This window comes from Deinococcus sp. Leaf326 (assembly GCF_001424185.1).
Taxonomy (GTDB): domain Bacteria; phylum Deinococcota; class Deinococci; order Deinococcales; family Deinococcaceae; genus Deinococcus.
On sequence record NZ_LMOM01000043.1, the window covers coordinates 5,001 to 60,278 of the forward strand.

Genomic DNA, 55,278 nt, shown 5'->3' on the forward strand with positions numbered 1-55,278 from the left:
ATGCTGAGGAACACGCCGGCCGACCCCGCGAGGACCCCTGAAAGGATGACGGCGGTGTAGCGCATCCGCTGCACGCTGACGCCCATGCTGGCGGCCGCGCCGGGCTGCTCGCCGGTCGCGCGCAGGCGCAGGCCGTAGGGCGTGCGGTACAGCACGTACCACGCCAGGGCCACAGCCAGCAGCGAGAAGTACACAGGCGGCGAGAACTTCAGGTCGCCGATGCCCCACAGCGGCAGGGGGTAATCCACCTTGGGGCTGTCGGTGCTGTTGCCATACAGGGCCGAGAGCACCACCGAGGGCACGCCGGTCGCCAGCAGGTTGATGGCCGTGCCGGAGATGACCTGATCGGCACGGTACTTGATGCTCAGGACCGCGTGAATCCAGGCGATGAGGCCGCCGACCGCTGCGCCTGCCACCCAGCCCACCCAGGGCGAGAGCGCGCCCAGGCTGCCCTGGGTCGAGAGGGTCACGACCGCGCCGGTGAGGGCGCCGAAGATGATCAGGCCTTCGAGCGCCACGTTGACCACGCCGCTACGCTCGCTGAACAGACCCCCCAGGCCGGTCAGGAGCAGGGGCACGAGGCTACGGACGAAGGTCACGAAGAACGTGACGGTCAGGATCTGGGCGAGGACGCCGTCCATTTACTTGCCCCCTTCGCGGGTGTTGTCGAGAGTGCTCTGGCCGACGTTGGGCAGCGGCGTCTGGGCTTCGGTCACGGCGGAGGACGGCCCCACGCGGCCCCCTTCGGCAGTGCCGGCACGGTCGGCCGCCTTGACGAGCTGGGGCGGCGGCGGATCGGTCACGCGGCGGCTGAGGAAGCCACCGGCTGCGATGAACAGCACGATGAGGGCCTTAAGGACGGTCACGATGTCCCGGTTGATCGCGTCGAGCTTGAGATCGGCGTCGATACCGCCCGTGTCGATGGTCCCGAACAGCACGCTGGCCGCCACGACCCCGACCGGGGTGCTCTGGCCCATCAGGGCGACCGCGATGCCGTCGAAGCCCACGTTGACCGGCATGTTGCCCTTGAGGCGGTAGGCGTCGAGCGCCCCGCCCTGCACGTAGTGGGTGCCGGCCAGGCCGGCGAACATACCCGCGATGGTCATGGCGAGGATGGTGCCGCGCGCCACGCTGATGCCGCCGTATTCGGCCGCCTTGGGCGAGAGGCCCACCGCGCGCAGGGCGTAGCCGGTCGCCGTGCGCCACATCAGGGTGCCGAACAGCGCCACGCAAACCAGCGCGATGAGAAAGGCGCCGTTGAGCTGGCTGGCGACGCCCTGCACCGGCACGCCGACGCGCCACGTCACGGCCCCGACGACCACGGCCGCCGCGAGCGAGATCAGGCTCTTGTTGCGCGCCTTACGCAGCGCGAGGCGAGCGACCACGAAAGTCACGAGCGCGAACACCAGCCCGAGGCTCAGGACCGTCGCGCCCCCAGTGCCCACGTTGAGCAGGTCGAGCATGGTGGGCAGGCGGGCCGCCGGAAGCAACTCGGCGCTCTGGGCCTCATAGCCCTCGGCCTTGAAGGGCAGGGTGCGCGTCTGGCCGAAGAAGGGATAGGTGTTCGAGCCGATCAGGAAGATGAAGATGCCCGAGGCGATGTAATTCAGCATGATGCTGTTGATGACTTCGCTGGAGCCGAATCTGGCCTTGAGCAGACCCGGAATGGCCCCCCACAGCGCGCCGCCCAGCCCAGCCGCGATGACGGTCAGGGGCAGCAGGAACCAGCCGAGGTCGGGCGGGCCATAGACGCCCATGAACATCGCCGCGACCGCGCCCATCGTGAGCTGGCCCGGCGCGCCGATGTTGAACAGCCCCGTGCGGAAGGCGAAGGCCACCGAGAGGCCCGTGAAGATGAGCGGGGTGGCGAGCTTGAGGCTGTCGAGAAAGGGGTTGAGGGCCGTGACAGGCGCGAACAGCGTCGAGTACACGAAGTACACGATGTCGGCCCGCGTGAGCCAGCCCCCCCAGGCCCCCAGCGCCTGCCCCGACAGGTTGACCGAAGGCTGCACCACGAGCACGACCACCGCGCCGACCAGGATAGCCAGAGCGATGGCGACAGCCGGCACGAGCAGCCCGCGCAGGCGGTTGAGGCGGTCCCACCACGCCGGCTGGGCGCTCAGGCCCGCGCCCGCCGCGATGAGACCGCCCAGCATGGGGAGCAGCAACCCCAGGTTCATGCCGCCGCCCTCATAGAAGTTGCGCAGGGTCCGGCGGGCACCGGGGCGCAGGGCCGAGTCGGCCGCCACGCGCGCGGCCTCGGCCCCCAGGGTGCGCCCGAGCAGGAGCACGGCGATGAACGCCACCACGAAGGCCAGCAGACCCGTCACCCAGAACCAGCGCTGGCGGCGCAGCGCACCGACCACCGTGGCGAGCAGCAGCGCGAGCGCGGCCCAGCCCAGTCCCAGGGTCGTGGCGGCCGAGGGCAGGGCCACGTCCGCATTGGAACTGGTGTTGAGAATCTGTCCCCCGAGGTGCAGCAGGGCGGCGCCGCCGTCGAATGATCGTCCCAGGGCGGCGAGTGGGGTCAGCAGAAGGGCGGCCGTCCCGACGCCGCCCGCGACGAGAGCGATTCTCGACGCGGCCGCAGATGGGCGGGAATCAGGAAGTTGCGTCACCGCTGCATTGTACGCAGTCTAGACCGGGTGGGAATCGCCCTAAACTCCCTTATGTCACACGGTTTCGTCCGTCCCCCCGTTCCCTTTTCGCCGGCGACGCTGCCCCCCGGCATTCCCCGTCTGGGGCTGGGCCTCGCAGCGCTGGGCCGCCCGGCCTACATCAACCTGGGGCACGGCGCGGCGCTAGGACCGGGCAAGAGTGTGGAAGAGCTGCGGGGCCGGACCTGGGCCATGCTCGATCAGGCCTGGGAGGCGGGCCTGCGCTACTTCGACGCCGCACGCAGCTACGGCCGCGCCGAGGAGTTTCTGGGGGGCTGGCTGTGCGCGCGCGGGCACACCGGGACGGCGGTGGTGGCCAGCAAGTGGGGCTACACCTATGTCGCCGACTGGCGCACCGACGCCGACACGCACGAGGTCAAGGATCACACCCTCGCCACGCTGGAGCGGCAGTGGCCCGAGACCCTGACTAGCCTGGGCCGCGCACCCACCCTGTACCTCATCCACTCGGCCACGCTGGACACGGGCGTACTGGGCAACGCCGGGGTCCTGGCCCGTCTGGCCGAACTGGCGGCCGGGGGCGTGCGGGTGGGCCTGAGCACAAGCGGTCCACGGCAGGCCGACACGCTGCGGCGGGCCTTGGAGGCGCGGGTGGACGGTATCTGCCCCTTCTCGGCGGTGCAGGCCACCTGGAATCTGCTGGAGCCCTCGGCGGCTGCGGCGCTGGCCGAGGCACACGCGGCAGGCTGGACGGTCGTGGTCAAGGAGGGCGTCGCCAACGGACGCCTGACTGCCCACGGCCTGAGCGGCGCAGGCGACGTTCCCCCCGCCCTGGCCGCCGAGGCCGCGCGCCTGGGGGTCACCCCCGACGCCGTGGCCCTGGCCGCCGCGCTTGCGCAGCCCTGGGCCGACCTCGTGCTGAGCGGCGCGGCGACCCCCGAGCACCTGCGGGACAACCTGCGTGCCCTAAACCTGCGCCCCGAACCCGGCTTCCTCACGAAGCTGGCCGAGGTGCCAGAGACCTACTGGCGCTCGCGCTCGGCGCTGTCCTGGACCTGAGCGTCCTGGTCTGCGCCGGCCGGGCCCTGCCGGGCGTCCGTGGCCCCGACGACCTCAACCGGAGGAGTCTGGGCACGCGCCGTCAGGGTGTGGGCGCTGGGGAGCCGATCGGGGCCGGGCAGCAGGCGGCCCTCGGCCAGCGCCTGGAGCAGCGGGCGCAGGGGCGGCAGCTCGCGGCGTACGGTGTGCCAGACGAGTTCGGGGTCGATGCCGAAGTAGTCGTGCGAGATGAGGTTGCGCACATCGCGCAGGTACGCCCAGGGAATTTCCGGGGTACGGTCCTGCACGCTCTGGGGAATGAACTTGGTCGTCTCGCCCAGCCGCGCGAGGTTGCGCAGCGCGGCGTCGCGGGTGCGTTCGTCGCGCAGGAAGGTGGTGAGCGAGAGGCCGGCCGTGTCCTCCTGAAGCCGGTCCAGCGCGCCGAGCAGGTCGTAGACCCGCCAGCGCCACCTCTTGGGCCGGTGGGTGATGGGCAGTTCGCCGGTCACGGCCGTCACGTCCACGGCGTCGGCCAGAATCTCGCCGCGCAGGGGAGCCTTGAGGGCCGCCTCGGTCAGGATGTCCACCCGGCGGTCCAGCAGGTCCTCGCACAGCGCCTTGACACGCATGAGGTCGAGCAGCCCGGCCTCCTGTCCGGGCGCGAAATCCACCAGCAGGTCGATGTCCGAGCCGCCCCAGGCCTCGCCGCGCGCCACGCTGCCGAACACGCGCAGCCGCGTGACCCCCAGCGCACGCCACGCCGCCTCACCCGCACGCAGTGCCGAGGCGACGGCCTGAAGCCGGGGATCGGGAAACAGCGGCGCAGTCATGTGTAGGCAGGATAGTGCGCCGCGCGCCAGCATCCCCGCGCGGCCTATGATCGGGCGGTGATCGTCGCCGTGGGCCATGACCTGATTGAGATTGAGCGCATCCGGGGAATGCTGGCGCGCGAGGGCCGGCGCGCCGAGCGCCTGTTTGCCCCCGAAGAGCTGGCCTACTGCGCCCGCCTTCAGGATCCCGCCCCCAGCCTCGCGGCCCGTTTTGCTGCCAAGGAGGCCTTTCAGAAGGTCTGGCCGCGTCCACATGGCTGGCGCGACGTCTGGGTCATCCGAGAGGCGACCCCAGGCGGCCCCTTTCCCTTCGCACGGCCCCGGCTGGGGTACGCGCCGCACCTCGCCGCCGAGATGGAGCAGCGCCGCTGGGTCGCCCACCTGACCCTGACCCACACCAAGGAGCACGCCTCGGCGGTAGTGGTTCTGGAGGAACGGCCGGACGATAGACTTCACCGGATATGACAGCAAATCCACTAAGGCGTGCACTGCGTGACCCGTGGGTCTGGTGGTTCGCACAGGCGCGTGAACATGTCTACGACGACATGGTCTACTTCGTCAGCCGCGAACAGGCACTGGACGACTGGCGGGCCGACGACCGCAAGTGGAATCTCGTGCAGGTCCGGCGCCGAACCATGATCCGCCGGGCAACGCGTCACAACCGGGTTGTAGAAGAGATGGTCAGAGCCATCACCCGGCAGAAGGCCATGAAGGAATAGTCGCCGTGCTGACACCTTCGCCGCCCGCTTCCGACCTACGCTGGAGCATGTCCCCCCACAAGGCCGGCCGCTGGGTATTGCCTCTCCTGTTCACGGTCCTGCCGGGCTCACTCGCCCAGACGGCGGCGCCCGTGTCCCCACCGGCCGCCCCGGCATCCGCGCCGGCGCTCTCGCCCGAACGCAGCGCGGCGCTCACGCGGGGGCGTCAACTGCTGAGCGACTTCTACGCGGTGCGGCTCGACGCCCTGTGGCAGAGCTTCACACCGGAGGTGCGCGCGCAGTGGGGCAGTCTCGCGGCGTTCCGGGCCTTCCGGCTCTCGGGCGTCTCGCAGTACGGCGCCCAGCGCGAACTCGTGCGCGAGCGGACGCTGACCGAGGACGGAGAGACCTTCTATGTCCGCAGCGCCACCTTCGAGAAGGCGCCCAAACAGGTGTGGTCCCTGGTCATCGGCTTCGGCCCGGACGGCCGTGTCAGCACCTTTGGCATCCTCCTAGAGGAAGACCGCAGCGGCGGACAGGTGGCCTGAACCCTGCGGGCGCGGCTCAGGGACGCGGCGGAAAGCGCACGAAGGTGAGCCAGAAGTTCTCGAAAGCGCGGATGGCGTCCAGAAAGTTCTCGAACCCCACCGGCTTGATGACGTATCCGCTGGCGTGCCGGGCATAGGCGTTGGTGACGTCCGTTTCGGCCTGACTCGTCGTGAGCATGAGCACCGGGATACTGGCGAGCTTGGGGTCGGCCTTGAGTTCGGCCAGCACCTCCAGCCCGTTCTTGCGCGGCATGTTGATGTCGAGCAGGATCACGTCGGGGCGGGGCGCGCCGGCATGTTCGCCCTGCCGGCGCAGGAAGTCAATGGCCTCGTCGCCGTCACGGGCGACGTGCAGCCGGTTCCTGACCTGCGCTTCGGCGAAGGCCTCCTGTGTGAGCAGGATGTCCGGCTCGCTGTCCTCGACCAGCAGGATCTCGACCAGAGGGCGCGAATCCGGCATCAGCGGGCCCCGGTGACCGGGAGACAATGAAGACGCGCGCGCAGCATAGGGAGCGAATATACCCCGCCCAGATACGGGGCAGTCACCGGCTCAGCCGCGCAGGGCGTAGCCCACACCGCGCACGGTCCGCAGCAGCCCATACCCGTCGAGGTCGCGCAGCTTGGCGCGCAGGTTGGCCATATGCACGTCCACGACATTGCTGCCCTCGGGGAGGCGGCCCTGCCAGATCTCCTGGCCGATCTCGTGGCGCGAGTACACGCGGCCCGGCTGCCGGATGAGCAGCGCCAGGATGTCAAACTCCTTGGGCGAGAGCCGCAGTTCCTCGGCCTTGTAGGTCACGAGGCGCTTCTGGGGGTCCAGGGTCAGGTCGCCCATGCTCAGGCTCTCGCTGGCGCGCTGGCGCAGCTGCACCTTGACGCGGGCCAGCAGCTCGTCGGGGTGGAATGGCTTGATGAGGTAGTCGTCGGCCCCCAGGCCCAGCAGCCGCACCTTTTCCTCGACAGTGTCGCGTGCGGTCAGCACGATGATGGGCAGGGCGCTGTTCTTGCGCAGACGCTGCACCACGTCGCCGCCGTCGAAGTCGGGCAGGCCCAGATCGAGCAGGATCAGGTCGGGGTGGTCCTCACGGGCCTTGATCAGGCCGTTCATGGCCGAATCGGCGTGGTCCACGGCATACCCCGCATCGGTCAGGTCCAGACGCAGGACATTGGCAATATCGAGGTCGTCCTCGATAACAAGAATGCGGTGTTCGCTCACGGGTCACATGATACGACGCCCGCACCAAGCGCCTCTCGGCGCGGTCTGACTGCCCCCGCCGGCCCCTCCAGGCTTGAGAAGACCTTAAGACGGCCGTCAGCCCAGCGCGGCTCCGGGCCGGGGCGTGTGCTAGGGTAGGTAGACCACGTTCTGGACACGCCGGACGCCGTATTTTTCGGCGCCTGCACGACCAGACGACACAACCTCGCCGTTCAGCCCTTCAGCTGCGCCCCCCAGTGGCGGCCAAGCCTGATCTTCCCCCGCACCCCGCGTGCCCGGAGTTGTAATGACCCAATCCAACCCAGCGGACACCCCCGCCAAGCCCAGCCTCGAAGTCATCCCGCTCGGAGGCATGGGCGAGATCGGCAAGAACATCACCGCCTACCGCTACGGCGACGAGATCATGGTCGTCGACGGCGGCCTCGCCTTCCCCAAGGCCCACCAGATGGGCGTGGACCTGATCGTGCCGCGCATCGACTACCTGCTCGAACACGCCGACAAGATCCAGGGCTGGATCCTGACGCACGGCCACGAGGACCACATTGGCGGCCTGCCGTACATCCTGCCCCGGCTGCCGCGTGTGCCGGTGTACGGCGCGGCCCTGACGCTGGGCCTCGTGCGCGAGAAGCTCAGCGAGTTTGGCCTGAAAGACGGCGAGATCGACCTGCGTGAAGTCCAGATGGGCGACGTGGTGCAGCTCGGCACGCACTTCAGCGCCGAATTCATCCGCATGACGCACTCGATTCCCGACAACGCCGGATACATCCTCAAGACGCCAGTCGGGCAGGTGCTGCACACGGGCGACTTCAAGCTCGACGAGCACCCCAGTGACGGCTTGACGAGCGACTTGGCGCGCATCGAGCAGGCCGGCAAGGAAGGCGTGCTCCTCCTGATCTCCGACTCGACGAACGCCGAGCGGCCGGGACGCACCGCCAGCGAGCGCGACATCGCCGAGAACCTTGAAGAAGTCATCAAGAACTGCCGGGGCCGCGTCTTCTTGACGACCTTCGCCTCGCAGGTCCACCGCATCCAGAACCTGCTGAACATTGCCCACCGCCAGAGCCGCCGCGTGGTCATGGAAGGCCGGTCGATGCTCAAGTACGCCCAGGTCGCGCAGGCGACCGGCCACATGCAGGCTCCCGAGCCCTTTTTGACCTCGGACGACGTGGGCGAGCTGCAAGATCAGCAGCTGCTGTTTGTATGCACGGGGTCGCAGGGGCAGCCGATGGCCGTGCTGGGCCGCCTGGCCTTCGGCAACCACGCCAAGATCGCGCTGCGCCGGGGCGACACGGTCATCCTGAGCAGCAACCCGATTCCCGGCAACGAAGACGCCGTGAACCTCATCATCAACCGGCTGTACGAACTCGGCGTGGACGTGATATACCCGCCGGCCTACCGCGTGCACGCCTCGGGGCACGGCTCGCAGGAGGAGCTGGCGACGGTCCTGAATCTCGCCCGGCCCAAGTACTTCCTGCCCTGGCACGGGGAGCCACGCCACCAGATCAACCACGCCAAGCTGGCCCAGACCCTGCCGCGCCCGCCCAAGCGCACACTGATCGCCAAGAACGGCGACGTCGTGATCCTGGGACCGGACGAGTTCCGCGTGAGCGGCACCGTGCCGGCCGGCGGCGTCTACGTGGACGGCCTGGGCGTGGGTGACGTGAGCGACGACGTACTGCTCGACCGCGTGAATATGAGCCAGGAAGGCATCCTGATCATGAACGCGGTGCTGCACCCCACGCCCCATGTCGAGGTCGTGACGCGCGGCTTCGTACGCCCCAACCGCGAACTCGACCACCAGATCCGGCGCGTGGCGCTGGAGAGCATTGAGCAGGGGCTGCGCGAAAAGAAGCGCCTCGAAGACGTGCGTGACGACATGTACGGAGCCGTCCGTCGCTTCGTGCGCAAGGCGACGGGCCGCAACCCGGTCCTCATCCCCATGATCGTGGACTGAGCCGGTCCGGCCCTCCCCCACTCCCCAAGCTCCCCACCCGGGGAGTTTTTTCATGCTCGCCGGCCCCCGGCGCGGCGCGCGGTAGGGTGGCTCCATGCCCGACCAAGACGTGCTGACCCGGATCTCGCAGGCCACCGGCCTCTCGACCGACGAGGTGAGTGCCTGGCTCGGCCGCGACGAGAACTACGACCTGTCCTGGCTCGACGAGCAGATCGGCGCGGCGCTGGACGAGTCCGACGACCCGCTGGAGTTGCTCGTAGAACGCGGGATCATCACCGAGGAAGAACGCGACGACCTTGCAGGCTGACCTCTGCGTGGCGCGTAGCCAGTCGCTGCTCCACACGGCGCTAGACTCGGGACACAGATGAACGCGGCAGAAACCCGTGCCCTGCTGGGGGCGCTGCGTGAGGCGCTCGCCCGTGGGCAGGGCGCCGCCATCGCCACGGTCGTCGGCGTGCGCGGCAGCGCGTACCGGCGCGAGGGCACCCGGATGCTGGTGCTGGACGACGGCGCGCAGGTGTGCATGCTCTCGGGTGGCTGCCTGGAGGCCGAGGTGGTCGAGGTGGCGCTGGAGGTCATCGCCAGCGGCAAGGCGCAGCTGGCCCACTACGACCTCTCGGAGGACGCGACCTGGGGCCTGGGTATCGGCTGCGGGGGCAGCGTGGACGTGCGGATTGAGCGCGTGGACGAGGGCGACCCCGTGACAGCCGCGTGGCTCGCGGCGCTGGAGGCGGGCGAGGCGGCAGCACTGGCCGTGCCGCTGGAAGGCCAGGGACGTGTCCTGGTGCGCCCGGACGGCGAGGTGGTGGGCACGTTGGCCGACCCCGAACTGCACACCTTCGCTGTGGCGCAGGCCCGGGAGCGCCTGGGCCTGCGCGAGCCGCGCGCCGTGACACTGCGGACGCCTAGAGAGAGGGCTGTGTTCTTCGATCTCAACGTGCCGCCGCCCGTCCTGGTCATCTACGGCGCGGGGCACGACGCCCTGCCACTGGCCGCGCAGGCCCGGACCCTGGGCTACGACGTGCAGGTCGTGGACCCCCGCGCGGCGTACCTCACGCCCGGGCGCTTTCCGGGAGCCGCCCTGCACCGCCTCGCGCCGGAAGAGCTGAGTGCCTTCTCGCCGCCCGAGCGGGCACAGCACCTCATCATGAACCATCATCTCGACCGCGACCGGGTCTGCCTGGCCTACGCGCTGCGCTCGGGCGCGCAGTACGTCGGCGTGTTGGGACCGCGCACGCGCGCGCTGGACCTGCTGGCGACGCTGGAAGCTGCTGGAGAGACCTTCACGGCGGCCCAACTGGCGGCGCTGCGCTCACCGGTCGGTCTCCAGATCGGGGCCGAGGCGCCCGAGGAAGTCGCGATGAGCATTCTCGCCGAACTGATGGCGTGGCGCCGGGGCTACAGCGGCGGTTTTCTGAACGGGCACGCCGGCCGCATCCACGACGCCGAGACACACGCGGCGCCCTAGGGCTTTTCTTTCCTGCGGCGGGCAGCGGGGGTGGGTTGCCCCAGGGCGGTCTTCCCTACCTCGGCGCCGACCTGCCGGGCAGCGTCCAGAAGGCGAGCATCTGGCGCCTCCCGCAGCCGCTCGGCCTGCGCCGCCTTGCTGTCCCGCTCCGGGCGGGTGGCGCCGGGCCGGCTGGGCTGCGCCATCAGGGCGAGGGCCAGTTCGCGCAATACGGTCCACAGGGTCGTTACAACACGCCACATGCCGCAGTGTGGCACGCCGGTTCTCACGTGTACGCGCGGCATCATGCCGGAGATGCGTGTCCGTTGCTTCCCGCTGTCCCTGTGCCTCCTGCTGGTCCTGCCCGCCTGTTCGGAGGCCGAGGCCGCGCAGGTGACGCGGGTGACCGGCGGGGGAATGCTGTACACCGTGGCGACCGTGGACCTCCGGCGCGACCGACTGAGCCTCCACTGGCGCAACCCGACCACCGGTCAGCCGTACCGCACTTTCGGTGAGTTGCGCCGCCGACTGGCGAAGGAGGGCCGCGACCTGGTGTTCGCCACCAACAGCGGTATCTACGCGCCGGGTCTGCGTCCCCTGGGGCTGCATGTGGAGGGCGGCCGGGTTCTCGCGCCGCTGAACAATGCGAGGTCGGGTGGCAATTTCGCGCTGCGGCCCAACGGCGTGTTCTGGATGAAGGGGACGCGCGCCGGCGTCACCGAGACGGACGCCTACCGCCGCCTGAACCCGGAGCCCGAGTTCGCCACCCAGTCGGGGCCTCTGCTGCTCGCAGGTGGGCGGGTCCATCCCGAGTTCAACCGGGGCGGCACGAGTTTCAAGGTGCGCAGCGGCGTGGGGGTGTGCAGAGGCGGCGAGGTGAAGTTCGCCGTGAGCGCCGGGCCGGTGAACTTCTACAGCTTCGCCGTGTTCTTCCGCGACACACTGGGATGCCCCGACGCGCTGTATCTCGACGGCAGCATCAGCGCCTACGCGACCGCGCAGTCGGATACCCAGTTCGCCGACTTCGCCGGGATGTGGGCCGTGACCCGCTAAAAGCGGGGGGCAGGAGCCGCAAACCCCCGCCCCCCACCTGCCCCGCTCAGTTACGCACGGTCAGGGTCAGGGTGGCCTCAGGGGCCTGCGAGACGGCGGTGCCGCGCGGACGCACCTCGTAGGTGACGCGACTCTCGCTTCCCGAACGGCCTCCCGGATTGCTCGTGTAGCTCCAGGCGCAGCCTTCGCCCAGCGTCACGGTGCGGGTGCCGATCACGCGTTCGCCGCGCTTGACGGTTACGGTGTAACCCTCGCCGCTGCCCACCCCGCCAAAACGGTAAGGCGCGGACACGGTCTCGCCGTCTTTCAGACTCACGGTCAGGGCCTCGGTGCAGGTCGCGCCCGCCTCTGCGCCGGTAGCGGCCGCGTTGGCAGTCACGGTCAGGGGCAGGCTGGCGGCCTCCTGACCGTCCGCGCCGCGCAGGACGTAGGTCTTGGCGCCGGGCGTAGCGGCGGGGACCGCCAGGGTCCAGGTGCCGTCCACGCCGACCGTCACGTTGCCGATGCTCGTACCGTTCTCTAGGACCTCGTAACTCTGTCCAGCCGGGCCAGTCCCGCTCAGCGTGAGACCAGCGGCCGAGACTTCGGCCCCGTTGGCCGGCTGACCGAAAGCGACTGCACCCTCGGGAGGCGCGGCCGTGTTGGCCGCAACAGAAGCAGCAGCGCCCGCTACACCGGTCGTGTCGGTGCCGGCGTTACCCGCCGTAGCCGGGGAGGAGGCGTCTGCCGCGCCCGCGTCCGTCGCCGTTCCCGAACCAGACGCCGCGTCAGCGGGAACCGTCTCTGCTTCCGTACCCGCCGCCGCGCTCCCCGTGTCCGAAGTGGTACCCGTGCCCGAGGTGTCGCCGTCGCCGGTCACGTTCACCTTGAATTCGCTGCGTACACCCTCGCCACCGATCACGCTGTAGGTGTGCTCACCGGGGGTCGGAGCGGGCAGCTCAGTGCTCCAGTTGCCGCTGGCGTCGGCCGTCGCCGTGCCGACCTCCTGCCCCTGGTCCTCAATACGCAGCGACTGGCCTGCAGTCGCCGTGCCGCTCATGGTGAAGGCCTGGGCCGGAAGTTCCGTCCCAGAGGCCGGGGACGTGACCACGATGCCGCTGCCCGCTGCGCTGGTGGTCGCCGCGCCGGTGCCCGTCTGGGCAGCGTTGTTGTTGCGGTTGACCACCCAGCAGCCCCCCAACAGCAACAGCAGCAGTAGGGGAATGAGCCACCACGGAAAGGCCCGCCGCTTTTCGGGGACCGGACTTGCGGGTGGAGGAGTGATAGGCGCAGCCGGGGCCGGTGGTGTGGGGGCGGCGACGCGGGTGGGTCCAGAGGCCGGAGCCGCGCGCGCGATCACCTCGGGCGGCCTGGTGCCGCCGGCAACTGCGCCGCCCGCTAGAGTTGCGGCACCCAGAAGTGCTGTCAGGCCCCCCATGCCCGAAGGAATCAGACCCGGAAGCTGCGGCCCCAGGGCGGTGAGCTCGGTGCTCAGGCCGGCGGCGTCCAGCGAGCGGGCCTGAGCGTGGCGAGCCACCAGCGCAAGCACGAGCGGCGTCAGGAGGGCCAGCAGGCGCCCGGCACTCGCTCCGCTGCCCCCGAGCGCCGTGCCCAACCGGCCTGTCATGGCCTCGAAGTTGCCGAACAGGCCGCCCAGCAGCCCCCGGCCCTGGCCTTCCAGGCGCGCCATCTCGGCCGAGTCACCCAGCAGCGCCGTATTCAGGCCACCCTCCGGTGTGGTCAGACGGTCAAATCCCCCGCCCTGACGCAGCAGTTCGGCAGCCCCCGACGGCGAGCTTCCCTTGCCGGCCACGGCGTTCAGGACCACCGGTAGCGCGCCGGCCACCGCGCGGCTGCTCGTGCCCGCACTGAAGCCCCCCGCCCGGCCGATCTGGTCAGCAGCCCGGCCCGAGAACTGCGCGCGGATCAGCTCCAGCAGGCCAGCCGTCTCCAGGGCGCCGACCGCCGCCCCAGCAATAGCTGGCTCGGGCATAACGCTCTCAGGCGCAGAGACGTGGGCAGGTACAGGCTCAGGTGAGGCTGCCTTGGTGAAGGAGACGGCCGAAGTGGTGCTGGGGGCGGCTTCGACCAGGGGGTCCGGGACGGAGGTCAGCGCCGGGGTCACGCCGGCAGGCAGGTCGGCACCGGGTAAGAAAGGCTCTCCGGGTACTGGGTCCAGGCCGGGAACTGGGCCGACCTTCCTCTGGGCACCGGTCACTGCTGCAACGGCGCCCGCCGCACTCAGGCCGCTCAGGTTTAGCGGCGCCGTCTCCATCCCGTAGAAGGCCTGGGTCATGTCCTCCTGCTGACCCAGACGACTGAGAAGCAGTGGCAGGGCCATGTGCAACAGGCGGACTTCGCCCGCTTCGCCGGCAGGTGCCGACTCCCCCAGCAGTACCGGGGCCAGCAGCGCGCCGGCCTGTTCGAGGTGCCCGGCCCCGTCGGGATCGTCGAGCACCTCGGTTACCGGGCCGAAAACGGGCAGATTGTCCACCGCCTCCTGAACCTGCGCGCGTCCCTCCGGCGTACCCGCGTGGGCCGCCAGGGCGCCGAGCTGCCTGGGGAGTCCGGCCGCGAGCGTGTGGGCTGCCGCCTGCGGGCCGAGACCAACGGCCTCGCCCAGACGTGTGGCGGCGCCCCCGCCGAAGTAATTCTGAAGGTCTTGCGTGATGGTCATAGGCGTCTCCTCGTTCTGGGGGCCAGGCGGCAGGTGACCCCGCCGGCCGGGGCACATTGTGTGGCAGTTCACACGGCAGTGAGTCCACCGTACCCCACAGCGGCCCTCCCCCGCCTCAAAGGCCCGTGAACGTTCGCTAAGGTTCGGGGGTCGCTGGGCGGCCTGTGGGCTTACCCTGGGGCATGACCGCTCCTGCTTACCCGCTGAAGTCGGCCGCGTGGCTGCTCGACCACCTCGATACCCCCGAAGTGCGCGTACTCGACTGCCGTTACGCCCTCTCTGACCCGCTGTTGGGCCGCCTGGCCTATATGGAGAACCACATTCCCGGCGCCGTCTATGCCGACCTGGAAACCGACCTGAGCGGCCCGGTGCAGGACGGCGGTGCGGGGGGCCGTCACCCGCTGCCCGACCCGGAGACCCTGGCGGCGTGGCTGGGCAGCATAGGCATTGGGAACGGCAGCGTGGTCGTGTGTTACGACGATCCTTCGGGCGGTCAGGGCTTCTATGCCGCGCGGGCGTGGTGGCTGCTGCGCTGGCTCGGGCACCGGGAGGTCTATGTTCTCGACGGGGGCTATCCCGCCTACCGCGCCGAGGGCGGTGAGGTGACGGCCGAGGAGCCGGCGCCTGCCCCAGTCACCTTTACCCCCAGCGTCCGCCCCGAGCTCGTCGCCACGGCGCAGGACGTGGCCGAGCGGCCGGAGGGCACGCTGCTGCTCGACTCGCGCGCGCCCGAGCGGTACCGCGGCGAACGCGAACCTATCGACGCGCACGCCGGGCACATTCCGGGTGCCGTGAACCGCGACTGGTCCGGCGCCCTGAACGCCTACGGTCACTGGCGCGACGTGGAAGCGCAGGCCGCTCGCCTGGACGCCGGCCAGTCCCCCACCATCACCTATTGCGGCAGCGGCGTGAGCGCGGCGCCCAACCTGCTGGCCCGCGAACTGGCCGGCGTGCCGCTGGGGCCGGACAACCGGCTGTATGCGGGCTCGTGGAGTGACTGGATCAGCGACTCCGCGCGCCCGGTGGCGACCGGTGACTTCAGCACGGGCGACGAAGTGGTAGGGCCCCGCCCCGAGACCCTGACCGGCGAGCCCGCCCCGTCCTGACCCGGACTCCGGTGCGGCCGAAGCGTCCCAGGGGCAGCCTCGGCCAGCCCCAGGCCAGAGGGGTTGGAGGGCTTGCGCAGCTGCCAGCGCCGCCCGCCTCGGACCAGCCTCAATCTCTTCAAGGAGTTCCGGCTCTTCAGGAGACTCCGGGCGCCGTGACCTCGGCCGTCACCTCGCCGTCGGCGAACTCCAGGCGCAGGGCCGTGCCGGGCCGCAGCCCCGCCGCGCGCGTCACGACCTCGCCGCCTGCACCACGGACGAGAGCGTAACCGCGGGCCAGCGTGCGTCCGGGAGTCAGGCCCAGCGCCTGACGCATAAGGGCGTCCACCTCCAGGGCCGCGCGGTCGGCGGCGCGCCGGGCAGCCAACCCGGCCCGGTCGTGTGCCCAGTCGGCTGCCGCCGCTGCGTCCACCAGCACCTGCGCCGCATGGGCGCGGATGGTCCGGGCATCCTCCTGGGCCTGGGCCGCCGCCGCCGCGACGGTGCGCACGATCAGGGCCGCTGCCTTGCTCGGCGTGTCGGTCCGCACGCAGGCCACCTCATCGGGCAGGGTGTCGTCGCGGGCGTGGCCTAGACCCGTGATGACCGGCGCGGGAAAGGTCGCTAGGTCGCGCGCCACCCCCAGGTCGTTGAGCCAGGCCAAGTCTGTTACAGCCCCGCCCCCGCGGATCACGACCAGGGCGTCGAGCGGGGCCTCGGCGTGGGCCTCGCGCGCCTGCGAGATGACCGCTCCCAGGCTGGCCGACGCCGACGGTCCCTGGAAAGTGGCCTCCAGGTACACGAATTCGGTGACTCCGGCGGCCTCCAGCGGATCGGTCTCGCGCCGGAAGTCCCCCAGTCCCGCCGCCCCGGTGGGCGAGATGACCGCCACGCGGCCGAAGTCGGTCGGCGGGGGCAGCAGGCGGTTCAGGCCGTAGACCCCCTCGGCGACCAGGGCCGCCCGCAGGGCGTCGAGGCGCAGCGCGGCGTCGCCCAGGGTGTATTCGGGCGAGAGGTCGAGGATATTGAGCGAAAAGCCGTACTGCGGATGAAAGTCCGGCTGACAGAACAGCAGCACCTTGAGGCCGGCGGTGAGGCCGCCCCCGGTCGCGCGGCGGAACTTGCCCTCCGTCTCGAACCGGTCGCGCGCCCACAGCGTCGCGCGGCATTTGGCGACCTCGCCGCCCTCACCGAGCTGCACGAGGTCGAGGTACAGGTGGCGCCGGTCGGTGAGGCTGGCGATCTCGGCGCGCACCCACACCGCTCCCGGTACCCCGCGCGCGATGACCTGACCGACATACGCCAGAACGTCCGCAAGGTCGAGAAACTGCTCGGGAGGCCGGGCCGGCTCGGCCTTCTTGCGGCTCCGGCGCCCGGCAGTCACAGCCGCGCTCCGAGCAGCCGGCCCGCGACGGCCGCGCCCAGCCCCAGCACCACGCTGACGGCCGCGTAGGTCAGGGCCCAGGCCACCTGGCTGCGCAGCAGCAGGCCGTCGATCTCAGTGGTGAAGGTCGAGAAGGTCGTGAAGGCCCCCAGTACCCCCGTGCCGAACGCCACGCGCGCCGCCTCGGGCCACACGCCCCGGCCCACGAGCGCCAGGGTCAGGCCCAACAGAAAGGACCCCCCCACGTTGATGGCCAGCACGGCGAGCGGCAGCCCCGTGCGGGTAGTGAGCGGCAGCAGGGCCAGCACCACCCCCTGACGCAGGCCCGCGCCCAGCGCTCCGCCCGCGAGCAGCCACAGCCACAGCGACAACTTCATGGGCGCAGCATAGGCGGGCCGGGCGCGCGCGATGGTGGGCCGGGGCGGGCCCGGACGCGGTCAGTCGAGCTCGACCAGGGTGTTGGTGAAGCTCATGTAGACCTCCGCGTGGTCGCCGCCCTCGTCGTCGTTGCGGAGATTGAGCTGATGGTTGGTGGCGGCCGGGTTGTGGGCGGTGTTGCGGACCACCACGATCTCGAAACTGCCCGTGCCGTCGAGGTCGTTCGTACCTTCGGACGTGCCCTCGAACAGCCGGCCGTCGCCGTGCACCGTGACGCGCCCGTCGCGCGCCGCCTGCGCCCGGAAATCGAGCTCGACCCTGCACTCTCCGCCCCAGCGCACCGGGGTCAGGCTGAAGAACGAGGCGGGCTGGTCCTCGTTCAACACAAGGCTGAAGCGCTGGGTATTGTCGACGTGTTCGTCGGACTCGGGCCAGTTCTCGTCGTCGGTTCCCTTCACATTGATGATGGCAGTGACCAACCGGCTCATGTGGACCTCCCCTGTGCGTTCCCTCCGCAGTGAATGGGCGAAACTTCCGTCCGGGCCGCCGCCTGCCTGCACGCCACCTCCCCGGCCCGCACCGGAACTCCGGGGTCTGGGGCCACTCATGGCCCCAGCCTAGGCCGTGGGGCGTTGCTCCGGCGTTGCGGAACGCCTGCGCATCCGGCGGCCATCCATCCCACAGTCACGCCGCGCGGATAGCATGGACAGCGATGATCCGCGCCAAGCGTCTGGACAATGGGCAGGCCCTGGAGTGGACCGGGCAGTCGGAGGGGGTCTGGGTGGACGCCCACGACCCCACGCCCGAAGAACTCGCGCGTCTACGCGCCGCCTTTCCCCTCAACCGCCTCGCGCTCGACGACGCCCTGGAACGCGGCCACTGGTCGCGCGCCGAGCAGTACCCCGAGCATTCATTCATCACGGTGCGCAGCTTCACGCGGCCGGCCGACCCCGACGAGTTCACCGAGCGCCTGAGCCTGTTCGTATTTCCTCACGCCGCCCTGAGCCTGAGCCACACCGGCACCCTCGCGCTGACGGCCGTGTGGGAGCTCGTGGGACGCGACAGCGTAAACACGGCGCAGGAGGTGACCTACGAGCTGCTCGACGCCACCGCCGACACCTTTTTTCAGCTCAGCGACGCATTGGAGGCGCGGGTCGAGACGCTCGAGGAACAGGTGTTCCGCGACCAGCGCAGCAACCCGGTGGGGCCGGTCTTCGAGCTCAAGCACCTGCTGGCCCAGGCCCGGCGGCTGGCGAGCGAGGCGCGCGAGGCGACCGCGCTGCTGGGCCGCCACGCAACCGGCACGAGCGCCGACCTTGTGCGCTACCGCGACGTGCAGGACAGCTTCACGCGCGTGAGCAGCCGCCTCGACGGGCTGCGCGACTTCCTGACCAGCCTGCTCGACCTGCACCTGAACCTCCAGAGCCAGCGCATGAACGAGGTGATGCGCACCCTGACGGCCGTAAGCGTCATCTTTCTGCCCCTGACCTTTCTGGCAGGCGTGTGGGGCATGAATTTTGAGCACATGCCCGAACTCAAGAGTCCCTACGGCTACCTCTTCGCGTGGCTGAGTTTCGCGGCGGTCGGGGGCGTGCTCGCGGTGTACTTCAAGCGCCGGGGCTGGTGGTGAACCGGGAAGGCTAGAGGCGCGGCAGCAACGTCACGATGACCGCGACCGTGACCACCGAGGTCAGGGTTGAGAGCAGGACCACGCCCGCCACGGTGTCGGTGTCGCCGCCGTACTCGCGGCCCAGCAGCAGGGCATTGACGGCCGTAGGCATTCCGGCCGAGAGCACGAGTACCGCGAGCGCCTCGTGCCGGAGCCCGGCCAGCGTGCCCACCCCCAGCGCAACGAGCGGCCCCCCGACGAGCCGCGCCGCCGCCGCCAGCCACAGCCGCCCGTGCAGCCGCGGCCAGCCGCCTGCGCCCAGTTGCAGCCCCAGCGAAAGCAGCACCATCGGCAGGGTCGCCTGTGACAGCAGCTCGACCCCCCGCGACACGCCCGCCGGCACGGGCAGGTGTAGCAGCCGCCACGCCAGGGCCACGAGCGCCACCGTGATGGCCGGCAGCCGGAACAGGGTCTGGAGCAGGCCCCACACGCCCCGGCTGGCCGCGCCGCCGTACAGCACCGGCCCGACCACGTACATCCCGACGAACGACATCAGAAAGAGCAGCGTGGCCCGGTCGAACCCCGCCTGCCCGAAGGCGAACAGGGCGATGGGCAGCCCCATGTTGCCGCTGTTCCAGATGCCCACACTGGCCGCGAGACTGCGCTGCTCCGGCCGGGAACGGCCCACCCCACACAGCCACCCCAGCCCGACGCACAGCACGAGTACGCCCAGGTAGGCGCCGCCGAGTTGCAGGGCCTCGGCGGCGCGCACAGGGGTGGTCAGGACCGTGTTCAGCACGAGCGCCGGGCTGAGCAGGTACAGCGTGACCCGCGAGATGGTGGCCTGATCGATAGGCAGGCGCGAGGAGAGCAGCGCGCCCAGTCCCGCCACCAGGATCACCGGAAAGAGGACGGTGCCGAGCGCTTGGAGCATGATGCCCATGCTGGCACGGCGGCAGCGTGCAAAACTGCCCGTGTCCGGGGAACACGGGCGGCGCTAGGTCTGCCGGATCGGCAAGACGTGGCAGGGAGATCTCCCCCACCCTCTGCGCCTTACAGCGCTTCGAGCATGAGGCGGTCGGGGTTCTCCAGCAGGCGGATGACCTCCTTGCAGAACCGGGCGGCCTCGGCGCCGTCCACGAGGCGGTGGTCGAAGGACAGCGACAGGTACATCATGTGCGCCACGACGATGTTGTCGTCCTCGTCCACGATGGGCCGCTTGACGATGCTGTGCACGCCCAGGATCGCCGCGTCGGGCACGTTGATGATCGGGAAGGAGAACAGCGCCCCGATGGACCCGATGTTGGTGATGCTGAAGGTGCTGCCCGCCAGTTCGTCGGGGGCGAGCTTGCCCGCCTGCGCCCGCCCGGCGAGGTCGGTGACTTCGCGCGCGAGGTCGAAGATGCTCTTGTGGTTCACGTCGCGCAGCACCGGCACGGTCAGGCCGGCGTCGGTCGCCACCGCCATGCCGAGGTTGTAGTAGCGCTTCTGCACGATCTCGCCCGTCGCCTCGTCAAAGGAAGTGTTCAGGCTGGGGTACTTGCGCAGCGCGGTCGCCACCGCGCGGAAGATGAAGGGCAGGTACGACAGCCGCACGCCCGCCGCCTGCGCGTCGTCCTTGACACGGGCGCGGAACTCGACGAGGCGGGTCAGGTTGACCTCGTCCACCGTCAGGGTGCGCACGGTGTAGAGGTGCGAGGCCTGCATCTGCGTACTGATCGCCCGGCGCATTCCGCGCAGGGGCACGCGGTCTTCCAGATGCTCGTAGCCCTTGGGCGTGCGGTACTGCACCGGGGGAACAGGCAGGCCGCTGCCCGACGGAGCGCGGGGTGCGGGCTGGGGCGCCGGGGCGGCAGGCGTGGGCGCGGCCTGCGCCGCAGCCGGGGCAGCCGCCACCGGCGCCGCCCGACCCGCTTCGCTGTGCGCCAACACGTCCTGCACCCGGATCCGGCCGTTGGGGCCGCTGCCACCGACCCCGGCCAGGTCCACACCGAGTTGGCGGGCCAGTTGGCGCGCGGCAGGTACCGCGAGAACCCGGCCGTCGGCCCTGGCCGCCGCTGCGGCCACCGGCCTACGCTCCAGTACGCCCGTGCCGGCGGTGCTGCTGCCCGGCGCGCCGCTGCCGCTGCGGCTCCCCAGACCCTGAACCTTGACCTGCTCGTCGCTGGCAAACGCCTTGAAGAGGCTGGCCGAGTCGTCGTCGGCCTTGGGCAGGTGCGTCGCCTCGACGATGCTGCCGCCGACCTGCTCACGCTCCTCCTGGGCCTGGGGGGGCAGAGTGTCGGCGGCCGGGTTGCCGGCACTGTCCTGGATGGCCTGCTCCGGGCTGGGCGTGGACGCGCCCGCCGCGCCGCCCTCGTCAATCACGGCGATGGCCGCGTGGACGGCCACCACGTCACCCTCCTGCGCCAGCCGTTTGTGCAGCACACCCGCGACGGGACTGGGCAGCTCGACCGTCACCTTATCGGTCATGACCTCGCACAGGGGCTGTTCCAGGGCGATGTCGTCGCCTTCCTCGACGAGCCACTTCAGGATTTCACCTTCGACCACACTTTCGGCCAGTTCGGGCAGCAGCACTTCTTTCATAGGGAACCTCGTTGTGGAGATGTTTGCGGGCGCGTCAGCGCAGCCAGAAGGCGCGGATCAGGCCGTAGACGAACAGCAGCGCTCCCAGTACCTGAATCCAGCGCTCGCCCCGGCCGTACACCCAGGCCGCGGCGCCCAGCAGCGCGAACAGGGCGCCGATGAGCAGGCTCTGCCAGGGCTCGGCGAGGCGGTTGGCCAGGGCGTACAGCCCGAACCCGATCAGCAGGCCCAGGACGCTCAGGAGGGGACGCGACAACTCGAACTTCATGCTTCAGGCTACGGGAGATCGGTTGGGCCGAACTGCATTCCGAATCTTCTGGAAAGTCGCGGGAAGATTGTGCATTCCGTCCAGCCCACCTGCCGCTTCTCGCTCCGCTCGGAAAATCATTCGTCATGACTTCCGCGGTTCAGTAGTTCAGCGCGCGGACGCAGGCCGCCGCGACGCGGTTGGGGCCTGGCAGATACACCTTGTCCTGCACGTAGGGATACGGCGTGTCGAAGCCCGCGACCTGCACCACGGGGGCCAGCAGCGAGTCGAAGGCCTGCTCCTGGATCACGTAGGCCACCTCACCCATGAAGTTGGCGGTGCGCGGCGCCTCGCTGACCAGAACGGCGCGGCCGGTCTTCTCGACGCTCGCCAGCACCTTCTCGCGGTCCCAGGGCACCAGCGAGCGCAGGTCAATGACCTCCACGCTCACGCCCTCGGCGGCCAGCGCGTCGGCCGCTTTTTCCAGGTCGGGCATCACGCCGCCGTACCCGATGAGCGAGAGGTCGCTGCCCTCCCGGCGCACGGCCGCCTCGCCAATTCGGACGGTGAAGTCGTGGCCCGGCACCTCGCCCCGCGCCGCGCGGTACAGCCGCTTGGGCTCGAAGAAGATGACCGGATCGTCGCCCCGGATGGCCGCCTTGAGCAGTCCCTTGGCGTCGTAGGGCGTGCTGGGCATGAGCACCTTGAGGCCCGGCGTATGCGCGTAGTACGCCTCCGGACTCTGCGAGTGGTGGTGCCCGCCCTTGACCCCGCCGCCCGACGGCGTGCGGATCACCAGCGGCGCCGTGAACTGCCCGCCCGAGCGGTAGCGCATCTTGGCTGCCTGACTGATGATCTGGTCGAAGCCCGGCCCCATGTAGTCCGCGAACTGGATTTCTGCGACCGGGCGCAGGCCGCGCACCGCCATCCCCACCGCCGCCCCGACGATGCTCGCCTCGGAAAGCGGAGTATCGAAGACGCGGTGCTTGCCGAAGCGTTCCTGAAGGCCGGCAGTTGCCATGAACACGCCGCCGCGCGCGCCCACGTCCTCGCCGAACAGCACGACGCGTTCGTCACGCGCGAGTTCCTCGGCGAGGGCCTCGGTCACGCCCTGGATGAGATTGATGGTCCGGGGTTCGGCCTCTCCCCCGCCCTGCCCGGCGCCCGGCGCCCTGACCGCGTCCTGCGTGGCGGTCATGCACGGCCTCCATTCTGCGCAGCGGTCTGCTCGGCGCGCAGCTCGCGCTCCTGCTCGCGCAGGTGGGGCGGCAGGTCGGCATAGACGTCCTCGAACACGATGCGCCAGTCGGGCTGGCCGGTCGCCTCGGCGCGGCGCACCTCCTCGTCCACCTCGCGGTGGGTGCGGGCGATCAGCTCAGCGCGCTCGGCAGAGTCCACCGGGTGCCCCAGGTGGGCCAGGAGCGCCTCGACACGCGCGATGGGGTCACGCCCCAGCCACTCCTGCACCTCCTCGCGGGTGCGGTAGCTCTTCTCGGCGTCGGCGTCGGCATTGCTGTGCGACCCCACGCGGTAGGTCAGGCACTCGACCAGCGCGGGGCCGTTGCCGGCGCGCACCCACTCGGCAGCGTGCGTGCAGACCTCGATGACGGCCACGATGTCGTTGCCGTCTACATAGAAGCCCGGCATCCCGTACGCCTTGGCCTTGATGTGGATGTTCTCGCTAGCTGTCTGGGCCTTGAGGTTGGTGCTGATGGCCCACTGGTTGTTCTCGCACACGAACAGGCAGGGGGCCTGCGCCGCGCCGGCCATGTTCAGGCCCGCGTGCCAGTCGCCCTCGCTGGTGGCCCCGTCCCCGAAGGTCGTGACCGTGATCTCGTCGGTGCCCAGGTACTTCTGCGCCATGGCGTTGCCGGCGGCAGGCGGCACCTGCGACGCGATGCTGGAACTGATGGACACGAAGTTCTGCGCGCGCGCCGCAAAATGGTGCGGCATCTGGCGGCCACGGGAAGTGTCCGAGTTGGTGCCCAGGCACTGGCTCAGCAGCTCGAACATGGGCACGCCCATCGCCAGGCCCAGCGTGTGGTCGCGGTAATACGGCCAGACCCAGTCGTGACCCACGCGGATGCTGCGTGCGAGGCCCACCTGGGTCGCCTCCATGCCGCTCGACTGGGCATAGAAGGTCGTGCGGCCCTGACGCAGCAGGGTAATGAGTTTGCGGTCGAATTCGCGCGCGCGCAGCATCTGGGCATGCAGGTCGCGCAGCCGCTCGGGCGTGAAGGAAGGGGGCAGCGGCCGCAGCGGCACGCCGTCCTCCGCCACGTAGCGGATCGGCTGGGATGTAAAGGGCTGGATCATGACGGTGCAGGCCTCCGGAAACGGGGGCGCGGAACGCCGCACCTGCGGCTCCGCCTCCCCGAAAGAATCTGTCTAGCTAACGCTCGTTAGGTATTTTAGGGGCAGAAGCGTGAAGACTCTGGTTGTCCAGTTTGGGTGGACAAGGGGTCTGCCCGCCTTCCGCGACCCACCTCACGCTGCGTCAGGGCGGCGCCCGGTACACTGGGAGGGTTATGAGTGCCTGGAACGTCCTGGTCATCGGTGGGGGTCATGCGGGCCTCGAAGCGGCCTGGGCCGCCGCGAAGTTCTCACGCGTGGCGTTGCTCATCGGCAACCCGGCCACGGTGGGCCGGATGCCCTGCAACCCGGCGGTCGGCGGTCCCGGCAAGAGCCAGCTCGTGTTCGAGGTACAGGCCCTTGGCGGCTTGATGGGCCAGTTGGCCGACGACACGGCCATTCACACCCGCGTCCTGAACGCGAGCAAGGGCCCGGCGGTCCAGTCACTGCGCGTACAGAACGAGCGCGACGCCTACGCCGAGCGTGCCCAGGACGTGATCTTCAGTCAGCCCGAGATCGAGATCGTGCGCGGCGAGGCAGCCGACTTGGAGAGCGACGGGCGCGGCGGCTGGACCGTGGTCACGACCGACGGGCGGCGCCTTGAGGCCCGCAGCGTGGTCGTCGCGGCCGGGACCTTCATGCGCGGCGTGACGTGGTACGGCCGCCACTCGCGCCCCGAGGGCCGGCAGGGCGAGCCACCCTCGCGCTTCCTCTCGGCGCCGCTGGCCCGTGCGGGTCACATTCTCAAACGCTACAAGACGGGCACGCCCCCCCGCGTGCGGGCCGACTCGGTACGGTTTGGTGACCTGCTCGAAATCCCCGCCGATCCTCAGCCACGCGGCTTTACCGGCCGCCCCGGCCCCCGCGCCGCCGAATCGCCGACCTGGCAGACCCACACCACGGCCGAGACGCACCGCCTCATCCAGGAGAACCTCCACGAGTCTCCGATGTACGCGGGCGACATCGAAGGTCTGGGACCGCGCTACTGCCCGAGCATTGAGGACAAGGTCGTGAAGTTCGCGCACCACGACCGCCACCTGCTGTTCGTCGAGCCGGACGGCATCCAGACGAGTGAGGTGTACCTTCAGGGCTTCAGCTCCTCAATGCCGCCCAAGTTGCAGGACCAGCTCGTGCGGACCCTGCCGGGCTTCGAGTCGGCCGTCATCCAGCGCTACGCCTACGCGGTCGAATATGACGTCGTGGACTCGACCGAGCTGACCCTCAACCTCGAGTCGCGCGTCATGCCGGGCGTCTTCACGGCCGGCCAGATCAACGGGACCAGCGGCTACGAGGAGGCGGCAGCGCAGGGGCTGGTGGCGGGCACGGCGGCGGGGCGGCGCGCGTTGGGCCTGGACGAAGCGTTCATCGGCCGTGAAACCGGGTACCTGGGCGTACTGCTCGACGATCTGGTGTTCAAAGGGAGCGACGAGCCCTACCGCATGATGACCAGCCGCGTCGAACACCGTCTACTGGTTCGTCAGGACAACGCCGACGAGCGCATGACTCCCCTGGGGCACGCCCTGGGACTGGTTGGCGACACCGAACTGGCGCGGGTGCAGGCCAAGTACACGCGGGTCGCGGCCGGCAGCGAGGCGCTGCGCCGGCAGCGGGCGAACGGCCAGACTGGCGACGCCTGGCTGCGGCGTCCCGAGTTCGCCCTGGCGGATGTCGAGGCGCTGGGAGTCACCCTGCCCGAACTGAGTGCCGACGAGCGCGAGGCCGTCGAGATCCGGGTGAAATACGCCGGCTATATCGACCGGGCCCGTCAGCAGCTCCGCGCTGAGGACCGTGCGCGCGACCTCAGCCTGCGGGGCGTGGAATTCGCCGGCGTCGCCTCGCTCTCCAACGAGGCCCGCGAGAAGCTCGCGCGGCTGCAGCCGCAGACGGTGGCGCAAGCGTCGCGCATCTCGGGAGTGCGCCACGCTGACATCAGTGCCCTGCTGGTGCATCTGCGGCAACGGGGTGTTTCACGAGAAACCTGACGGTGAAACATCCGAGACGGCCAGAGCTGCGGAGCGGGACGACCATCCCGCTTTTTTGTTGGCTTGACCTCCCTACCGTTTCACGGGAAACTTGACGGTGAAACAAGGAGGACCGCACTTGGCGACATTTGGAGAAGGCCTGCTGTTGGGCGTCCTGATTGGCGAGGGGCATTTCGGCGGAGACGGCAAACAGCCGCAGGTGACGGTGCGGATGCATACCCGGCACGAGCGTCTGTTCCAGACTCTGCTGGGCCTGTGCCCAGGCTCGAAACTCTACGGGCCCTACCACCACGGTGGCCGGCACTACTATCAGTGGATGGTGCGCGGTGACGCGCTGCGGGAGACGCTCGTGCCGGTGCTCGACGGCCTGCCACTGGAAGACACCGACGCGCACGTGTACGAGCGCTATCAGGACATGAAACGGAGGTACGACTTATGACGCCGGACGGCGAAACCCTGCTGATGGACGGGGGACGGGCGCTGGGGCTGGACCTCGCGCCGCACCTGCCCGCCTTTGCCGAACTGCTGCGGCTGCTTCAGGAAGGCAACGCCCGCCTGAACCTGACGGCTCTCAAGACCGAGCGCGACATCGTGCTCAAACACTTCGTCGACTCGCTGAGCTGTCTGCGCGGCGGCGACCTGGACGGAGAAGGCCTCGTGCTCGACCTGGGCACGGGCGCCGGCTTTCCCAGCCTCCCGCTGGCCATCGTGCGGCCGGAGCTCGACCTCGTGCCGCTGGACTCGGTCGGCAAGAAGATCCGCTTTGTCGAGGAGACGGCGGCGGCCCTGGGTCTGGACAACGTGCGCCCGCTGGTCGGCCGCGCCGAGATGCTGGGCCGTCAGGAGGAACACCGGGGAGCCTACGACCGCGTGGTGGCCCGCGCGGTGGCGGCGCTGCCTGTCCTGGCCGAACTGGCGCTGCCCCTGCTGCGGGTAGGAGGCCGGCTGGTCGCCCAGAAAGGCGCGATCACCGGTGAGGAACTGCGCGCCGGGCAGCGGGCGGCCGGCGAGGTCGGCGGACAGGTTCAGGCGGTGGACGCCTTCGAGCTGCCGCTGTCGGGCGACGCCCGCACCCTGATCGTGGTCACGAAGACCAGGCCCACCCCGGCGAAATACCCCCGGCGCGAGGGCGTGCCGAACACGCAGCCCTTATTCTGGACGGCGAAGTGAAACGGCTTGCACTGGCGGAGCGCCCATGAAGACCCTGGGCGTGGTGAATCAGAAGGGCGGCGTCGGCAAGACGACCACCGCCGTCAACCTGGGGGCGTATCTGGCGGCGGGGGGCAAGAAGGTCCTGCTGCTCGACATGGACCCGCAGGGCAACGCCACCAGCGGCCTGGGCCTGCGCGGCGCGGCGCACGGGCTGTACGAGGCGCTCGGGGAACCCGCCCGCGCCGCCGAGTTCACGTTGAGTACGGGCCAAGCGGGGCTGGACGTGCTGCCGGCCACCCCCGACCTCGCGGGCGCAGGCGTGGAACTGGCCGACGACCCCGACGCCCTGGCGCGGCTGCTCGCCAGCCTGAGCGGCTACGACCTCGTGCTCATTGACGCGCCGCCCAGTCTGGGGCCGCTCACCGTGAATGTGCTGGCCGCCGCCGACGCGCTCCTCATTCCGCTTCAGGCCGAGTATTACGCGCTGGAAGGCCTCGCCGGCCTGATGGAGACGGTGAGCCGGGTCCAGGGCGGCCTCAACCCCCGCCTGAAGGTCCTGGGCATCATCCTGACGATGTTCGACGGCCGTACCAATCTGGCGCAGGAGGTCGAGTCGTCGGTGCGCCAGCACTTCGGAGAACTGGTGTTCTGGTCGGTCGTGCCGCGCAACGTGCGCCTCTCGGAAGCGCCGAGCTTCGCCAAACCCATCAACGCCTTCGCGCCGCTGTCAAGCGGGGCCGCCGCCTACAAGCGCCTGAGCGAGGAGGTGCTGCAACGTGTCGAAAAAATCTAGCCTGGGACGCGGCCTCGACGCCCTCCTCAGCCGGCCGGCTGCCGAGGCGGGCACGCCCAGCCTGAACGTGCAGACCCTGAAGACCGAGCGCATCTCACAGGCGGCCTACCAACCCCGGCAGGTCTTCGCGCCCGAGGCGCTGGCCGAGCTCGCGCAGAGCATCCGCGAGAAGGGCGTGCTGCAGCCGCTGCTCGTGCGTCCGCGCGGCGACGCCTTCGAGATCGTGGCGGGCGAGCGGCGCTGGCGGGCCAGTCAGCTTGCGGGCCTGACCGAACTGCCAGTCATCATCCGCGACCTAGGCGACCGCGAGGCGCTGGAAATCGCCATCGTGGAGAACCTGCAGCGCGAGGACCTGGGACCGCTGGAAGAGGCGCGGGCCTACCAGGCGCTGCTCGATCAGGGGCTGAACCAGGAGGGCGTGGCCCAGGCGGTCGGCAAGGGCCGCAGCACCGTGGCCAACGCGCTGCGGCTGCTGACCCTGCCGCCCGAGGCCCTGCGCGCCCTGGAGGCGGGGGAGATCAGTGCCGGACATGCGCGGGCCATCCTCGCGCAGCCGGATGCCGACCGGAGCTGGGCTCTGGAACAGATCCGCAGCCGCAGCCTGAACGTGCGCGGGGCCGAAGCCTTGAAGCGTGAATTGCCGGGGCACAAACCCATCGCCGTCAAGCCGCCGCGTACCTACCGGCAACTGGAACTCGACCTCAGCCGCCGCACTGGAACCAAAGTGCGGATCACCGGCGAGGACCAGGGCCGCATCGAACTGAACTACGGATCGCGTGAGGAACTCGACCGCATCCTGGATCTGCTGGGCTACGCCGCCGAATAGGTGCACAGGAAAGGGGCCGGAAAGCACACGGCTTCCGGCCCCTTTCCCACGCCTTACTTCTTCGTACCGACCCGGAAGATGTTGGGCCAGGGGCGGTAGGTGCTCTTGAGAACGTCCTGCTTGAAGGACTTGCCATCCCGCAGGAAGCTGCGCGTGACCTCAATGACGGCTCCCGGCGCGGCCCAGTCCACCTGCGTACGCTGGCCGGCCGGCATGGAGGCGTCGTAGATCAGGCGGTCGGCAGGTGAGGGCGTGGACTTGAGGGTACGCGGCGCGCCGATGCTGACCGTGTAGTCACGCGGACGCCCGAAGACGTGCACCGTCAGGACAGACGATTCGTCGTCCCAATCGGTCTGAAACCACAGCGCGCCGCCGGAATCGTTGGCGAACTTGAGGTCCAGGGTGGGCTGGTAGATGGTCGCGTCAAGGCCCTGCGGATCGTAGTAGTGCACCTGATACGAGTGGTTCTGACGCTGCACGATGGGCAGCCCCGCGCCGTACAGCGCGCGGAAGACGGTCGTGCTGACCTGACAGATGCCGCCGCCCACGCCGGTGGCCGTTTGGTCTCCGGCGATGACCAGTCCCGGCACGTAGCCGTTGCGGGCGCTCACCGGCCCGATGAGGGCGTTGAAGGACACCGTCCGGGCCTCGACCAGCCGGTCCTGGAAGTTGCGCGCCCCGACATGGATGTTGGTCACGCGGGCGTCACTGCTGCCGTAGTAGCTCGTCTGCCCGGTGGCGTAATAGGCGGTGACTCCGCGCGACATGAAGAAGTCCAGGGTGCGCTTAGGAGGAGTCTGCCCGGTCACGACCACGTTCGCCTGCACGCCGCGCGGGTCTTTGAGCGCCGCGAGCACGGCTGCGCGGGTGGCCGGCAGGTCCACCGTCAGGGCGTTGCGCTGCACGACGCCCCAGCCGCTGCCGACCGGCTCGAAGCGGGCGTCGCGTGCCGGCCCGGCCACCGAGGCCACGAAGCGGGTCAGGTCGGCGTCGAGGCTCTCGGTGAGGGTCCCGCGCGCCCGGAGCTGCGCCATGCGCGCGCCCGGAATCGAGAGGGTCTGCACGAAGGGCACAGTCGTCTTCTTGCCGTCCACGATGGCCGGCAGCGCCGCCTTGACCGAGATGAGCAGAGGCGCGCTGACGGCTGGCCGGGGAGCGGCGGGCGCGGGCGGGGTCCGTGCAGGCGCTACCGGGGTAGGTACGATGGGAGCCGGGGCTGGAGTCGGTGTCTCCAGCGGGAGTGTGACCGGCGCCGGCACCCCAGGGGTGGTCGCCGGCTCGCTCGGAGGCAGGACGGGCACGGCCGGAATCTGGACGGGCGTGGCCGGAGCTGCCGGAGTCTGGGTCTGGGCGACGGCGGTCTGGACCGGGCCGAGGGCGAGCAGGGCACCCAGCAGGGCGCGGTGGAGGCTCTTCATCGCCCCGCAGTATCCCACGGGCCCGCGCCCACACGATGAACGGCGGCTGACCACCGGGGCCAGCCGCTTCATGAACCGGGGCGCTCAGGCCGGACGCAGTTCGCGCGTGCCGAGCTGCTGCTTGATCTCCGCGACCGCCAGCAGGGCGTGGTGCCGCCCGTTCTCGATGAACACCTGGTTGGTGCGGCCCGCGAAACCGGCCGAACCGACCACGAACAGGCCGGGCACGCTGCTCTGGTAGTGCTCGTCGAGCACGAGGCACTCGTCGGGCTGCGCGGCGAGGTTCAGGTCTGCCAGGAAGGACAGGTCCGGGCGGTAACCCGTCAGGGCGAAGGTGAAATCGGTGGGCAGCTCCCAGGTCGTGCCGTCCTCACGCTGCACCCGCACGTACTCGGGGTGAATCTCAACGACGCGCGAGTTGAACTGCGCCGCGATGCTGCCCTCCTTGATCCGGTTTTCCAGGTCGGGGCGCACCCAGTACTTGATGGTGCTCTTGAGTTCGGGGGCGCGCACGACCATCGTGACCTTCGCGCCGCCGCGCCACAGGTCGAGCGCCGCGTCGGCCGCCGAGTTGCCGGCCCCGATGACGGTGACATTCAGGCCCATGAAGGGATGCGCCTCGGTGTAGTAGTGGCTGACGTTCTCGGAGTCCTCGCCGGGAATTCCCAGGCCCAGCGGGTTGTCGTAATAGCCGGTCGCCACGACCACGCGCCGGGCCTCGACCACGCCGGGCGTGCCGTCACGCCGCTCGATCTCCAGCGTGAAGCCGGCGGGCGCGGCGTGCACCCGGGTAACCTCGGTGTACTGCTCGACCTTCAGTTCCTCGCGCTGGGTCACGAGGCGGTAGTACATCAGCGCGTCGCGGCGGTCTGGCTTGTCATGGCCGGTGACCATCGGGTGATTGCCGATCTCGAGTTCGGGGGCGGTCGTGAAAAAGCCCATGTAGGTCGGGTACTCGAAGATCGCGTTCACCACGCAGCCCTTTTCCAGGACCACGTAACTCAGGCCCGCACGTTTACAGGCGATGGCGGCGGCGAGCCCGACCGGCCCGGCCCCGACGATGGCAACGTCCAGAAGCGCACTCATGCAGGCCATTGTGTCAGGACAGAGGGCGAATAACCGTAAGGTGAAGAGAAAGTCGGCGGGCCGGGACTTCCCGGCTTTTCTTGACCGCGTTCCAAAGTAGAGAAGAGCGCGCCGGGGAAGGGGATACTCGGGACTGTATCCGTGGGCCACGTCTCTATGCACGCTCAGACGACCCACGGCTCAGGAGAACTGCCATGACGAACGCCACCCCGCCCACTTCCGCCCCGCTGCCCCGCATCATCCAGGGCGGCATGGGGGTCGCCATCTCGGACTGGGGACTGGCCCAGGCAGTGTCGCGCACGGGGCAGCTCGGCGTGGTTTCGGCCACCGGCATCGACAACGTGCTCGTGCGCCGTCTCCAGGACGGCGACCCCGGCGGTCACGTCCGGCGCGCGCTAGAGCACTACCCCGATCAGGACGCGGCGGCCGCCGCCGTGAAGGCCTACTTCCTGCCGGACGGCCGCGCCCCGGAGCAGCCCTACAAGCGCGTGCCGCTGCCCAGTCTGAAGAGCCACCGCACCGCCTGGAGTCTGGCAGTCATGGGCGGTTTCGTCGAGGTGTGGCTGGCCCGCGAAGGCCACAGCAACCCGGTCGGCGTGAACCTGCTGACCAAGTTGCAGATGCATACCCTGCCCTCGCTGTACGGCTCGGTGCTGGCCGGGGTGGACACGGTGATCATGGGCGCGGGCATCCCGCGTGAGATTCCCGGCGTGCTGGACAACTTCGCCCAGGGCCTGCCCGGCTCGGTGCGGCTGGACGTGAAGGAAGCCGAGAGCGGCGGCCCGCTGCTCACCTTCGACCCGGCCGAGTACGGCTTCGGGGGCGTGACCCTGGCGCGGCCGAAGTTCTATCCCATCGTGACCTCGCATGTGCTGGCCGGTGTGCTGGCCCGCAAGGCGAGCGGGTCCATCGAGGGATTCATCATCGAGGGTCCGACCGCCGGGGGCCACAACGCCCCGCCGCGCGGGCAGGTCACCTACGACGAACTGGGCCAGCCGATCTACGGCGAGCGCGACCTAGCCGACCTGAACGAGATGCGCAAGCTGGACCGGCCCTTCTGGCTGGCGGGCAGTCACGGTAGCCCCGAGGCGCTGCAATCGGCGCTGGACCAGGGCGCGGCTGGGGTCCAGCTCGGCACGCTGTTCGCCTTCTGCACCGACTCGGGGATGCGGGACGAACTACGGGTGCGCGTGCAGCGCCGTGCCCACGAGGACCGCCTGACGGTCTTTACCGATCCGCTCGCCTCGCCCACCGGCTTTCCCTTCAAGGTGGCGCAGCTGCCCGACACGCTGGCCGAGGAAGAGCTGTACCAGGCCCGGACGCGCATCTGCGACGTGGGCTACCTGCGCGAGGCCGCCGAGGTGGACGGCAAGGTCGTGCTGCGCTGCCCCGCCGAACCGGTAGACGCCTTCCTGAGCAAGGGCGGCAAGCTGGAGAACACCGTGGGCCGCAAGTGCCTGTGCAACGCCCTGCTGGCCGACGCCGGCTACGCCCAGATCCAGAAGGGCGGCTTGATGGAGCTGCCGCTGGTCACGAGCGGCGACAGCATCAGCGACATTCCCAAGTGGCCCGAGGGCTACAGTGCCGCCGACGTGATCAACACGCTGTTGGCCGGAGTCCAGAGCCCCGCACTGAGCGTCTGATCCGGAACGGCAGAAAGAGCGGCACAGCGAGGCTTCATCGCCTCCACTGTGCCGCTCTTTCTGCCACTCTGTTGCCCATCAGACCGTCATTTTTCCTGATGAATCAGCACTCGAAGCTGTACTGGTTGGATTCGAAAAAATAATCCTTCTGCGAGAAGTCCAGGGAAGCGGTCACCAGGTGGGGCGCGAGCAGAAGAGCCTGCCGGTAGGAGACGACAGGAAAAGAGTCGAAGATGTAGGGTTCCCGCGTCCCGTCAGGGGCAAACTGCTCTCTGACCAGTTCCGGGTCGCAGTCCGGAAGCTCGAACCGCCGCTCCAGCCGCTCCGAATGCCGGTCGAACTCATACAGGGCGTAAACGTACGGTCTCGGCGTCTTCATCGGTCAGGGCTCTTGGGTCAGCTGCGGCTTCAGGGCACGGCGGCCAGTCAGGACGGCCAGGGCCACGGGCCAAATGGCCGGAGCAGGCGACGAATTTGTTCGAGACAGCCCGGCCCGAACTCAGCGTACCCGCGTCCCCGGCCCCGTGACAGCCGCCCCGCCGGAAGTCGCCCCTTATAGACTGAGGCGCTATGACCCAAACCCGCAAAGAGTCCGACACGATGGGCACGCTGGACGTTCAGGCCGACCGCTACTGGGGCGCGCAGACCGAGCGCAGCATCCACAACTTCCCGATCGGGCGCGACACCTTCGTCTGGGGCCGGCCCGTGATCCGGGCGCTGGGCATCCTGAAAAAGGGCGCGGCGCAGGCCAACGCCGATCTGGGCGAACTGCCCCGCGACGTGGCTGACCTCATCGTGCAGGCGGCCGACGAGGTGATCGCCGGGAAGCTCGACGACCACTTTCCGCTTGTGGTCTTTCAGACCGGCTCGGGCACCCAGAGCAACATGAACGCCAACGAGGTCATCTCCAACCGCGCCATCGAGATCGCGGGCGGCGAGATGGGCTCCAAGAAGCCGGTCCACCCCAACGATCACGTCAACCGGGGCCAGAGCAGCAACGACACCTTCCCGACCGCCATGCACATCGCGGTGGTACTGGAACTCAACGAGCGGCTGTACGGCGCGGTGGGCAAGCTGCGCGACACGCTGGACGCCAAGGCGAGGGAGCACGCCGGGCTGGTCAAGGTGGGCCGCACGCACCTTCAGGACGCCACGCCCATCACGCTGGGACAGGAGATCGGCGGCTGGGTGGCCCAGCTCGACTACGCCCTGGCCGAAGTCCGGCACGCGGGCGAAGGCCTGCTGGACCTCGCCATCGGCGGTACGGCGGTCGGCACCGGCCTGAACGCGCACCCGCAGTTCGGGGACCTGGCCGCCGAGAAGTACGCGGCCGAGACCGGCTTCGCCTTCCGCTCGGCCGAGAACAAGTTCGCCGCCCTCTCGGCGCATGACGCGCTGGTGCAGACCTCGGCCGCGCTACGGACCCTGGCCGGCGCCCTGATGAAGATGGCGAACGACGTGCGCTGGCTGGCGAGCGGCCCGCGCAATGGCATCGGCGAGATCACCATTCCCGAGAACGAGCCGGGCAGCTCCATCATGCCGGGCAAGGTCAACCCGACCCAGAGCGAGGCCATGACGATGGTCGCCACCCGCGTGTTCGGCAACGACGCCACTGTGGCGTTCGCAGGGTCGCAGGGCAACTTCCAGCTCAACGTGTTCAAGCCGGTGATGGTGCATGCCGTCCTGGAAAGCATCCGCCTGATCGCGGATGCCTCGCTGGCCTTCAATGACAACTGCGCGACCGGCATCGAACCCAACCTGCCCAAGATCGAGCAGAACCTGAGCATCAACCTCATGCAGGTCACGGCCCTGAACAAGCACATCGGCTACGACAAGGCCGCCGCCATCGCCAAGAAGGCCCACAAGGAGGGCAGCAGCCTGAAGGCGGCCGCCCTAGCCCTGGGCTACGTCACCGACGCCGAGTTCGATGAGTGGGTCGTGCCGCTCGACATGACGCACAACTAGTCGGAATCGCCGGGGGTGGGCCGGAGGCACTGCACTTCGACCCGCCCCTGGCGCGTTCGGGAGGTGCTCCCACCTCGCCCGATCCTTCCAGGGCGCGCCGCCTTCATCAGGTCAGGGAAGGCGACGAATCTGTAGAGCAGCCGTAAGACCAAGTAGGTGAATTTGGCCGACTGGGAGCGAGAAAACTCAGCCCTTCGATTTCTCTTTTTATTATGTTTTTGACATAATATGTGTTATATTCTTCGTATGAAGAACGCCTCCCTGACCCTGGAATTTGGCACCGTGCGCCTGCCTGTCAGCGCGGACGGCCTCCTCCACGCGCCTACTGCCCTGGGGCAGCTGGGCCTCAACCCGGCCGAATGGACCCACCTCGCGACCACCCATGACCTGCCCGGTGACATGCGCGACTTCGGGGCCGGCCCCGAAGCGACCCTGAGCGTGCCCGACTTCGCGCGCCTGGCCTTCACGCTGGACACGCCGCAGTCCCGGCGCTGGCGCAAGCGGGCCCAGGAGCTGCTGGCGCGCGCCATGCAGGGCGACGTGCGCCTCGCCGCGCAGGTGGCCGAGCGGAATCCCGACCCCGAAGCCCGCAGATGGCTGGCCGCCCGGCTGGAAAGCACCGGCGCCCGGCGCGAACTTATGAGCACGGTGGCCCGTCACGGCGGCGAGGGCCAGGTGTTCGGGCAGCTGGGCAGCATCAGCAACCGCAGCGTGCTGGGCGTGAGCAGCGCCGACATCCGGCGCGACCGCGGCGTCAAGAACACCCGCGACGGCCTGAGCAGCACCGAACTGCTGCGCCTCGCGTACCTCGACACCGCCACCGCGCGGGCCATCCAGGAACGCAGCGCGCACGGCAACGCGGCGATCCTGCGCCTGCACGAACACGTCGCCCGCCACGAGCGTCAGGGCTGGCAGGCCCCCGCCCCCCAGGTCGGCTAGGGCCCGCCGCCTACTCCTGGCCCGCATCCTCTGTGTCTGCGGGCTTTTCGCTCATCCGGGGCCGCTAGAATCCGGGGCGTGCCGCCCAGTGCCCCGCCCCGCCGCGTGATCCGGAACACCCCACCGTGCCGCTGAAACTCCCGCGTTACGTGCTGCGCGAGGTCATGGGGATGTACCTTGCGGGCCTGGCCCTGTTCCTGATCCTCCAGATGACCGACGCCTTGAGCAGCACGGTCGGCAAGGCCCTGACCTACAAGGCCACCTTCTCCGAGACGGGGGCGGCGTTTCTGGGCATCCTGCCGACGTTCGTCAACCGTTCGCTCGTGCTGGCGGTGCCGTTCGGCATCCTGCTGGGGCTCTCGCGGCTGCAGCGCGACAGCGAGGTCAAGGCCCTGCTGGCGGCCGGTGTGCGCCCGCTGAGCGTGATCTGGCCCCTGCTGCTGCCCTTCGCGCTCGTGGGTGGAGTAGCCTTCGTGAATGCCGGGAGCGTCGTGCCGGCGGGCCTGGACCGCTGGGACCGCACCTGGTACGGCATCTTCGGGATGGCCAACCCCATTCCCAGCCAGGACCGCTACACCTACGCGCCTCCTGGGGCCCTGTACTACGCCGGGCGGGTGCTGAACGACAGCAGCGGCGCGGGCGCGCAGCTCTCGGGCGTGATGGTCCAGCGCGGCGACGAAATCCTGACCGCCCAGACCGGACGCTGGAACGCCCAGGCCCAGACCTGGACCCTCGATTCGCCCTGGGTCACGCGTACGGGGCAGGCCCCCGCCCAGCAGACCGGACCGGTGACGGTGCCGCAGCAGGACCGTCTGGAGCCGCCGCCCCCCGATCCCAAGAAGATCAGCAACGCGCGGCTGCGCGCCGAGCTGGCCCGGGACGATCTTGGACGTGAGGCCCGGCGTGACTACACTTACCAGCTCGCCGCGCGCTACGCCGACCCCTTCACGCCGGTCGCTTTCGCGCTGGCGGCCGGCGCCCTGGGGCTGCTGTTCCGCAGCCGCGCGGCGGCGACGGCGGCCGTGATCGTCTTCATCGCGGGCTTCTACGTGCTGTGGGAGACCATGCCCACCCTCGCCCGCTCGGGGGCCGTCGGGCCGGAGGTGGCCGCGTGGCTGCCCAGCGTGCTCTTCAGCCTGCTGGGGCTGGGGCTGGCCTGGAGGCTGAACCGATGAGCCGCCCAGCCTCCGGACCCGTGCCCACGCCCAAACCCGCACGGCGCTCCGGTCGGTGGCCCGGCCTGCGGCTGTTCGAGCGCTACGTCCTGGGCGAGATCGTGCCGCCGCTGCTGGGAGCGCTGGCGGTCGTGATCCTGCTCCTCGTGCTCGCGGCCCTTCAGGACGTGATCGCGCCGCTGCTCGCCAAGGGGGCCAGCCCGCTGCTCGTGGCGCGGTTGCTGGCCCTGAACATCCCCGAGGCGGTGGCCCGCGCGCTGCCCATCGCCCTGATGTTCGCGGCGCTGCTTGGCCTGTCGCGTCTCGCGGCCGACTCGGAGATCAAGGCGGCGCTGGCGGGCGGGGTCGCGGTCACGCGCCTGCTGCGCCCGGTGCTGGCGCTGGCCCTGGGGGTCACGGCGCTGTCCTTCGCCATCGGCGAGGGCCTGATGCCGCGCGCGCAGGTCGAGGTCCAGAAGGTCCAGCGCCAGATCGTGTTCGACAACCCGCGCGTGATCGGGCTGGGAAGTACCGACGCGCAGGGCCGCTCCCTGGTCCTTACCGACGCCCTGGGCCGGGCCATCAGCGTGGGCGAGGTGCGGCCGGGCGGCGAACTGGGCGACCTGCGTATCGTGACCATGCAGACCGCGCAGGCGCCGCGCGAGGTCATCACGGCGAGCCGGGGGCGGCTGACTCCGGGCAGCAACGTGCTGGAACTCGAAGACGGGCAGCGCGTCACCTACCAGAATTCGCGCCCGGTCACGGTGCTGAGCTTCGAGAAGGGCACGCTGCCGGTGCAGGACGTGCAGACGAGTTTCGACCCCAACGCGGCAAGCAGCGGGCAGGTGCAGCCCATCTACCTGCCCCTGCGCGAGCTGCTGGCTCGCACGGCGGTGTACCGCGCCCAGCATGTCGCCTCGCCTGCCGATTTCATGGCGCTGCACCGCAAGTTCGCCGAACCGCTGGTAGCCCTGGCCCTGGCCTTTTTCGCCGTGAGCCTCGCCGTGTATACCTTCCGCAGCGGCCTGAACCTGGGCCTGACCTGGGCCATCTTGCTGGCCTTCGCGTACTACGCCACCTGGAGCGTGTTCAAGGTGCTGGGCGAACAGGCCGCGCTGCCCGCCGCGCTCGCCGCCTACACCCCCGACCTCATCGCCGTGCTGGCGGGGGCGGCGCTGCTGTGGCGCTCGGCGCGGCGCTGACCGGCGCGGCTCAGCCCGCCTCGCCGAAGGCGTCGCGCAGCCGCAGCACGAACACCTGAAAGCTGAGGCTGGGGCTGGCGTAGGCTTCCAGAGCGCCCTGCAGTTCGTCCAGCGCGGTGTCGGCGCGGGCACGGGCAGCAGGAAGTCGCTCACGCCATACGAAGCGCAGGGTCTCGGGGTGCCACGCGGCCTCCCAGCGTTTTTCCAGGGCCTCGGCGGCGCCCAGCGCGGCCAGCAGCGGGCCGCCCAGTGCGGCGTCGAAGGTGCGGGCGTCGTCCAGCGCGGTGCTCACGGCGGCGTGCTCGGTCAGGACCCCAGCACGGCCCCCCGCGAAGGCGATCAGGTCTTCGCCCGCGTCCACACCGGCACGGACCAGGGCGCGCCCGAGCGCTTCGTCGCTGGCGGGGGCGACCCCCAGGCGGGCGCTGCGGCTCACGATGGTGGGCAGCACGGCGCGCAGGTCCTCGGCCAGGAACAGGAACAGTGCCCCGTGCGGCGGCTCCTCGACGAGTTTGAGCAGGGCATTGGCGGCCTCGGGACCCAGGTACTCGGCACCCACCACCGTCACCACGCGCCGCCGGAAGGTCGGACGGACCTCCAGGAATTCGTAGACGTGCGTCTCGTAGTCGCGGCCCTTGTCGCGGCCCTGCAGGATCGCCCCGATAGGGATGATCTTGCGCCGCGCCGCCTTGCCGGTGGTCGTCGTGGCGCGCGGCTCGACCGTCAGGAGGTCGGGATGGGCGCCCGCCGCCAGCGCGCGGCACGACGGGCACGTCCCGCAGGCCTCGCCGTACATACCGCGCGTCCCGGTGCAGTTGTGCTGGGCAGCAATGGCGCCGGCCAGGGCCAGCTTGCCTACCCGCGCCGGGCCGGTGAGCAGCAGCGCGTTGCCCCGGAAGGCGCCGGTCTGTTCGAGCAGCGGGCCGTGCAGCGCCGCCGCGTCCGGCAGGGAGGGAAGGGCCGTCATTTGCCGATGGCGAGCCGGGCCGCGAGCACCGGCGGCAACCCGGCTTCCAGGATCGCCTCCTGCGTGCGGGCGATGTCGTAGGGCACGCGCCGGACCTCGAAGGACCCGCGCGCCGTGTCGAAGATGGCGTAGCTGGCGTCCGGGTTGCCGTCGCGCGGCTGGCCCACGCTGCCGGGGTTCAGGACGAGGCGGGCGCTAGGCGGCACGAGGTAGGAGCCGCCGTCGGGAAAGGGCTGGGCCTTGATCCACTCGCCGACCGGGGCGTTCAGGGTGGCGTATACACCCGGCACGTGGGTATGCCCGACGAAGCCCAGACGCCCCTGCCACTGCGCGAACACGTCACGGGCGGCCGTCACCGAGTCCATGTAGTTGTCGAGACTGGTCGGGGTGCCGTGGCGGTAGCGCGCGCCCACGTCGGGGTCGTCCACGCCGTCGCGCCAGGTCCGCACCCAGTTGACGTCGCGCTCGCTCAGGCGCGCGAGCTGCCAGCGCAGGGCCACCGACACCACGCTCTCCTTGTACTCGCGTTTCTGGTCGGCGTACTCGAGCAGCATCTGGTCGTGGTTGCCCAGAATGCAGGTCGCGTCGAGGTCACGCAGGGTATCAAGGACCGCCTGCGGGTGGGGACCGTATCCCACCGCGTCGCCCAGATGCACGGCGCGGTCGTAGCGCCGCGTCTCGGCGTCACGGAGGACCGCCCCCAGTGCGGCGTGGTTGGCGTGGATATCGGAAAGCAGCAGCAGCCGCACGCCCCGCATAATACCGGCCCGGCGGCCCCGCGCGGCGCCGACCTGCCGGGATGACCCGGTGTCCGTCTGACAGTCACGGCCAGACGGTGACGCGCCCTGCCGCCGGATCGAGCCGCGCCCGGCCCCCCAGCGGCAGCGTGAGCTGCGGGCTCGTATGCCCAAAATCCACGTTGGCGACCACCGGCAGGTCGGGGCGCCCGGCCTCGGCCAGAACGCGGCGCACCCAGCCGTACAGTTCGGCCTTCATCTCGGCGCTGTAGCCGCGTGGGCGTGCCAGCAGCAGCCCGGCGGCGCCCGCCAGGATGCCCTGCGCGGCGTAGTTGCGCAGCCAGTAGCCGACCTGCGCGGGCGCCGGCACGTCCTCGCTGGTCTCCAGAGCCAGCACCGCGCCGCGCCACAGCTCCGGCGAGGGCCAGCCCGGCGTGCCGCACAGCATGTCCAGCACTTCCAGGCAGCCGCCGACGAGGTGGCCCTCGGCCGGAGAGTCGCCCTGAAGCCACTCCCAGCCGTCGCCGAGCAAAAAGGTGCGCGGCGTGTCCTGAAGCGCCGCCTCCTCCCAGGGCACCTGCGCCTCGGTCCACTCGGGGGCGGGGGAGAGGTCGAAAGGACGCGGCTCCTGTACCAGCGCGCAGCGCAGACCGTTGAGGACGAACGGCCGGATGCCCCCGTTTTCGGCCAGATCGGTGAGCAGGGCCGGACCGTAGTAGGCCATCACCCCAGCGCGCAGAAAGTGCAGCAGCGTGACCGTACTGTCGCTGAAGCCGAGAAAGGCCTTGGGGTGGGGCGCGCACGATCTCGGGACGCAGGTGCGGCAGCAGCCGGACGCTGTCGTCGCCGCCGATGATACTCACCATCCCGTGAATGTCGGGCTGGGTCAGTGCCCAGTGCAGGTCGTCGGCGCGGGCCTCGGGGTGGGCATACAGGTACTCGGGGCCGCGCAGGGCGTTGGGCGCGGGCACCACCTCCCAGCCCAGCACCCCGGCGACCTGCGCCGCGCCGGCGTGGTAGCGGCCCATCACCTCGGTGACGAAACCGCTGCTCAGGCTCAGGGCCGCCACGCGCGAGCCGGGAGGCAGGCGAGGCGGGCGCAGGAAGGTAGGCGCGTTCAGTTCGCGCTCCCCGGCAGGGCTGCCGATGTGGCCGGCGCCACCGGCGACCCGCCGCCCTGCGTCGCCTGAATCGCCGTCAGGGCGATGGTGTAGACGATGTCGTCCACAAGGGCTCCACGCGAGAGGTCGTTGACCGGCTTACGCAGACCCTGAAGCATCGGGCCGACCGCCACCACGCCCGCCGAGCGCTGCACCGCCTTGTAGGTCGTGTTGCCGGTATTCAGGTCCGGAAAGATGAATACGGTGGCCCGCCCCGCGACCTGCGAGTCGGGGGCCTTCTGGCGGCCTACCGAGAGGACGCTGGCGGCGTCGTACTGCAATGGGCCGTCGACCATGAGGTCGGGGCGGCGTTCCCGCACCAGCCGGGTCGCCTCCTTGACCTTTTCCACGTCGGCGCCCGCGCCGCTCTCGCCGGTCGAGTAGCTGAGCATGGCGATGCGGGGCGTGATGCCGAAGGCCTGGGCGCTGTCAGCCGACTGGATGGCGATGTCGGCGAGTTCCTCGGCGTTGGGGTTGGGGTTGATGGCCGCGTCGCCGTACACGAGCACCTGCTCGGGCATGAGCATGAAAAACACGCTGCTCACCAGCGAGGCCCCCGGCGCCGTCTTGATGAGCTGTAAGGCCGGGCGCACCGTGTTGGCGGTCGTGTGCACTGCCCCCGACACCAGCCCGTCTACCTCGCCGAGGGCAAGCATCATGGTGCCCAGCACGACCGTGTCCTCAAGTTGGGCTTCGGCCTGCGGGGCGGTCAGGCCCTTACTCCTGCGCAGCTCGACCATTGGCCCGACGTAACGGCCGCGGATCTCGTCGGGGTCGAGGATCTCCAGCCCGGTGGGCAGGGTCAGGCCCTGGCCCTCGGCCACCTGCCGCACCCGCTCGGGCTTGGCGAGCAGGACGCAGCGCGCGATTTCTTTCTCGGTGCAGCGGATGGCGGCGCGGATGGTGCGCGGCTCGTCGCCTTCGGGCAGCACGATGCGCTTACCGGCCGCGCGCGACTTCTGGATGAGCTCGTAGCGGAAGGCGCTGGGGGGCAGCCGCCGCTCGCCGCTAGGGCCGGGGGTCCGGATGCGGGCGCCCAGCGGCACGATGTCGAGCCGGTCGGCGATGAAGTCGAGCATCCGCTCCATACGCTCGTGGTCGTCGTGCGGCACGCGGGCGTCCATGCGCGAGAGGGCCGAGGCCGTGTTGTACGAGTTCGTGTCCACCCGCATGACCGGCAGCGACGAACTCAGGGCCGCGCGGCACAGCTTTTCGATGCTGTCCTCGGGCGCGCTGCCCGACGAGAACAGCAGCCCCGCGAGCGGCACACCGCTGAGGTGCATCAGAGACGCGGCCATGATCACGTCCTCGCGGTCGCCGGGCGTGATGACCAGTGCGCCCGGCACGAACAGGTGCGCCATCTTGGGCACCGTGCGCGCGGTGATGACCGTGCTCGTCACCCGGCGCAGCACGGCGTCGCCCTCGTTGAGCACCTCGGCGCCCAGGTAGCGGGCCACGTCCAGCGTGCGCGGCGCCCCCAGCCCTGGCGACAGCGCGACCACGCCCAGCAACGGCAGCTCGCCCGAGGCCAGTACGCGGCTGCGGGCGCGCAGTTCGGCCATCAGACTGCCGAAGTCCAGCCCGGCGGGGGCAAAGTTCAGGACGTAGCCGGCCAGCCCCGAGCCGTCGCTGCGGCGGTAGTTCTGCGCGGCGATCTCCAGCTCGTCGGCCAGCGCGCCCGGCGTGACCCCGGCGAGGCTGCTCACCAGCACCGTCTCGGCCTCCAGGTTGCGCGCGAGGCTGGCGTTCAGTGCGCCCGCGTACACGTTGCGCTCGTTCAGCGCGAGGCCCTCGGCGATGAGCACGTCGGCCCCGCCCCCCACCGCCGCGCGGGACAGGGCGATCACGCCTTCCATCAGCTCGTCCTCGGCGCCGTGGCTGAGCTGCTCCTCGGCGTCCGAGAGCGCGATGGGGTCGGGCGTCTGGAGGTGGGCCAGCGTACGGGCAAAGTGCACGCTGTCGTCGGTGCTCGTCTCGTGCGTCTGCGCGATGGGCTTGAGAAAGGCGACCTTGAGGCCCTGACGTTCCAGCGCCCGCGTGAGGCCCAGCGCCGTGCTGCTCAGGCCCACGCCGTTGCGGGTCGGGGCGATGAAGAGGGTTTTCATGGAGGGCTCCTTCGGGGAGGAAGTGTGCTGAGGCAGAAACGGAGAGGGAAGGGTGAAGTGCGCCGCGAACCGTGGTCCCGGCGCTCCACGGCCTAGCTCCCGGTCACGACGTCCTGTGTCTGGCGCGCGATCATCAGTTCCTCGTTCGTGTTCACAACGAGGGCCGGCAGGGTGCCCGTACGGGTCACCAGGCCCGACCCGCCGCGCACGGCCGCCGCGTTGGCTTTCTCGTCGAGCGCGAAGCCCAGAAAGCCCAGGCGGGCCAGGGTCTGCGCGCGCACGGAGGCGCTGTTTTCGCCGATTCCGCCGGTAAAGACCAGTCCGTCCACCCGGCCCAGGGCGGCGGCCATCTGGGCGACCGTGCCCGCGAGGCGGTAGACGAACACGTCCAGCGCGAGGCGGGCGCCCGCGTGCCCGCGCCCGGCGGCCTCTTCAAGCTCGCGCATGTCGCTGGCGAGGTTGGACAGGCCGAGCAGTCCGCTCTCGCGGTTCAGCGCGCCCGTCACCTCCGAGAGGCTCAGGCCCGACTGCCGCGCCACGTAGTCGTGCAGGCCGGGGTCCACGTCGCCGCTGCGGGTGCCCATGACCAGTCCCTCCAGCGGGGTCAGGCCCATGCTCGTGTCCACGCTGCGCCCACCCGCGACCGCGCACACGCTACTGCCGTTGCCGAGGTGCGCGGTGATGAGGTTGAGGTCCTCAAGCGGGCGGCCCAGCATCCCGGCGGCCTCCCCGGCCACGTAGGCGTGGCTGGTGCCGTGAAAGCCGTAACGCCGTACCCCGTAGTGGTGGTACCACGCCTCCGGCACGGCGTAGCGGTAGGCCACAGGCGGCATGGTCTGGTGAAAGGCCGTGTCGAACACCGCCACCTGCGGCACGCCCGGAAAGGCGGCCTGCGCGGCCTCGATCCCGGCGATGTTGGCCGGGTTGTGCAGCGGCGCGAGCGGCACACAGGCCCGGATGGCCTCCATGACCTCGGGCGTGATCCGGGCCGGCGCGCTGAAGCGTTCGCCGCCGTGGACCACACGGTGCCCGACCGCCGCCACCCCATCCAGCAGGCCCAGGGCGGACAGCTCGGCCAGCAGCCGGTCCAGGGCCGCTGCGTGGCCGCCGCCCTTCAGGTCGTGGGTCCGCCGCTCGCCGTCCCGGTCCAGACGCAGCGAGGCGCCGTCCACGCCCAGGCGCTCGGCCAGTCCCGAGAGTTGCAGCTCACGCGTGTCGGGGTCGAGCAGCGCGAACTTCAGGCTGCTGGAGCCGCAGTTGAGTACCAGGGTCCACATAGGGCCCCATTCTGTCCCATCCGGCCAGCGGGGATGTACCGAGAAAAGAGAGGGCCGGCTTCAGAAATGGCGGGGCCGGAGCATGGGGCCGCGCCGCGTTCATGGCCGGTCGCCGCTGCACCGGTCGGTCCTGGGTGGCTCTGCATCGCTGGACCACCCAGCCATCTTCTCGTCCACAAACCGGACCGCCTTATCGTCGCCGCGTGACCTGCCGGGCCTCCGGATCACCGTCCAAGTGTTCGAGGAGCAGGACCGGGGCCTGCGGATAGTCGGCATACAGCGCCTCGCCCCATTCGATGATGCTCAGGCGACTGGCCTCGATGAGCTCATCCAGGTCCATCTCGTACAGCTCGGCCACATCGCGCACGCGGTAGGCGTCCACATGCAGCACCTGTCCACCGGGCGCGGGGTAGAGGTGCATCAGGGCGTAGGTCGGACTGGTGACGGGCTCGGTGAAGCCCAGCGCGCCGACCAGCCCCTGCGTGAGGGTGGTCTTGCCCGCACCCAGCTCGCCTTCCAGAAACAGCACCGCGCCGCCCGGCAACGCTGCGGCCAGCGCCGCGCCCAGCGCCCGCTGCTCAGCCTCGCCGCCCAGCCGCCGGGTCTCACCGGGCTGGAGGGGAAATTCAGACACCATGCCCGCAGTATGCCCGCCCGACCGGAAGGCGTGAACGAGCTGGGGGCTCAGGAACGGTTCGTCCTGGCCCCCCGCGGTTCAGCCGGCAGGAGTTCGTGTGGGTATTATCCGTCGAGCCACGCCCCCGCCTCGCGGTCGAGCGTGTCCCAGTCGGCGGCGCGGGCCAGTCGCCAATCACCCGACTGGCCCAGACGGGCCGACCAGACGTGCGAGGCGTCACCCATGTCCAGGCGGTGCAGCCCGGCGGCGGCGGCCTGCGCCAGCAGGGACGCGACCTTCGCCGCACCCTCCTCGGCCGGCCCGTCTGTGATCTCCCCAGCAGTCACGGTCCAGGCGCCATGGGGCAGGCCAGAGTCCGCCTGGTCACGGCGCGCCGGAGCGTCCTCGGAGGAACCGGTAGCCGGGGCCAACTCGGGCGCGTCCGCGTCGCCGCCCAAGTCGAACAGCCCCAGGAGTCCGCTCAGGGCGTCCTCGCCGAAAGTGGACGTGACCTGCTGGGCCGCCTCGTACTCGGCGCGGGCCTCGATGAGCAGCGCCTCGGCGCCCTCCAGGGTCTGTGCGTAGCGCGTGCGCGCCTGCGGGCTCATCGGCCCCAGGCGGCGCTGGGCCCGCAGCGTCTCGGCAAGGCGGCCCAGCGACTGGGTGGTTTCGCCGGCCAGGGTCCGCACCCGGTCGTACTGCTCGACGACGTGGTCGGCGCGGGCGTCGAAATCCTCACGCTGCTGGGCCGCGCGGCCCATGTGCCGCTCCAGCACGCGCCACAGCGGCCCCAGGTCAGGGACCTGCCCCAGCACCAGCGCGCTGCGGGCGGCGGCGAGATCGGCGCTCAGTTCGGCCTGCGCGCCCGGCACGTCGCGGGCGGCACGCTCCAGCTCGGCCAGCTCACGCTGCTGCTCGAGCAGGTGGTCCATCGTCTCGGGAGACGAGTTGAGAGCGGTCAGGGTGGTGCTCAACTCGCGCAGTTCGGCCGTGATGAGACCGTCGCCGGCCAGGATGCTGCGGGCGACTTCCAGGCGCAACCGGGCGTCCTGCGCTGCCGGGCTGTCCTGCACGTTCTCAAAACGGCCGTCGAGTTCGGCCAGTTCGTTGCGCTGCTGCTCCAGGGCGCCGCGGCGGGCCTCGGCGAGCGTGACCTGCCACGCCTCGGCCGATTCGCTGCGCAGGGTGCCCGCCGCGTGGGTTTCGCGCAGTTTCTCGTGGTTCTGGGCAAGGTCCGGACGCAGCTCGAACAGGAGGGCGTACTCGTTGCCCAGGTCGCTCAGGCGCCGGGCGACATGCTCCTGTTCCAGCGCCTGCACCCGCGCCTGGGCGTCGGCTGGCAGGGCCGCCGCGCCGCCGCCCGGCTGCACCACGCTGCTTTCCAGGCTGCGGCGCAGCTTGAAGGCCAGGGTACGGGCGCGGTCCACCTCGGCCGGCAGCAGTACCTGCTGGTCCTGCGCCTCGGCGATCTGGTTGATCAGGCCCTCGACGCGGCGCACGTCCCGGCTGCCCAGGCCCTGTACCCGCGCAAAGGTCGCGCGCAGTTCCGCGAGGTCCTGCGCCTGGATGACGAGTTCTTCCTGCAGGCGGCGTTCCAGCGCGCCGAGCAGGTCCTGACCTTCCTGCAGCAGCGGTGCGGGAGCCTGCCCGTCCTGCTGCTGCTGGCGGGCGATGCCCAGCACGCCGCGCAGGCGCTGGGTTTCGGGCCAGTCGAAATACAGCGCGAAGCGGCGTAGGCCCTCTTCAAGTTGCGACACGACCCGCGCGGCCTCGGCCCGCGCCGCCTCAGCCGCGTCCGGGCCACCGGCCGGAGCGGAGCGCGCGGCGGCCCCCGCCTGATCGGCCAGCAGCAGTTCGGCAAGGACCTCCGAGACACGCTTCTTGGCCAGCGGCGCCGGCACGCTCAGTTGCAGCCGCTTGAAGACTTCACGCTTGAGGATGTCCTCCAGCGCCGGGCGGTCCAGACCGGCGACGGGCAGCCCACGCGCCTGGGCCGCGTCCTGGATGACCCGCTCCAGGGCGCGCGGCGACATCAGATCGCTCAGCAGGCGCACCGGCAGACGGTGCAGGGGGATAGGTGCAGTCACAGGCCGTATTCTCCGCTATTTTGCATCAGACTTCCTCGTCCCAATCGAGGCTGGTCGGAGCGGCGACGGGTGTCTGGACCTTGGTGCGCCCGCCTCCCAGCAGGCCGAACTGCACGCACAGGCCCCGGAACCCGTAGGTCGCCAGACCCAGCGCCAGCGCGACCAGCAGCCCGTGGAGCCCGAGGCCGTAGGGGGCCTGCGACAGCGTGAGGTTGGAGGCCCCGCGCAGCAGCCCCAGACCGGTCAGGTCACCCAGCCAGCCCAGAAACCCGAAGACGCCGTCGAGGAAGGTGGGAAGCAGCAGCAGTGCCAGCGCGGCGCTGATGGCCCGCCAGTAGGGATTGCGGCCCCCGAAAGCGAGTTGCAGCAGGTACAGCGGCGCGGCGCAGGCCAGCGCGAGCAGCAGCCCCAGCAGCGCGCGGACCGCGCCGCCCAGCCACTGCGAGGTGCCCAGCGACCAGCGGTCAAGCAGGCTTGTGCCCTGGCCGTCTGCGCGGCGTTCCAGGGCGCCCAAGCCGGCGATCAGGGCCTGCACGTCGTCTGGGCGCAGGCCCGCACGCGAGCCAATGGTCTGCACGTCGCCGAGGTAACTGTCGAAGCCGGGCGCGCCGCGCAGGGCCGCTGGAGCGCCCGCTAGCGCGGGCCCCACGTCGGCCAGGGCGGCCCGCGCGGCCTCGGGATCGCCGTGCCCGGCCGCTGTTAGGGCGCGGCCGAGTCCGGCGTAGGCCGTCGCCAGTCCGCCCGACCCGGCCGTGGCCGCGGGCGTCCCGGTGACCGGGGTCTGCGCGGTGGGGGTCTGGGCCGCCGGCGTTCCCGTCGCCGATGGGGCCGCAGCCTGACCAGCAGGCGTCTGCTCAGTGGGGGTCTGGGCCGCCGGAGTCTGGCCGGCCGGAGCCCCCGTCGCCGATGGGGGCGAGACGAGCGCGCCGCGCAGCGAGGCGGCGCTGCGGCGCAGGCCGGCAAGCGAGGTCCCCAGCGCGTTCAGGTCGCCGGAGGTGAGCTGCGTCAGGGCCGTGTTGAACTGCGCGGTCTCCAGGGGGGGCTGCGCCGCGCGCCCGGCGTCCTGCACGACCGTGAACCAGCTCGTGGCCCGCGCCAGGGCGAGGTAGGACGCCGCGCTGCGCGTGGGCGTCACGCTGCCCAGCGCCGAGGAGAGGCGCGCGGCTCCCTCTCGCTGGAGCCGCCACGCGACCCGGCTGACCTGCCCGGCACGGGCGTCGGTCTGGAGGGCCTGCGTGCCGGCGGCGTCCAGGCCGAACTCGCGGGCCAGCACCCGCAGGCGGTCGGCGGCGTTGGCGGGCGAGACGGCCAGTACCGTCACGGTCTGGTCATAGAGGGACCGGCGCATCAGGCCGCGGGCCAGCAGCAGCTGCGCCTGCAACTCGGCGGGCGTGCGCGCCTGCGCGGCGCGGGCGGCGTCCAGGGTGTCGCGCAGCCCCGTGACCACCGTGGGGTTGTTCAGGGTGGGCACGAGCCGGTCCAGCGCCGCGCCGGCGCGGTCCAGGGCGTTCAGGGTGGCGACGGCGTTCTGGCCGCTGCTCTGCGCGGCGGCGTCGAGGCTCTGGGCCAGGGCGCCGTAGGCTCCCAGGTTCTGCGCCCCGGCGGCGCCGCTCAGCAGCGCCAGGGTCAGGAAGGCCGGAGCCGCGGCGGCCCCCGAAAAACGGACGGTACGGCTTCGGTTCACGCGCTTTCCCCCTGAATGTGGCCCCGGGGCGGCCCCGGTTGACCCTGAAGTTCCAGCCCCTGCAATTCGCTCAGCAGCCGGCCGATGTTGACCTGCGGCCCGGCCACGACCGCCACGCAGTACTCGCCCATCGGCCGCATGCACACGGTCTGCCCGCCCAGGTCGGCCGACATGAGGTGCAGCCCCCGGCGCCGGAACACCAGGGAAGCTGCGGCCATCACGCTGCTCAGGGCGCGGGCGTCGCGCAGGGCGCGGGCGCGCAGCAGCTCGCCGTTCGGGCGCGAGACGAGGACGCCCTGGACCCCCTGAAATTTGCCCAGGTGCTGAATCAGGGCCTCCTGGCCCCCCGCCGTGCCCAGCTCGAAGGTCGGGCGCTGGGGCGCGGCGCTGAAGTCGGGGTCGTCGAACTCGAAATCGTCGGCGCCGAGCTCGGGCGCGTCGTGCAGGGCACTCGCGGGTGACATGGACACGTCGTCCCAGGTCGCGAAGGCGCCGACATCGGTGAAGAGGGTCGGCGCCTTGGGGTCCTCGCGTTCCAGCCGCCGAGAGAGAGAAAGCAGTTCGGTCCGCGCGCGGGCGTGCGGCAGCGCGGCGCCCAGGCGGTCCATCAGCGGGCCGGACAAGACGCCCTGCATCTCCTGCGCCGTGACGGTCTCGGGACTCAGTCCCCGTTCGCGCAGCGCCGAGCGCAACATGGTGTCGGCCGCCCGCTCCGAGACGCTGAGCGACAGGGCACGCGCGATCATGGTGTAAACAGAGTTCGTCATGGCAAAAGACCTCGGCGCGCCGCCCTGCCCACTCGGGGGTCAGGGCCAGTCCTGCCTCTGGCCGGGCGGGGCCGGAACAACGCGGATGCCGGAGCCGGAGAGGGCAGTTCTGCAGGGAAGTATAAAAATCCCGGCCTTACACATTTGTTGCGGATGAGGCACGGGGGCATCCGCCCAGCCCGGACAGCCGAGCAGGCGCGCGCCTAGACTGGGGACCATGCCGACTTCTCTTTCCGCGCGCCTCGGCGCCGAACTCGCCGGGCTGCGCGAAAGCGGCCTCCTGATCCACCCGCGCGTGCTGGACGCCGCCAACCGCGCCCGGACCCGCGTGGACGGCCGCGAGGTCATCAATCTCGCCAGCAACAACTACCTCGGCTTCGCCGACCACCCGGTTCTCAAGGCCCGGGCCGCCGCGTACCTGGAGCAGTGGGGCGCGGGCGCAGGCGCGGTGCGGACCATCGCCGGGACGCTCCGCATCCACGAGGACTTCGAGGAACAGCTCGCCGCCTTCAAGCACACCGGCAGCGCCCTGGTGCTGCAAAGCGGCTTCACGACCAACCAGGGCGCGCTGGGAACCCTGCTCAAGGAAGGCGACCTCGTGGTCAGCGACGAACTGAACCACGCGAGCATCATCGACGGGCTGCGGCTGACGAAGGCGACCAAGAAGGTGTTCAAGCACGCCGACCCGGACGACCTCGAGCGCCTGCTGCGCGAGAACGACACGGACGGCCTCAAGCTCGTCGTGACCGACGGCGTGTTCAGCATGGACGGCGACGTGGCCCCGCTGGACCGGCTGGTCGAGGTGGCCCGCCGCTACGGCGCCGTGACCTACGTAGACGACGCCCACGGTTCGGGCGTACTGGGTGAGGCGGGACGCGGCACGGTGCACCACTTCGGGCTGGCCGAGGCCGAGGACGTGCTTCAGGTCGGCACCCTGAGCAAGGCCTGGGGCGTGGTAGGCGGCTACGCGGCCGGGCACGCCGACCTCAAGACGCTGCTGCTCAACCGCGCGCGGCCCTACCTGTTCTCGACGGCGCAGCCGCCGGCGGTGGTCGGGGCACTCTCGGCGGCGCTGGAACTCGTGCAGAGTGACGGGTCATTCATGGAGCGGCTGTGGGACAACACCCGTTTCTTCAAGGCCGAACTCGCCCGCCTGGGCTTCGACACGATGGGCAGCGAGACGCCCATCACACCCGTCGTGTTCGGGGAGGCGGAGGCGGCCTTCGAGGCGAGCCGCCGCCTGTTCGCGGAAGGAATCTTCGCGGTGGGCCTGGGCTTTCCGACGGTGCCGCGGGGCAAGGCGCGTATCCGCAACATCGTGACCGCCGAGCACACCCGCGACGACCTGGAGCAGGCGCTCGCCGCCTACGCGCGGGTGGGCCGCGCCCTGGGGACCATCTCCTGATCGGCTACGAGGTCCGGCAGTGGCCCGACCTCGCCGCGCTGGGCCGTCTGCGTGAGGCGGCCTGGGGTGGCCGGGACAACGGACAGAGCTGGGCCGCCGTTCTCGAACGCAGCCTGACCTGGATCACGGCCCACACGGACTCAGGCGAGCTGATCGGCTTCGTGAACGTGGCCTGGGACGGGGGCGTACACGCCTTCTTGCTCGACACGACCGTCCACCCGGACCACGGGCGGCGCGGCGTGGGCACTGAACTCGTGCGCCGGGCCGCCGAGGCCTCGCGGGGCCGGGGCCTGGAGTGGCTACATGTGGACTACGAACCGCACCTAGCAGGCTTCTATGCAGGCTGCGGCTTCGGGCCGACCGGGGCAGGACTGCTGCGCCTGAGTTGAGCGGCGCTGGCCGGCGTCCGGCCCCCGGCTTGCCGCCGTGTCCCGCCGCGCGCCGCCTACAATTCGGGCCATGAGCGCCCCCAAAAAGCCCCCGGTGGGCGACAAGCAAGACAAGGGCCGTGAGGTGCAGGCCATGTTCGCCTCCATCGCGCCGCGCTACGACCTACTCAACGGCGTGCTGAGCCTGGGCGTGGACCACGCGTGGCGCCGCGCCGCCGCCGCCGAGGCGCTGGCCCTGGAACCGGCGCGGCTGCTTGACGTGGCGACCGGCACCGGCGACTTCGCGCTCGAACTGCGGACGCGGGCGGCCCCGCACACCACGGTCGTGGGCAGCGACTTTGTACCCGAGATGCTGGAGATCGCGCGGCGCAAGGCCGGGGCGCGCCGGCTCGACATCGTGTTCGAGGAGGGGGACGCCCTGCAGTTGCCCTACGCCGACGGCAGCTTCGACGCCATCACCTGCGCCTTCGGCTTCCGGAACTTTGCCGACTACGGAGCAGGCCTGGCCGAATTCTGGCGGGTGCTGGCGCCGGGCGGCCGACTGGTGATTCTGGAGTTTCCGCCGCCCGCGCCGGGGCTGTTCGGGGACGTGTTCCGCTTCTACTTCCAACAGGTGCTGCCGCGCATCGGCGGGCTGATCAGCGGCAACGCGGGCGCGTACACCTACCTGCCCGAAAGTGTGCTGGCCTTTCCGCCGCCCGAGCAGCTCGCGCAGCTCATGCGCGCGACCGGCTTCCGTTCCCGCTACCGGGCGCTGACCTTCGGCATCGCGGGCATCTGGGTGGGCGACCGGCTGTAGGCCGGGCTGGCCCGCCGCCTAGGGCTGCGCCGGGACCGTCTGGGGCGGAGTCGTTGGCGCGGCGCCGTCTCCGTCCTGGAACTCGCCGCTGATCTTGTTGCCCTCGTCGCTGATGACCACCACGTCGCTGCTGTCGAGGTTATACAGGATGTAGCCGTTCGTCACGCGCAGCACGTCGGTGCCCTTGGTGCTCTCGGCCGCCTCGCCCCCGGTGGCGTACAGGCGGGCGGTGTTGGCCGCGTCGTCGTACTCCACGCGGGGGGCCCGGCTCACGCGCCCGCCCTCGCTCCTCAGCTCGACCTTGCCGACGAGTAGGGTGCGCTCGGCGTCCACGTCCACCTCAATGCGCTCGCTGCTGCCCGAGAGCGGCTGCTCGGCGTTGTCGCGCGTGAAGGTGATGGGACCGTCGATGCGCGCGACACCGTCGGTTTCGTCGTATACGAGGCTCTGGCCGCGCAGGCTGGTCTTGCCCTGCGTGACGAACACGGTATCGGGAGCCGGCTTGGGCTGCGCCTCGACCCCGCAGGCGCCCAGGCGGTCCGTGCTGCCCTCGGGCGCGGCATCGAGAAACCGCGCGGTGCCCGCACTCGCCTCGACGCGGCCGTCGCTGCCCTCCTGGCCTTCGGCGGGCGGCTTGTTGGTCACAATGGCCAGAGGCACGCGCACCACGTTCTTGTCGATCACTACGCGCACCCCGCCGGCCCCCGTCTCGCTGAACACCCCGATATTGGGCGTGCCCTCGGGGTCACCGTCGCGCGGGCCGCACACGGTATAGATGCCCGTCTCGTCGCTGGTCCCGGTGCGGATGACCAGAATGCGCCGCTCCTGACCGTCCTGGCCCTGGCGCACGAGCGCGAGGCAGGACTGCTCCGATCCCTCCACGCAGCGCCCGGCCCGCTCGTGCTCAGTAGGGGCGTCGGTGGCGACTGGGGCGGCCTCGGGCGTAGGCGCGGTCTGGTCAGCCGGCGCGGTCTGGGTGGGCGGAGCTTCGGCGGGCGGCGTGTCCTGGGCCGGCGCCGCTGGTGCGGCAGCTGGCCCAGGAACCGTCTGGGCCGGAGTCACCTGGGCCGGAACTATCTGCGCCGGGGTCGCCTGCCCTGAGCCGGACTGCCCCGGACTGGTCTGCGCCAACACCGGCCACAGCAGCGGGGCGGCGCCCAGGGTCAGCGTCAGGGCCAGGACTGCGGGACGCTTCACGCGGCGCGGTTTCCGGGGGCCTACTGCTCGCCGCGCAGCGCGAACTGGGCGACGGGGATGGTGTAGCGGCTGTTCTTCACGCTCACGCGGGCGAGATCGGTGCGCTGCTCGAGGTACCCGCTGGCCGGCGCGCGCAGCGTGACCTTGCTCTTGCTGTCCACGCTCAGGGCGTTGCCCACCACGTAGGCCACGTTCTTGGCGTCGTCGTAGTACACCGCGTCCCCGGTGGTGGTCTGGGTCCCCTGCATAAGCTTCACGCCGCCCTTGACGTACAGCGTCTTGCTCTTGGTCAGGGCGCGGACCTCGGCGCCCGAGATGACGAGTTCCTTCTGGCTGCCCTTGGCGGCGCGCGTCAGGCTGGGGGTGCCGGTGAGCTGCGCGAGCTCCTTGTCCTCGTCGAAGACCAGCTTGTCGGCGCGGCCCGTCTGGGTACCGTTGGTCAGGCGCACGGTGCCGGTGCTCGTCGAGACGTTGTTGTCCACGTCCAGGCTCATCTGCGCGGCCGTGATGTTCACGGGGTCGTTGCCCGAATTGCCCTCGGGCAGGAAGGTCGCCGCCGCGCTGCCGCTCAGGACGCCCTGACCGCTGACCTCGCTGTAGGCCAGCTTGTCGCCCTTGGCGCTCAGGCGGCCGCGCGTCACGGCAATGTTGCCGCTGAAGTTGGCCGTCCGCTTGCCGCGCGCCTCGATGATCGCCGTGCCGGCCGGAGCCGCGAGCGTCGCCTGGGCCGACTGGATCTGGAGGGTGCTGACCGTCGCCTTGACCGGGCTGCCGGTGAAGTTCAGCGGGCCGGTGCGCAGGTTGCCCGTGGAAGCGCCCTGGATGTTGATCACCCGCTTGTCGGCGCTGCTGCCGGTCTGGGCGAGGACGGTGGTGGCGGTCAGGGCCGCGAGCAGCAGCGCGCGGGTGGGCAGAAGGGTTGGGGTCTTCATGGGGTCTCCGGTTCAGTGTGGGCCGGCCGGATGAGGACTGGCCGTGGGGAAGATGGGAGGCAGGGAACGGCCGATCAGATTGGTACGCGTTTGCCGTCGCGGCAGGTTTCGGTCGGGTCTATGGGCAACTGGTAGTTCGAGTCTTCACCCGAAGCAAGCAGATCGAACTGAAAAGACATCTGAATACGGGTGATCCGCCCCACCAGCGCAGGCGAATCCACCTCCGCAACCGGCGCACTGAAACCTGTGCCCTGTTCGATGCGCACCGGCTGTTCGGGCGTGCCGGTCAGCGTCAGGTCGGCGCACTGCTGTACCAATGTGATGCGGGCCCCCGGCGTGACGAGGTCGTCCTGCGCGTTGATGGTCAGTTCGGGCGTGCTAAGGGTCGCGTCGAGGGTCTGGCGGCCGGTGTAGCGCCCAGCCGCGTCGCGTTCACGCAGCAGGCGCTCGCCCCGCGACAACTCCGAGAGCTGCGTGATGTTGGTGACGGGGTCGCTGCGCACGTCCCCGGCTGCGAAGGTCCACACCGCGCCCTCGTCGCGCGCCGGATAGAGCGAGAGCCGCACGCCCTGAAGCTGCGCGCCGGTCTGCGCCGCCCCGCCGCGCGGCCCGGTCGGCACGAAGGCGAAGGCCAGCGCGAACACGAGAAGCGCCAAGAGGGCGAGGGGACCGGCTTTCTGCACGGGCGCACTCTAGCGTGCCCCTCTCATGAGAGTGATGGGGCCAGGCTGACCGGAAAACGGCCCACGGGGGTGAGGTCCGCCGCCCCGTTGCCCCGCGTCAGCCTCTAGGCTGCACTCCATGTTCGACTCGCACACCCACCTCGACTACCTCGACGACCCGGCCTCGGCCCGGCACGAACTGGGCCTGACCGCTCTGGTGTGCATCGGCGCGAGCTTGGAGCACGCCCGCAACGCAGTGGCCCTGGCCGAGCAGTTTCCCGACGTGTGGGCGACCGTGGGTCTGCACCCCACCGACGCCGGGCAGGACTCGCCCGAGTTGCGCACAGAAGTCGAGCGGCTGGCCGGGCATCCCCGCGTAGTCGGCATCGGGGAAAGCGGCCTGGACGACTACTGGGACGATACGCAGCGCCCCGCGCAGCTCGCCGCCTTCGAGTGGCAGCTCGACCTCGCGCGGCGCACTGGCAAAGCACTCGTCATCCACACGCGCGACAAGGCGGGGGAGGACAGCGCCCACCGGCGCGTAATGGACGTGCTCGCGGCGTGGCCGGACGTATCAGTCATCCTGCACTGCTTCAGCGGGCACGCAGGGCTGCTGCGCTTCGGGCTGGAGCGCGGGG

At 70.5% G+C, this 55,278-nt stretch carries 54 protein-coding genes and 1 pseudogene (2 of these 55 running past the window's edge); 24 read left to right on the plus strand and 31 right to left on the minus strand.

Annotated features, from left to right (window positions below):
- A protein-coding gene (locus ASF71_RS13535) for an ABC transporter permease (RefSeq protein ID WP_056301117.1) crosses the window boundary here: on the minus strand, positions 1-641 show its 5' portion. The gene continues 274 nt to the left of window position 1, outside the view; 641 of the gene's 915 nt are visible here — the first part of the coding sequence; it begins with the start codon at positions 639-641; its stop codon lies off the left edge, out of view.
- Positions 642-2,618 (minus strand): ABC transporter permease, encoded by a 1,977-nt coding sequence (locus ASF71_RS13540; RefSeq protein WP_056301120.1) that lies wholly within the window; start codon positions 2,616-2,618, stop codon positions 642-644.
- 51 nt (positions 2,619-2,669) lie between these two features.
- On the opposite strand from ASF71_RS13540, the gene ASF71_RS13545 reads away from it, so the two are divergent.
- A complete protein-coding gene (locus tag ASF71_RS13545; protein ID WP_056301123.1) occupies positions 2,670-3,674 on the plus strand; it encodes an aldo/keto reductase in 1,005 nt (334 codons plus the stop codon).
- Here the strand turns inward: ASF71_RS13545 and ASF71_RS13550 are convergent.
- Positions 3,638-4,483 (minus strand): HepT-like ribonuclease domain-containing protein, encoded by an 846-nt coding sequence (locus ASF71_RS13550; RefSeq protein ID WP_082506034.1) that lies wholly within the window; start codon positions 4,481-4,483, stop codon positions 3,638-3,640. The two genes, ASF71_RS13545 and ASF71_RS13550, sit on opposite strands and share 37 nt — an antisense overlap.
- A gap of 57 nt (positions 4,484-4,540) precedes the next feature.
- Here ASF71_RS13550 and ASF71_RS13555 point away from each other — a divergent pair, with 57 nt between their 5' ends.
- The 3 genes from ASF71_RS13555 to ASF71_RS13560 are packed head-to-tail and all read left to right on the plus strand — an operon-like array spanning position 4,541 to position 5,729.
- Positions 4,541-4,948 carry a 4'-phosphopantetheinyl transferase superfamily protein gene (locus tag ASF71_RS13555; protein WP_056301125.1) on the plus strand — a complete coding sequence of 136 codons (408 nt, stop codon included), beginning with the start codon at positions 4,541-4,543 and terminating at the stop codon, positions 4,946-4,948.
- Positions 4,945-5,202 carry a hypothetical protein gene (locus ASF71_RS23855; RefSeq protein WP_156372822.1) on the plus strand — a complete coding sequence of 86 codons (258 nt, stop codon included), beginning with the start codon at positions 4,945-4,947 and terminating at the stop codon, positions 5,200-5,202. Before ASF71_RS13555 ends, ASF71_RS23855 begins: the two co-directional genes overlap by 4 nt.
- A 47-nt stretch (positions 5,203-5,249) precedes the next feature.
- Entirely contained in the window at positions 5,250-5,729 is a 480-nt protein-coding gene (locus tag ASF71_RS13560; protein ID WP_056301128.1) for a hypothetical protein, read from the plus strand.
- Positions 5,730-5,745: 16 nt separating this feature from the next.
- On the opposite strand, the gene ASF71_RS13565 is transcribed toward ASF71_RS13560, so the two are convergent.
- Both ASF71_RS13565 and ASF71_RS13570 read right to left on the minus strand, forming a co-directional pair.
- A complete protein-coding gene (locus ASF71_RS13565; RefSeq protein WP_056301131.1) occupies positions 5,746-6,189 on the minus strand; it encodes a response regulator in 444 nt (147 codons plus the stop codon).
- A gap of 90 nt (positions 6,190-6,279) precedes the next feature.
- Entirely contained in the window at positions 6,280-6,945 is a 666-nt protein-coding gene (locus ASF71_RS13570) for a response regulator transcription factor (protein ID WP_014683511.1), read from the minus strand.
- Between the two features lie 286 nt (positions 6,946-7,231).
- Here ASF71_RS13570 and ASF71_RS13575 point away from each other — a divergent pair, with 286 nt between their 5' ends.
- The 3 genes from ASF71_RS13575 to ASF71_RS13585 all read left to right on the plus strand — a co-directional run bounded on the left by ASF71_RS13575 (position 7,232) and on the right by ASF71_RS13585 (position 10,367).
- Positions 7,232-8,899, plus strand: coding sequence for a ribonuclease J (locus ASF71_RS13575; RefSeq protein WP_056301134.1), 1,668 nt, complete (start codon positions 7,232-7,234; stop codon positions 8,897-8,899).
- Between the two features lie 94 nt (positions 8,900-8,993).
- On the plus strand, positions 8,994-9,206 hold the full coding sequence (locus ASF71_RS13580; RefSeq protein ID WP_056301137.1) for a hypothetical protein: 213 nt from the start codon (positions 8,994-8,996) through the stop codon (positions 9,204-9,206).
- Between the two features lie 57 nt (positions 9,207-9,263).
- Positions 9,264-10,367: an XdhC family protein gene (locus ASF71_RS13585; RefSeq protein ID WP_056301140.1), complete on the plus strand. Its 1,104-nt coding sequence runs from the start codon at positions 9,264-9,266 to the stop codon at positions 10,365-10,367.
- On the opposite strand, the gene ASF71_RS13590 is transcribed toward ASF71_RS13585, so the two are convergent.
- Positions 10,364-10,609, minus strand: coding sequence for a hypothetical protein (locus tag ASF71_RS13590; RefSeq protein ID WP_082506035.1), 246 nt, complete (start codon positions 10,607-10,609; stop codon positions 10,364-10,366). The genes ASF71_RS13585 and ASF71_RS13590 overlap by 4 nt on opposite strands.
- A 43-nt stretch (positions 10,610-10,652) precedes the next feature.
- On the opposite strand from ASF71_RS13590, the gene ASF71_RS13595 reads away from it, so the two are divergent.
- Positions 10,653-11,399, plus strand: coding sequence for a phosphodiester glycosidase family protein (locus ASF71_RS13595; RefSeq protein ID WP_056301662.1), 747 nt, complete (start codon positions 10,653-10,655; stop codon positions 11,397-11,399).
- Between the two features lie 46 nt (positions 11,400-11,445).
- Here ASF71_RS13595 and ASF71_RS13600 read toward each other — a convergent pair whose 3' ends face one another.
- On the minus strand, positions 11,446-14,055 hold the full coding sequence (locus ASF71_RS13600) for a DUF937 domain-containing protein (RefSeq protein ID WP_056301148.1): 2,610 nt from the start codon (positions 14,053-14,055) through the stop codon (positions 11,446-11,448).
- A 182-nt stretch (positions 14,056-14,237) separates the two neighbouring features.
- On the opposite strand from ASF71_RS13600, the gene ASF71_RS13605 reads away from it, so the two are divergent.
- The gene (locus ASF71_RS13605) at positions 14,238-15,161 is read left to right on the plus strand and encodes a sulfurtransferase (RefSeq protein WP_056301152.1); all 924 of its coding nucleotides are present in this window, start codon (positions 14,238-14,240) and stop codon (positions 15,159-15,161) included.
- A 136-nt stretch (positions 15,162-15,297) separates the two neighbouring features.
- On the opposite strand, the gene xseA is transcribed toward ASF71_RS13605, so the two are convergent.
- The 3 genes from xseA to ASF71_RS13620 are packed head-to-tail and all read right to left on the minus strand — an operon-like array spanning position 15,298 to position 17,390.
- Entirely contained in the window at positions 15,298-16,524 is a 1,227-nt protein-coding gene (xseA, locus tag ASF71_RS13610; RefSeq protein ID WP_056301155.1) for an exodeoxyribonuclease VII large subunit, read from the minus strand.
- Entirely contained in the window at positions 16,521-16,901 is a 381-nt protein-coding gene (locus ASF71_RS13615; protein WP_056301159.1) for a CrcB family protein, read from the minus strand. The genes xseA and ASF71_RS13615 overlap by 4 nt, the downstream gene beginning before the upstream one ends.
- Before the next feature lie 60 nt (positions 16,902-16,961).
- Entirely contained in the window at positions 16,962-17,390 is a 429-nt protein-coding gene (locus tag ASF71_RS13620; protein ID WP_156372823.1) for a hypothetical protein, read from the minus strand.
- A gap of 224 nt (positions 17,391-17,614) precedes the next feature.
- Here ASF71_RS13620 and ASF71_RS13625 point away from each other — a divergent pair, with 224 nt between their 5' ends.
- The gene (locus tag ASF71_RS13625; protein WP_056301164.1) at positions 17,615-18,532 is read left to right on the plus strand and encodes a magnesium transporter CorA family protein; all 918 of its coding nucleotides are present in this window, start codon (positions 17,615-17,617) and stop codon (positions 18,530-18,532) included.
- A gap of 10 nt (positions 18,533-18,542) precedes the next feature.
- Here the strand turns inward: ASF71_RS13625 and ASF71_RS13630 are convergent, their stop codons facing one another.
- The 5 genes from ASF71_RS13630 to ASF71_RS13650 all read right to left on the minus strand — a co-directional run bounded on the left by ASF71_RS13630 (position 18,543) and on the right by ASF71_RS13650 (position 23,660).
- Positions 18,543-19,445 carry an AEC family transporter gene (locus ASF71_RS13630; protein WP_235514455.1) on the minus strand — a complete coding sequence of 301 codons (903 nt, stop codon included), beginning with the start codon at positions 19,443-19,445 and terminating at the stop codon, positions 18,543-18,545.
- 119 nt (positions 19,446-19,564) lie between these two features.
- Positions 19,565-21,097 (minus strand): dihydrolipoamide acetyltransferase family protein, encoded by a 1,533-nt coding sequence (locus ASF71_RS13635; protein ID WP_056301170.1) that lies wholly within the window; start codon positions 21,095-21,097, stop codon positions 19,565-19,567.
- Positions 21,098-21,131: 34 nt separating this feature from the next.
- Complete coding sequence (locus ASF71_RS13640; protein WP_056301173.1) at positions 21,132-21,365, minus strand: hypothetical protein; 234 nt, start codon at positions 21,363-21,365, stop codon at positions 21,132-21,134.
- A 139-nt stretch (positions 21,366-21,504) separates the two neighbouring features.
- Positions 21,505-22,542 (minus strand): alpha-ketoacid dehydrogenase subunit beta, encoded by a 1,038-nt coding sequence (locus ASF71_RS13645; protein WP_056301176.1) that lies wholly within the window; start codon positions 22,540-22,542, stop codon positions 21,505-21,507.
- Positions 22,539-23,660 (minus strand): thiamine pyrophosphate-dependent dehydrogenase E1 component subunit alpha, encoded by a 1,122-nt coding sequence (locus ASF71_RS13650; RefSeq protein ID WP_056301179.1) that lies wholly within the window; start codon positions 23,658-23,660, stop codon positions 22,539-22,541. Before ASF71_RS13650 ends, ASF71_RS13645 begins: the two co-directional genes overlap by 4 nt.
- A 212-nt stretch (positions 23,661-23,872) precedes the next feature.
- On the opposite strand from ASF71_RS13650, the gene mnmG reads away from it, so the two are divergent.
- From mnmG to parB, 5 genes are all read left to right on the plus strand, one after another.
- On the plus strand, positions 23,873-25,678 hold the full coding sequence (gene mnmG, locus ASF71_RS13655; RefSeq protein ID WP_056301181.1) for a tRNA uridine-5-carboxymethylaminomethyl(34) synthesis enzyme MnmG: 1,806 nt from the start codon (positions 23,873-23,875) through the stop codon (positions 25,676-25,678).
- 118 nt (positions 25,679-25,796) lie between these two features.
- Positions 25,797-26,117: a hypothetical protein gene (locus ASF71_RS13660; protein WP_056301185.1), complete on the plus strand. Its 321-nt coding sequence runs from the start codon at positions 25,797-25,799 to the stop codon at positions 26,115-26,117.
- A complete protein-coding gene (gene rsmG, locus ASF71_RS13665) occupies positions 26,114-26,848 on the plus strand; it encodes a 16S rRNA (guanine(527)-N(7))-methyltransferase RsmG (protein ID WP_056301188.1) in 735 nt (244 codons plus the stop codon). The genes ASF71_RS13660 and rsmG overlap by 4 nt, the downstream gene beginning before the upstream one ends.
- Before the next feature lie 25 nt (positions 26,849-26,873).
- The gene (locus ASF71_RS13670; protein WP_056301189.1) at positions 26,874-27,623 is read left to right on the plus strand and encodes a ParA family protein; all 750 of its coding nucleotides are present in this window, start codon (positions 26,874-26,876) and stop codon (positions 27,621-27,623) included.
- On the plus strand, positions 27,607-28,449 hold the full coding sequence (gene parB, locus ASF71_RS13675; RefSeq protein WP_056301191.1) for a ParB/RepB/Spo0J family partition protein ParB: 843 nt from the start codon (positions 27,607-27,609) through the stop codon (positions 28,447-28,449). Before ASF71_RS13670 ends, parB begins: the two co-directional genes overlap by 17 nt.
- Positions 28,450-28,502: 53 nt before the next feature.
- Here parB and ASF71_RS13680 read toward each other — a convergent pair whose 3' ends face one another.
- Both ASF71_RS13680 and ASF71_RS13685 read right to left on the minus strand, forming a co-directional pair.
- The gene (locus ASF71_RS13680) at positions 28,503-29,867 is read right to left on the minus strand and encodes a VanW family protein (RefSeq protein WP_056301192.1); all 1,365 of its coding nucleotides are present in this window, start codon (positions 29,865-29,867) and stop codon (positions 28,503-28,505) included.
- Positions 29,868-29,951: 84 nt separating this feature from the next.
- Complete coding sequence (locus ASF71_RS13685; RefSeq protein WP_056301664.1) at positions 29,952-30,953, minus strand: YpdA family putative bacillithiol disulfide reductase; 1,002 nt, start codon at positions 30,951-30,953, stop codon at positions 29,952-29,954.
- 194 nt (positions 30,954-31,147) lie between these two features.
- Here ASF71_RS13685 and ASF71_RS13690 point away from each other — a divergent pair, with 194 nt between their 5' ends.
- On the plus strand, positions 31,148-32,596 hold the full coding sequence (locus tag ASF71_RS13690; RefSeq protein ID WP_056301194.1) for a nitronate monooxygenase: 1,449 nt from the start codon (positions 31,148-31,150) through the stop codon (positions 32,594-32,596).
- Positions 32,597-32,699: 103 nt separating this feature from the next.
- Here the strand turns inward: ASF71_RS13690 and ASF71_RS13695 are convergent, their stop codons facing one another.
- On the minus strand, positions 32,700-32,975 hold the full coding sequence (locus tag ASF71_RS13695; RefSeq protein WP_056301198.1) for a hypothetical protein: 276 nt from the start codon (positions 32,973-32,975) through the stop codon (positions 32,700-32,702).
- Positions 32,976-33,166: 191 nt separating this feature from the next.
- Here ASF71_RS13695 and fumC point away from each other — a divergent pair, with 191 nt between their 5' ends.
- From fumC to ASF71_RS13715, 4 genes are all read left to right on the plus strand, one after another.
- The gene (gene fumC, locus ASF71_RS13700) at positions 33,167-34,561 is read left to right on the plus strand and encodes a class II fumarate hydratase (RefSeq protein WP_056301201.1); all 1,395 of its coding nucleotides are present in this window, start codon (positions 33,167-33,169) and stop codon (positions 34,559-34,561) included.
- Between the two features lie 246 nt (positions 34,562-34,807).
- Positions 34,808-35,500 carry a DNA damage response protein DdrC gene (gene ddrC, locus ASF71_RS13705; RefSeq protein WP_056301205.1) on the plus strand — a complete coding sequence of 231 codons (693 nt, stop codon included), beginning with the start codon at positions 34,808-34,810 and terminating at the stop codon, positions 35,498-35,500.
- Positions 35,501-35,625: 125 nt separating this feature from the next.
- Positions 35,626-36,675, plus strand: a complete 1,050-nt coding sequence (locus ASF71_RS13710; RefSeq protein WP_200939713.1) for an LptF/LptG family permease — start codon at positions 35,626-35,628, stop codon at positions 36,673-36,675.
- 65 nt (positions 36,676-36,740) lie between these two features.
- Entirely contained in the window at positions 36,741-37,856 is a 1,116-nt protein-coding gene (locus ASF71_RS13715; RefSeq protein ID WP_056301667.1) for an LptF/LptG family permease, read from the plus strand.
- Between the two features lie 10 nt (positions 37,857-37,866).
- On the opposite strand, the gene ASF71_RS13720 is transcribed toward ASF71_RS13715, so the two are convergent.
- The 10 genes and pseudogenes from ASF71_RS13720 to ASF71_RS13760 form a co-directional block, all read right to left on the minus strand.
- Positions 37,867-38,823: a DNA polymerase III gene (locus tag ASF71_RS13720; protein WP_056301206.1), complete on the minus strand. Its 957-nt coding sequence runs from the start codon at positions 38,821-38,823 to the stop codon at positions 37,867-37,869.
- Positions 38,820-39,581 carry a metallophosphoesterase gene (locus tag ASF71_RS13725; RefSeq protein ID WP_056301207.1) on the minus strand — a complete coding sequence of 254 codons (762 nt, stop codon included), beginning with the start codon at positions 39,579-39,581 and terminating at the stop codon, positions 38,820-38,822. Before ASF71_RS13725 ends, ASF71_RS13720 begins: the two co-directional genes overlap by 4 nt.
- A 64-nt stretch (positions 39,582-39,645) precedes the next feature.
- On the minus strand, positions 39,646-40,284 hold the full coding sequence (locus tag ASF71_RS25220; protein WP_235514456.1) for an LD-carboxypeptidase: 639 nt from the start codon (positions 40,282-40,284) through the stop codon (positions 39,646-39,648).
- Positions 40,285-40,408: 124 nt separating this feature from the next.
- Positions 40,409-40,588: pseudogene (locus ASF71_RS25225) on the minus strand (LD-carboxypeptidase); the annotation flags it as partial.
- Between the two features lie 89 nt (positions 40,589-40,677).
- Positions 40,678-42,825: a phosphate acetyltransferase gene (gene pta / locus ASF71_RS13735; RefSeq protein WP_056301210.1), complete on the minus strand. Its 2,148-nt coding sequence runs from the start codon at positions 42,823-42,825 to the stop codon at positions 40,678-40,680.
- Positions 42,826-42,917: 92 nt separating this feature from the next.
- A complete protein-coding gene (locus ASF71_RS13740) occupies positions 42,918-44,102 on the minus strand; it encodes an acetate kinase (protein WP_056301214.1) in 1,185 nt (394 codons plus the stop codon).
- 190 nt (positions 44,103-44,292) lie between these two features.
- Complete coding sequence (gene tsaE / locus ASF71_RS13745) at positions 44,293-44,739, minus strand: tRNA (adenosine(37)-N6)-threonylcarbamoyltransferase complex ATPase subunit type 1 TsaE (RefSeq protein WP_056301216.1); 447 nt, start codon at positions 44,737-44,739, stop codon at positions 44,293-44,295.
- Between the two features lie 104 nt (positions 44,740-44,843).
- Entirely contained in the window at positions 44,844-46,805 is a 1,962-nt protein-coding gene (locus ASF71_RS13750; protein WP_369814999.1) for a hypothetical protein, read from the minus strand.
- A 25-nt stretch (positions 46,806-46,830) separates the two neighbouring features.
- The gene (locus tag ASF71_RS13755) at positions 46,831-48,489 is read right to left on the minus strand and encodes a hypothetical protein (RefSeq protein WP_082506036.1); all 1,659 of its coding nucleotides are present in this window, start codon (positions 48,487-48,489) and stop codon (positions 46,831-46,833) included.
- Positions 48,486-49,256, minus strand: a complete 771-nt coding sequence (locus tag ASF71_RS13760; protein WP_056301219.1) for a dynein regulation protein LC7 — start codon at positions 49,254-49,256, stop codon at positions 48,486-48,488. The genes ASF71_RS13755 and ASF71_RS13760 overlap by 4 nt, the downstream gene beginning before the upstream one ends.
- A 217-nt stretch (positions 49,257-49,473) precedes the next feature.
- Between ASF71_RS13760 and ASF71_RS13765 the strand changes: the two genes are divergently transcribed.
- The 3 genes from ASF71_RS13765 (at position 49,474) to ubiE (ending at position 51,849) form a co-directional block, all read left to right on the plus strand.
- Positions 49,474-50,661, plus strand: coding sequence for a glycine C-acetyltransferase (locus ASF71_RS13765; protein ID WP_056301222.1), 1,188 nt, complete (start codon positions 49,474-49,476; stop codon positions 50,659-50,661).
- A 47-nt stretch (positions 50,662-50,708) separates the two neighbouring features.
- Positions 50,709-51,050, plus strand: coding sequence for a GNAT family N-acetyltransferase (locus ASF71_RS25230; RefSeq protein ID WP_255354746.1), 342 nt, complete (start codon positions 50,709-50,711; stop codon positions 51,048-51,050).
- Positions 51,051-51,120: 70 nt separating this feature from the next.
- Positions 51,121-51,849, plus strand: coding sequence for a bifunctional demethylmenaquinone methyltransferase/2-methoxy-6-polyprenyl-1,4-benzoquinol methylase UbiE (gene ubiE, locus ASF71_RS13775; RefSeq protein ID WP_056301224.1), 729 nt, complete (start codon positions 51,121-51,123; stop codon positions 51,847-51,849).
- An 18-nt stretch (positions 51,850-51,867) separates the two neighbouring features.
- Here the strand turns inward: ubiE and ASF71_RS13780 are convergent, their stop codons facing one another.
- The 3 genes from ASF71_RS13780 to ASF71_RS13790 all read right to left on the minus strand — a co-directional run bounded on the left by ASF71_RS13780 (position 51,868) and on the right by ASF71_RS13790 (position 54,661).
- The gene (locus ASF71_RS13780) at positions 51,868-53,046 is read right to left on the minus strand and encodes an LptA/OstA family protein (RefSeq protein ID WP_235514459.1); all 1,179 of its coding nucleotides are present in this window, start codon (positions 53,044-53,046) and stop codon (positions 51,868-51,870) included.
- Between the two features lie 20 nt (positions 53,047-53,066).
- The gene (locus ASF71_RS13785; RefSeq protein WP_056301225.1) at positions 53,067-53,978 is read right to left on the minus strand and encodes an LptA/OstA family protein; all 912 of its coding nucleotides are present in this window, start codon (positions 53,976-53,978) and stop codon (positions 53,067-53,069) included.
- 74 nt (positions 53,979-54,052) lie between these two features.
- Positions 54,053-54,661, minus strand: a complete 609-nt coding sequence (locus ASF71_RS13790) for a hypothetical protein (protein ID WP_056301229.1) — start codon at positions 54,659-54,661, stop codon at positions 54,053-54,055.
- A gap of 118 nt (positions 54,662-54,779) precedes the next feature.
- On the opposite strand from ASF71_RS13790, the gene ASF71_RS13795 reads away from it, so the two are divergent.
- Positions 54,780-55,278, plus strand: partial view of a TatD family hydrolase gene (locus tag ASF71_RS13795; RefSeq protein WP_056301232.1) — the 5' portion only. Its footprint extends 266 nt past the window's final position; only the first 499 of its 765 coding nucleotides appear in the window; the start codon lies at positions 54,780-54,782; its stop codon lies beyond the right edge, outside the window.

Coding starts and splice junctions, on each gene's coding strand:
- ASF71_RS13650 (WP_056301179.1), bottom strand. CDS start 23,660: ATGATCCAGCCCTTTACATCCCAGCCGATCCGCTACGTGGCGGAGGAC.
- ASF71_RS25220 (WP_235514456.1), bottom strand. CDS start 40,284: ATGGCCTACTACGGTCCGGCCCTGCTCACCGATCTGGCCGAAAACGGG.
- ASF71_RS13615 (WP_056301159.1), bottom strand. CDS start 16,901: ATGAAGTTGTCGCTGTGGCTGTGGCTGCTCGCGGGCGGAGCGCTGGGC.
- ASF71_RS13680 (WP_056301192.1), bottom strand. CDS start 29,867: ATGAAGAGCCTCCACCGCGCCCTGCTGGGTGCCCTGCTCGCCCTCGGC.
- ASF71_RS13625 (WP_056301164.1), top strand. CDS start 17,615: ATGATCCGCGCCAAGCGTCTGGACAATGGGCAGGCCCTGGAGTGGACC.
- ddrC (WP_056301205.1), top strand. CDS start 34,808: ATGAAGAACGCCTCCCTGACCCTGGAATTTGGCACCGTGCGCCTGCCT.
- ASF71_RS13560 (WP_056301128.1), top strand. CDS start 5,250: ATGTCCCCCCACAAGGCCGGCCGCTGGGTATTGCCTCTCCTGTTCACG.
- ASF71_RS13690 (WP_056301194.1), top strand. CDS start 31,148: ATGACGAACGCCACCCCGCCCACTTCCGCCCCGCTGCCCCGCATCATC.
- ASF71_RS13765 (WP_056301222.1), top strand. CDS start 49,474: ATGCCGACTTCTCTTTCCGCGCGCCTCGGCGCCGAACTCGCCGGGCTG.
- ASF71_RS13575 (WP_056301134.1), top strand. CDS start 7,232: ATGACCCAATCCAACCCAGCGGACACCCCCGCCAAGCCCAGCCTCGAA.
- ASF71_RS13550 (WP_082506034.1), bottom strand. CDS start 4,483: ATGACTGCGCCGCTGTTTCCCGATCCCCGGCTTCAGGCCGTCGCCTCG.
- ASF71_RS13585 (WP_056301140.1), top strand. CDS start 9,264: ATGAACGCGGCAGAAACCCGTGCCCTGCTGGGGGCGCTGCGTGAGGCG.
- mnmG (WP_056301181.1), top strand. CDS start 23,873: ATGAGTGCCTGGAACGTCCTGGTCATCGGTGGGGGTCATGCGGGCCTC.
- ASF71_RS13725 (WP_056301207.1), bottom strand. CDS start 39,581: ATGCGGGGCGTGCGGCTGCTGCTGCTTTCCGATATCCACGCCAACCAC.
- ASF71_RS13580 (WP_056301137.1), top strand. CDS start 8,994: ATGCCCGACCAAGACGTGCTGACCCGGATCTCGCAGGCCACCGGCCTC.
- ASF71_RS13630 (WP_235514455.1), bottom strand. CDS start 19,445: ATGCTCCAAGCGCTCGGCACCGTCCTCTTTCCGGTGATCCTGGTGGCG.
- ASF71_RS13590 (WP_082506035.1), bottom strand. CDS start 10,609: ATGTGGCGTGTTGTAACGACCCTGTGGACCGTATTGCGCGAACTGGCC.
- ASF71_RS13670 (WP_056301189.1), top strand. CDS start 26,874: ATGAAGACCCTGGGCGTGGTGAATCAGAAGGGCGGCGTCGGCAAGACG.
- ASF71_RS13595 (WP_056301662.1), top strand. CDS start 10,653: ATGCCGGAGATGCGTGTCCGTTGCTTCCCGCTGTCCCTGTGCCTCCTG.
- ASF71_RS13635 (WP_056301170.1), bottom strand. CDS start 21,097: ATGAAAGAAGTGCTGCTGCCCGAACTGGCCGAAAGTGTGGTCGAAGGT.
- ubiE (WP_056301224.1), top strand. CDS start 51,121: ATGAGCGCCCCCAAAAAGCCCCCGGTGGGCGACAAGCAAGACAAGGGC.
- ASF71_RS13600 (WP_056301148.1), bottom strand. CDS start 14,055: ATGACCATCACGCAAGACCTTCAGAATTACTTCGGCGGGGGCGCCGCC.
- ASF71_RS13685 (WP_056301664.1), bottom strand. CDS start 30,953: ATGAGTGCGCTTCTGGACGTTGCCATCGTCGGGGCCGGGCCGGTCGGG.
- pta (WP_056301210.1), bottom strand. CDS start 42,825: ATGAAAACCCTCTTCATCGCCCCGACCCGCAACGGCGTGGGCCTGAGC.
- ASF71_RS13720 (WP_056301206.1), bottom strand. CDS start 38,823: ATGACGGCCCTTCCCTCCCTGCCGGACGCGGCGGCGCTGCACGGCCCG.
- ASF71_RS13640 (WP_056301173.1), bottom strand. CDS start 21,365: ATGAAGTTCGAGTTGTCGCGTCCCCTCCTGAGCGTCCTGGGCCTGCTG.
- ASF71_RS13620 (WP_156372823.1), bottom strand. CDS start 17,390: ATGAGCCGGTTGGTCACTGCCATCATCAATGTGAAGGGAACCGACGAC.
- tsaE (WP_056301216.1), bottom strand. CDS start 44,739: ATGGTGTCTGAATTTCCCCTCCAGCCCGGTGAGACCCGGCGGCTGGGC.
- ASF71_RS13760 (WP_056301219.1), bottom strand. CDS start 49,256: ATGACGAACTCTGTTTACACCATGATCGCGCGTGCCCTGTCGCTCAGC.
- fumC (WP_056301201.1), top strand. CDS start 33,167: ATGACCCAAACCCGCAAAGAGTCCGACACGATGGGCACGCTGGACGTT.
- rsmG (WP_056301188.1), top strand. CDS start 26,114: ATGACGCCGGACGGCGAAACCCTGCTGATGGACGGGGGACGGGCGCTG.
- ASF71_RS13645 (WP_056301176.1), bottom strand. CDS start 22,542: ATGACCGCCACGCAGGACGCGGTCAGGGCGCCGGGCGCCGGGCAGGGC.
- ASF71_RS13565 (WP_056301131.1), bottom strand. CDS start 6,189: ATGCCGGATTCGCGCCCTCTGGTCGAGATCCTGCTGGTCGAGGACAGC.
- ASF71_RS13740 (WP_056301214.1), bottom strand. CDS start 44,102: ATGTGGACCCTGGTACTCAACTGCGGCTCCAGCAGCCTGAAGTTCGCG.
- ASF71_RS13785 (WP_056301225.1), bottom strand. CDS start 53,978: ATGAAGACCCCAACCCTTCTGCCCACCCGCGCGCTGCTGCTCGCGGCC.
- ASF71_RS13605 (WP_056301152.1), top strand. CDS start 14,238: ATGACCGCTCCTGCTTACCCGCTGAAGTCGGCCGCGTGGCTGCTCGAC.
- ASF71_RS13545 (WP_056301123.1), top strand. CDS start 2,670: ATGTCACACGGTTTCGTCCGTCCCCCCGTTCCCTTTTCGCCGGCGACG.
- ASF71_RS13695 (WP_056301198.1), bottom strand. CDS start 32,975: ATGAAGACGCCGAGACCGTACGTTTACGCCCTGTATGAGTTCGACCGG.
- ASF71_RS23855 (WP_156372822.1), top strand. CDS start 4,945: ATGACAGCAAATCCACTAAGGCGTGCACTGCGTGACCCGTGGGTCTGG.